Annotated in this window: 56 protein-coding genes and 1 riboswitch (1 of these 57 only partly in view); of the genes, 13 read left to right on the top strand and 43 right to left on the bottom strand. The window is 71.5% G+C overall.

Annotated elements, in window-relative coordinates; translation table 11 throughout:
• Positions 1–67: 67 nt before the first annotated feature.
• The 7 genes from glmM to V6V47_RS21230 form a co-directional block, all read right to left on the bottom strand.
• A complete protein-coding gene (glmM, locus tag V6V47_RS21200) occupies positions 68–1426 on the bottom strand; it encodes a phosphoglucosamine mutase (protein WP_334630055.1) in 1359 nt (452 codons plus the stop codon).
• A gap of 118 nt (positions 1427–1544) precedes the next feature.
• Positions 1545–2018 carry a 30S ribosomal protein S9 gene (rpsI, locus tag V6V47_RS21205; RefSeq protein WP_053653862.1) on the bottom strand — a complete coding sequence of 158 codons (474 nt, stop codon included), beginning with the start codon at positions 2016–2018 and terminating at the stop codon, positions 1545–1547.
• Between the two features lie 20 nt (positions 2019–2038).
• Positions 2039–2482, bottom strand: coding sequence for a 50S ribosomal protein L13 (rplM, locus tag V6V47_RS21210; protein ID WP_334630056.1), 444 nt, complete (start codon positions 2480–2482; stop codon positions 2039–2041).
• Between the two features lie 209 nt (positions 2483–2691).
• Positions 2692–4074 (bottom strand): nitrate/nitrite transporter, encoded by a 1383-nt coding sequence (locus V6V47_RS21215; RefSeq protein ID WP_334630057.1) that lies wholly within the window; start codon positions 4072–4074, stop codon positions 2692–2694.
• Between the two features lie 125 nt (positions 4075–4199).
• On the bottom strand, positions 4200–4493 hold the full coding sequence (locus tag V6V47_RS21220; protein ID WP_334630058.1) for a hypothetical protein: 294 nt from the start codon (positions 4491–4493) through the stop codon (positions 4200–4202).
• Positions 4483–4740: a DUF6364 family protein gene (locus V6V47_RS21225; RefSeq protein WP_334630059.1), complete on the bottom strand. Its 258-nt coding sequence runs from the start codon at positions 4738–4740 to the stop codon at positions 4483–4485. Before V6V47_RS21225 ends, V6V47_RS21220 begins: the two co-directional genes overlap by 11 nt.
• Before the next feature lie 105 nt (positions 4741–4845).
• Positions 4846–5565 carry a class I SAM-dependent methyltransferase gene (locus V6V47_RS21230; RefSeq protein ID WP_334630060.1) on the bottom strand — a complete coding sequence of 240 codons (720 nt, stop codon included), beginning with the start codon at positions 5563–5565 and terminating at the stop codon, positions 4846–4848.
• A 237-nt stretch (positions 5566–5802) separates the two neighbouring features.
• Here V6V47_RS21230 and V6V47_RS21235 point away from each other — a divergent pair, with 237 nt between their 5' ends.
• The 5 genes from V6V47_RS21235 to V6V47_RS21255 are packed head-to-tail and all read left to right on the top strand — an operon-like array spanning position 5803 to position 13361.
• Positions 5803–7959, top strand: coding sequence for a molybdopterin oxidoreductase family protein (locus V6V47_RS21235; RefSeq protein WP_334630061.1), 2157 nt, complete (start codon positions 5803–5805; stop codon positions 7957–7959).
• Complete coding sequence (locus V6V47_RS21240) at positions 7956–9395, top strand: FAD-dependent oxidoreductase (protein WP_334630062.1); 1440 nt, start codon at positions 7956–7958, stop codon at positions 9393–9395. Before V6V47_RS21235 ends, V6V47_RS21240 begins: the two co-directional genes overlap by 4 nt.
• Entirely contained in the window at positions 9392–11929 is a 2538-nt protein-coding gene (gene nirB, locus V6V47_RS21245; RefSeq protein ID WP_334630063.1) for a nitrite reductase large subunit NirB, read from the top strand. Before V6V47_RS21240 ends, nirB begins: the two co-directional genes overlap by 4 nt.
• On the top strand, positions 11926–12273 hold the full coding sequence (nirD, locus tag V6V47_RS21250) for a nitrite reductase small subunit NirD (RefSeq protein WP_334630064.1): 348 nt from the start codon (positions 11926–11928) through the stop codon (positions 12271–12273). Before nirB ends, nirD begins: the two co-directional genes overlap by 4 nt.
• Positions 12273–13361 carry a uroporphyrinogen-III synthase gene (locus V6V47_RS21255; protein ID WP_334630065.1) on the top strand — a complete coding sequence of 363 codons (1089 nt, stop codon included), beginning with the start codon at positions 12273–12275 and terminating at the stop codon, positions 13359–13361. The genes nirD and V6V47_RS21255 overlap by 1 nt, the downstream gene beginning before the upstream one ends.
• 42 nt (positions 13362–13403) lie before the next feature.
• Here the strand turns inward: V6V47_RS21255 and V6V47_RS21260 are convergent, their stop codons facing one another.
• From V6V47_RS21260 to V6V47_RS21275, 4 genes are all read right to left on the bottom strand, one after another.
• Positions 13404–14027: a GTP-binding protein gene (locus V6V47_RS21260; RefSeq protein WP_334630066.1), complete on the bottom strand. Its 624-nt coding sequence runs from the start codon at positions 14025–14027 to the stop codon at positions 13404–13406.
• Positions 14008–14373 (bottom strand): DUF742 domain-containing protein, encoded by a 366-nt coding sequence (locus V6V47_RS21265; protein WP_007465174.1) that lies wholly within the window; start codon positions 14371–14373, stop codon positions 14008–14010. The genes V6V47_RS21260 and V6V47_RS21265 overlap by 20 nt, the downstream gene beginning before the upstream one ends.
• A gap of 90 nt (positions 14374–14463) precedes the next feature.
• On the bottom strand, positions 14464–14871 hold the full coding sequence (locus V6V47_RS21270; protein WP_007465177.1) for a roadblock/LC7 domain-containing protein: 408 nt from the start codon (positions 14869–14871) through the stop codon (positions 14464–14466).
• Positions 14868–18032: a sensor histidine kinase gene (locus tag V6V47_RS21275; protein WP_334630067.1), complete on the bottom strand. Its 3165-nt coding sequence runs from the start codon at positions 18030–18032 to the stop codon at positions 14868–14870. Before V6V47_RS21275 ends, V6V47_RS21270 begins: the two co-directional genes overlap by 4 nt.
• Before the next feature lie 443 nt (positions 18033–18475).
• On the opposite strand from V6V47_RS21275, the gene V6V47_RS21280 reads away from it, so the two are divergent.
• Positions 18476–19657, top strand: a complete 1182-nt coding sequence (locus tag V6V47_RS21280; RefSeq protein WP_334630068.1) for an ABC transporter substrate-binding protein — start codon at positions 18476–18478, stop codon at positions 19655–19657.
• 42 nt (positions 19658–19699) lie between these two features.
• Here V6V47_RS21280 and V6V47_RS21285 read toward each other — a convergent pair whose 3' ends face one another.
• On the bottom strand, positions 19700–20557 hold the full coding sequence (locus V6V47_RS21285; RefSeq protein WP_334630069.1) for an ABC transporter permease: 858 nt from the start codon (positions 20555–20557) through the stop codon (positions 19700–19702).
• Between the two features lie 102 nt (positions 20558–20659).
• Entirely contained in the window at positions 20660–21688 is a 1029-nt protein-coding gene (locus tag V6V47_RS21290; RefSeq protein ID WP_334630071.1) for an ABC transporter substrate-binding protein, read from the bottom strand.
• A gap of 271 nt (positions 21689–21959) precedes the next feature.
• Here V6V47_RS21290 and V6V47_RS21295 point away from each other — a divergent pair, with 271 nt between their 5' ends.
• The 4 genes from V6V47_RS21295 (at position 21960) to V6V47_RS21310 (ending at position 27453) form a co-directional block, all read left to right on the top strand.
• Entirely contained in the window at positions 21960–22745 is a 786-nt protein-coding gene (locus V6V47_RS21295; RefSeq protein ID WP_334630072.1) for an ABC transporter ATP-binding protein, read from the top strand.
• A 2-nt stretch (positions 22746–22747) separates the two neighbouring features.
• Entirely contained in the window at positions 22748–23698 is a 951-nt protein-coding gene (locus tag V6V47_RS21300) for an LLM class F420-dependent oxidoreductase (protein ID WP_334630073.1), read from the top strand.
• Positions 23695–24003 (top strand): cupin, encoded by a 309-nt coding sequence (locus tag V6V47_RS21305; protein ID WP_334630074.1) that lies wholly within the window; start codon positions 23695–23697, stop codon positions 24001–24003. Before V6V47_RS21300 ends, V6V47_RS21305 begins: the two co-directional genes overlap by 4 nt.
• Before the next feature lie 78 nt (positions 24004–24081).
• Complete coding sequence (locus V6V47_RS21310) at positions 24082–27453, top strand: hypothetical protein (RefSeq protein WP_334630075.1); 3372 nt, start codon at positions 24082–24084, stop codon at positions 27451–27453.
• Positions 27454–27532: 79 nt separating this feature from the next.
• Here V6V47_RS21310 and thiC read toward each other — a convergent pair whose 3' ends face one another.
• The 7 genes from thiC to thiE all read right to left on the bottom strand — a co-directional run bounded on the left by thiC (position 27533) and on the right by thiE (position 33445).
• A complete protein-coding gene (gene thiC, locus V6V47_RS21315; RefSeq protein ID WP_334630076.1) occupies positions 27533–29125 on the bottom strand; it encodes a phosphomethylpyrimidine synthase ThiC in 1593 nt (530 codons plus the stop codon).
• Between the two features lie 17 nt (positions 29126–29142).
• Positions 29143–29928: a bifunctional hydroxymethylpyrimidine kinase/phosphomethylpyrimidine kinase gene (gene thiD, locus V6V47_RS21320; RefSeq protein WP_334630077.1), complete on the bottom strand. Its 786-nt coding sequence runs from the start codon at positions 29926–29928 to the stop codon at positions 29143–29145.
• Positions 29925–30698: a thiamine phosphate synthase gene (locus V6V47_RS21325; RefSeq protein WP_334630078.1), complete on the bottom strand. Its 774-nt coding sequence runs from the start codon at positions 30696–30698 to the stop codon at positions 29925–29927. Before V6V47_RS21325 ends, thiD begins: the two co-directional genes overlap by 4 nt.
• On the bottom strand, positions 30695–31474 hold the full coding sequence (locus V6V47_RS21330; protein ID WP_334630079.1) for a thiazole synthase: 780 nt from the start codon (positions 31472–31474) through the stop codon (positions 30695–30697). The genes V6V47_RS21325 and V6V47_RS21330 overlap by 4 nt, the downstream gene beginning before the upstream one ends.
• Entirely contained in the window at positions 31471–31671 is a 201-nt protein-coding gene (gene thiS, locus V6V47_RS21335) for a sulfur carrier protein ThiS (protein WP_334630080.1), read from the bottom strand. The genes V6V47_RS21330 and thiS overlap by 4 nt, the downstream gene beginning before the upstream one ends.
• Entirely contained in the window at positions 31662–32822 is a 1161-nt protein-coding gene (gene thiO, locus V6V47_RS21340; protein WP_442934281.1) for a glycine oxidase ThiO, read from the bottom strand. Before thiO ends, thiS begins: the two co-directional genes overlap by 10 nt.
• Positions 32819–33445 carry a thiamine phosphate synthase gene (thiE, locus tag V6V47_RS21345; RefSeq protein ID WP_334630082.1) on the bottom strand — a complete coding sequence of 209 codons (627 nt, stop codon included), beginning with the start codon at positions 33443–33445 and terminating at the stop codon, positions 32819–32821. The genes thiO and thiE overlap by 4 nt, the downstream gene beginning before the upstream one ends.
• A riboswitch (TPP riboswitch) is annotated at positions 33440–33549 on the bottom strand. Its footprint overlaps the gene before it by 6 nt.
• Positions 33550–33840: 291 nt before the next feature.
• Between thiE and V6V47_RS21350 the strand changes: the two genes are divergently transcribed.
• A complete protein-coding gene (locus tag V6V47_RS21350; protein WP_334630083.1) occupies positions 33841–39681 on the top strand; it encodes a ThuA domain-containing protein in 5841 nt (1946 codons plus the stop codon).
• A gap of 65 nt (positions 39682–39746) precedes the next feature.
• On the top strand, positions 39747–40274 hold the full coding sequence (locus V6V47_RS21355; protein ID WP_442934279.1) for a hypothetical protein: 528 nt from the start codon (positions 39747–39749) through the stop codon (positions 40272–40274).
• A gap of 99 nt (positions 40275–40373) precedes the next feature.
• Here V6V47_RS21355 and V6V47_RS21360 read toward each other — a convergent pair whose 3' ends face one another.
• Genes V6V47_RS21360 through V6V47_RS21370 form a run of 3 tightly spaced genes read right to left on the bottom strand, consistent with a single transcriptional unit; the run spans position 40374 to position 43699 of the window.
• On the bottom strand, positions 40374–41336 hold the full coding sequence (locus tag V6V47_RS21360; RefSeq protein ID WP_334630085.1) for an aldo/keto reductase: 963 nt from the start codon (positions 41334–41336) through the stop codon (positions 40374–40376).
• Positions 41337–41373: 37 nt separating this feature from the next.
• On the bottom strand, positions 41374–43053 hold the full coding sequence (locus V6V47_RS21365) for an ABC-F family ATP-binding cassette domain-containing protein (RefSeq protein WP_334630086.1): 1680 nt from the start codon (positions 43051–43053) through the stop codon (positions 41374–41376).
• Between the two features lie 40 nt (positions 43054–43093).
• Positions 43094–43699, bottom strand: a complete 606-nt coding sequence (locus tag V6V47_RS21370; RefSeq protein ID WP_334630087.1) for a class I SAM-dependent methyltransferase — start codon at positions 43697–43699, stop codon at positions 43094–43096.
• Positions 43700–43800: 101 nt separating this feature from the next.
• Between V6V47_RS21370 and V6V47_RS21375 the strand changes: the two genes are divergently transcribed.
• Entirely contained in the window at positions 43801–44859 is a 1059-nt protein-coding gene (locus V6V47_RS21375) for a hypothetical protein (protein WP_334630088.1), read from the top strand.
• 25 nt (positions 44860–44884) lie between these two features.
• Here V6V47_RS21375 and truA read toward each other — a convergent pair whose 3' ends face one another.
• The 20 genes from truA to rplE form a co-directional block, all read right to left on the bottom strand.
• A complete protein-coding gene (truA, locus tag V6V47_RS21380) occupies positions 44885–45715 on the bottom strand; it encodes a tRNA pseudouridine(38-40) synthase TruA (protein WP_334630089.1) in 831 nt (276 codons plus the stop codon).
• 66 nt (positions 45716–45781) lie between these two features.
• Positions 45782–46339, bottom strand: coding sequence for a 50S ribosomal protein L17 (rplQ, locus tag V6V47_RS21385; protein ID WP_334630090.1), 558 nt, complete (start codon positions 46337–46339; stop codon positions 45782–45784).
• Positions 46340–46373: 34 nt separating this feature from the next.
• A complete protein-coding gene (locus V6V47_RS21390) occupies positions 46374–47396 on the bottom strand; it encodes a DNA-directed RNA polymerase subunit alpha (RefSeq protein WP_334630091.1) in 1023 nt (340 codons plus the stop codon).
• A 99-nt stretch (positions 47397–47495) separates the two neighbouring features.
• On the bottom strand, positions 47496–48122 hold the full coding sequence (gene rpsD, locus V6V47_RS21395; RefSeq protein ID WP_334630092.1) for a 30S ribosomal protein S4: 627 nt from the start codon (positions 48120–48122) through the stop codon (positions 47496–47498).
• A gap of 14 nt (positions 48123–48136) precedes the next feature.
• Positions 48137–48544, bottom strand: a complete 408-nt coding sequence (rpsK, locus tag V6V47_RS21400; protein WP_007073011.1) for a 30S ribosomal protein S11 — start codon at positions 48542–48544, stop codon at positions 48137–48139.
• Positions 48545–48629: 85 nt separating this feature from the next.
• The gene (rpsM, locus tag V6V47_RS21405; protein ID WP_334630093.1) at positions 48630–49010 is read right to left on the bottom strand and encodes a 30S ribosomal protein S13; all 381 of its coding nucleotides are present in this window, start codon (positions 49008–49010) and stop codon (positions 48630–48632) included.
• 267 nt (positions 49011–49277) lie between these two features.
• Positions 49278–49391, bottom strand: a complete 114-nt coding sequence (gene rpmJ, locus V6V47_RS21410; RefSeq protein WP_043965539.1) for a 50S ribosomal protein L36 — start codon at positions 49389–49391, stop codon at positions 49278–49280.
• A 91-nt stretch (positions 49392–49482) separates the two neighbouring features.
• Positions 49483–49704, bottom strand: a complete 222-nt coding sequence (gene infA, locus V6V47_RS21415) for a translation initiation factor IF-1 (RefSeq protein ID WP_007073013.1) — start codon at positions 49702–49704, stop codon at positions 49483–49485.
• A gap of 336 nt (positions 49705–50040) precedes the next feature.
• The gene (locus tag V6V47_RS21420) at positions 50041–50613 is read right to left on the bottom strand and encodes a DUF1707 SHOCT-like domain-containing protein (RefSeq protein ID WP_334630094.1); all 573 of its coding nucleotides are present in this window, start codon (positions 50611–50613) and stop codon (positions 50041–50043) included.
• A 326-nt stretch (positions 50614–50939) separates the two neighbouring features.
• Entirely contained in the window at positions 50940–51791 is an 852-nt protein-coding gene (map, locus tag V6V47_RS21425; protein WP_334630095.1) for a type I methionyl aminopeptidase, read from the bottom strand.
• 87 nt (positions 51792–51878) lie between these two features.
• Positions 51879–52532 carry an adenylate kinase gene (locus V6V47_RS21430; RefSeq protein WP_334630096.1) on the bottom strand — a complete coding sequence of 218 codons (654 nt, stop codon included), beginning with the start codon at positions 52530–52532 and terminating at the stop codon, positions 51879–51881.
• On the bottom strand, positions 52533–53861 hold the full coding sequence (gene secY / locus V6V47_RS21435) for a preprotein translocase subunit SecY (protein WP_334630097.1): 1329 nt from the start codon (positions 53859–53861) through the stop codon (positions 52533–52535). It abuts the gene before it with no gap.
• Between the two features lie 233 nt (positions 53862–54094).
• The gene (gene rplO, locus V6V47_RS21440) at positions 54095–54538 is read right to left on the bottom strand and encodes a 50S ribosomal protein L15 (RefSeq protein WP_334630098.1); all 444 of its coding nucleotides are present in this window, start codon (positions 54536–54538) and stop codon (positions 54095–54097) included.
• Positions 54538–54720: a 50S ribosomal protein L30 gene (gene rpmD / locus V6V47_RS21445; protein WP_334630099.1), complete on the bottom strand. Its 183-nt coding sequence runs from the start codon at positions 54718–54720 to the stop codon at positions 54538–54540. Before rpmD ends, rplO begins: the two co-directional genes overlap by 1 nt.
• Positions 54720–55334 (bottom strand): 30S ribosomal protein S5, encoded by a 615-nt coding sequence (rpsE, locus tag V6V47_RS21450; RefSeq protein ID WP_334630100.1) that lies wholly within the window; start codon positions 55332–55334, stop codon positions 54720–54722. The genes rpmD and rpsE overlap by 1 nt, the downstream gene beginning before the upstream one ends.
• Positions 55335–55367: 33 nt before the next feature.
• On the bottom strand, positions 55368–55757 hold the full coding sequence (rplR, locus tag V6V47_RS21455) for a 50S ribosomal protein L18 (RefSeq protein ID WP_334630101.1): 390 nt from the start codon (positions 55755–55757) through the stop codon (positions 55368–55370).
• On the bottom strand, positions 55754–56296 hold the full coding sequence (gene rplF / locus V6V47_RS21460) for a 50S ribosomal protein L6 (RefSeq protein ID WP_334630102.1): 543 nt from the start codon (positions 56294–56296) through the stop codon (positions 55754–55756). Before rplF ends, rplR begins: the two co-directional genes overlap by 4 nt.
• Positions 56297–56312: 16 nt before the next feature.
• The gene (gene rpsH, locus V6V47_RS21465) at positions 56313–56720 is read right to left on the bottom strand and encodes a 30S ribosomal protein S8 (RefSeq protein WP_007465270.1); all 408 of its coding nucleotides are present in this window, start codon (positions 56718–56720) and stop codon (positions 56313–56315) included.
• 115 nt (positions 56721–56835) lie between these two features.
• Positions 56836–57021: a type Z 30S ribosomal protein S14 gene (locus tag V6V47_RS21470; protein ID WP_007465272.1), complete on the bottom strand. Its 186-nt coding sequence runs from the start codon at positions 57019–57021 to the stop codon at positions 56836–56838.
• Between the two features lies 1 nt (position 57022).
• Positions 57023–57051, bottom strand: the end of a protein-coding gene (gene rplE / locus V6V47_RS21475; RefSeq protein ID WP_334630103.1) for a 50S ribosomal protein L5. Its footprint extends 538 nt past the window's final position; only the last 29 of its 567 coding nucleotides appear in the window; its start codon lies off the right edge, out of view — the gene reads right to left on this strand; it ends in the stop codon at positions 57023–57025.

A 57051-nucleotide genomic window follows, 5' to 3' on the forward strand; every position in this document is an offset into this window, starting at 1 on the left:
GGGGGGGGGGGGGGGGGGGGGGGGGGGGGGGGGGGGGGGGGGGGGGGGGGGCGCGGGGGGGGTGGGGTCAGGCTTTGGCGGGGCTGGCGGTGCGGACCAGGTCGGCGATGCGCTCGGCGACCTCGCGGGCGGTCTGCTCGGTGGCGGCCTCGACCATCACCCGGACCAGCGGCTCGGTGCCCGACGGGCGCAGCAGCACCCGGCCCGTCTCGCCCAGCTCCGCCTCGGCCCGCTCGACCTCGGCGCGAACGGCGGGCGCGGCGGCCCCGACGGTCCGGTCGCCGACCGGCACGTTGATCAGCACCTGGGGCAGCTTGGTGACCACCGACGCCAGGTCGGCGAGGGACCGGCCGGTGGCCGCCATCCGGGCCATCAGGTGCAGGCCGGTGAGCACCCCGTCGCCGGTGGTGGCGTGCGCCGGCATCACGATGTGGCCGCTCTGCTCGCCGCCGAGCGCCAGTCCGGAGGCACGCAGCGCCTCCAGGACGTACCGGTCGCCAACCTTGGTCTCGATCAGCCGGATGCCCTGCGCGGACATGGCCAACCGCAGGCCGAGGTTGCTCATGACCGTCGCGACCAGGGTGTCCTGGGTGAGCGTGCCGGCATCCCGCATGGCCAGCGCGAGGATCGCCATCACCTGGTCGCCGTCGACCTCGTCGCCGTCGGCGGTGACCGCCACGATGCGGTCGGCGTCGCCGTCGTGGGCGATGCCCAGGTGGGCACCGTGCTCCACCACGGCGGCGCGCAGCGCCTCGATGTGGTTGGAGCCACAGTCGTCGTTGATGTTCAGGCCGTCCGGCTCGGCGTGGATCGCGATGACCTCCGCGCCGGCCTCCCGGTAGGCGATCGGGGCGACCTCGGCCGCCGCGCCGTTCGCGCAGTCGACCACGACCTTGATCCCCTCCAGCCGGTGCGGCACCGCGCCGACCAGGTGCTGGACGTAGTGGTCCGCGCCGTCGAGCAGGTCGTGCACCCGGCCGATGCCAGCACCGATCGGGCGGTCCCAGGCGGTCGTGGCGTTGGCCTCGACGGCGGCCTCGATCTGCATCTCGATCTCGTCGGGCAACTTGTGGCCACCAGCGGCGAAGAGCTTGATCCCGTTGTCCGGCATCGGGTTGTGCGACGCGGAGAGCACCACGCCGAGGTCGGCCTTGGCCTCCGCGGTGAGGAACGCCACGGCCGGGGTGGGCAGCACGCCGACCCGGACCACGTTGGCGCCGGCGCTGGTCAGCCCGGCCACCACGGCCGCCTCCAGCATCTCGCCGCTGGCCCGGGTGTCCCGGCCGACCACGGCGAGCGGCGGATGGCTGCGGTCCGTCTCGGCGAGCGTGTGCGCGGCGGCCACGGCCACTGCGAGCGCCAACTCGGGGGTGAGGTCCGCGTTTGCCCGCCCGCGTACGCCGTCCGTGCCGAACAACCGACCCATACCCGCCAACCTCCGAGAGAGCACTGCCAGTGAGGAGAAAGCGGAACGGCCGGTCCACCTCCCCGGTCGAGGGGAGGCGGACCGGCCGTCCGTCAGAAGTACAACGCGCTGGGAAAGATCAGCGCTTCGAGTACTGGGGAGCCTTACGAGCCTTCTTGAGGCCGTACTTCTTGCTCTCCTTGACCCGGGCGTCCCGGGTGAGGAAGCCGGCCTTCTTGAGGGCCGGGCGGTCGTCCGGCTCGTTGATGATCAGCGCGCGGGCGATGCCCAGCCGGAGCGCACCGGCCTGCCCGGTGGTGCCGCCGCCACGCAGGTTGGCGATGACGTCGAACTGCTCGAGCTTCTCGGCAGTGACCAGCGGGTCCTTGATCAGCTGCTGGTGCACCTTGCTCGGGAAGTACGCCTCAAGGTCCTGGCCGTTGCAGGTGATCTTGCCAGTGCCCGGGACGATGCGGACCCGGACGATGGCCTCCTTGCGGCGGCCAACGGTCTGAATCGGCCGGTCACCACGAGGCGCGCGGGCGACGGGCGCCGGCGCCTCGGTCGCCTCGGGGGCTTCCGGGGCAACCTCGGTCTCGGTGATGTCGGTCATGCTGCTTCCTTCGCCCGCGCTCACTGCGCGATCTGCTTGATCTCGAACGGCACCGGCATCTGCGCGCCGTGCGGGTGCTCGGCACCGGCGTAGACCTTCAGCTTCTTGATCAGCTGACGGCCGAGCTTGTTGTGCGGGAGCATCCCCTTCACGGCCAGCTCGATGGCCCGCTCGGGACGCTTGGTGAGCAGCTCCTCGTAGCCGACCTGCTTCAGACCACCCGGGTAACCGGAGTGGCGGTAAGCAACCTTGGTCTGACGCTTGTTGCCGGTCAGCGCAACCTTGCCCGCGTTCACGATGACGACAAAGTCGCCCGTGTCGACGTGCGGCGCGAAAGTCGGCTTGTGCTTACCACGCAGCAACGTGGCGGCGTGGGTGGCCAGGCGGCCCAGCACGACATCAGAGGCGTCGATGACGTGCCACTGACGCTCGATCTCACCCGGCTTCGGGCTGTACGTACGCACAGGTCTACCTTGTCTCGTCGTCGGTCTGGGGTCGCGCGCCGAGGTGACCAGGTCTTGCAGGCCGGACCAGCGCGCACGAACGACCAAGCGTACCTGATAGGGCACGCCTCTGGATGTCGTACAACAGCAGGCAACGATACCCGGCGCCCGGTCCGCAGGTCAAAACGGGGGTACGACTCCGCTCGGCGACCGGGCCGCCATGGCCCAGCTCACACCCCCGGGAGCCGGTTGGAGCCCGGACGGCGGTAGACGATCCAGGTCACCGCGAAGCAGAGCGCGTACCAGCCGATGAAGGCCAGGTAGGCGGCATCGGCTGTGCCGGAGCCGAGGAACGACTGGCGGAACGCGACGTTGACCAGCACCCCGCCCGAGGCGCCGACCGCACCGGCGATGCCGATCAGCGCGCCGGTCATCCGGCGGGCCCACCGCGCAGCGGCCTCCGGGTCGCGGCGGCCGGTGGACACCAGGTCCGCCGCCCGAGCCCGGAAGATCGCCGGGATCATCTTGTAGGTGGAGCCGTTCCCAACGCCGGAGAACACGAAGAGGGCGAGGAACCCGGCCAGGTAGAGCCCGAACGAGTGTCCACGGGCCGCGCACAGGACCGTCGCGGCGCCCACAGCCATCGCCACGAAGTTCCAGAAGCTCACCCTGGCTCCGCCGAGTCGGTCGGCGAGGTGCCCACCCAGCGGCCGGACCAGCGAGCCGACCAGCGGGCCGAGGAAGGTCAACCAAGCGGCGTCGACCGGGGTGGGGAACCGCTCGGCGAACTGGAGCTGGAGCACCTGGCCGAAGGCGAAGCCGAACCCGATGAACGAACCGAAGGTGCCGATGTAGAGCAGCGACATGATCCACGTGTGCGGGTCACGGGCCGCCTCGCGTAGAGCGCCCGGCTCGTTACGCGCCCCGGGCACGGTGTCCAGCCAGCGGGCCGCCGCAAGCGCGGCCAGCACGATGAGCGGCAGGTAGACCGCCGGCACCAACCGGGGGTACGCGGCGCCCGCGGTGGCGAGGACCGCCAGGCCGACCAGCTGCACGGCGGGTACGCCCAGGTTGCCGCCACCAGCGTTGAGCCCGAGCGCCCGTCCCTTGAGCCGAGACGGGTAGAACAGGTTGATGTTCGCCATCGAGGAGGCGAAGTTGCCCCCGCCGACCCCGGTGAGGCAGGCGAGCACCATCAGCGTGGAGTAGGACACCCCCGGTGCCAGCAACACCGTCATCGGCACCGTTGGCACCAGCAGCAACATCGCGCTGATGATCGTCCAGCGCCGTCCGCCGAAGCGGGCCACCGCCAGCGTGTACGGCAACCTCAGGACCGCGCCCAGCGCGGCTGGCACGGCGGTGAGGAGGAACTTCCCAGCCGGGTCGATGCCGTACTCGGGGCCGAGGAAGAGCACGGTCACCGACCAGAGACTCCACACGGAGAAGCCGACGTGCTCGGCGAAGATCGAGACCCAGAGGTTGCGTCGGGCGATCGGCGCGCCCGTCGTACGCCAGAAGTCGGGGTCCTCGGGGCTCCAGTCGTCGAGCGGGGGCCGACCACGACCGGCGGTGACCGGCGGGGCGGTGACTGCGGTGCTGGTGAGCGTGCTCACGGCGGCTCCTCCTCCTCGGTGTGACGAGGTGGAACGCTAGGAACGCCGGATTACCTGGCGGTGCCCGTAGCGGGTCGGCCCGGATACGGAGATCGCACGGCGGGCCGCAGGTGACGGTGAGGCGTTCAGAGCTGCTGGAGGATGCGCAGCGCGCGGCCGACCCGGAGCATCGTGTCGGTGTCGGCGACCTCCACGCAGTCGGTGAACCACTTCTTCATCGGGGACGAGAGCCGATCCGGCATCACCACGTAGCGGCCCATCGGCACGGCGAGCGGGGAGTCGCGCAGCAGGGACTCCTCGACGACCTCGACCACGATCACGATGGGCACTTCGGTGGAGTTGTAGACGTCCGAGCTGATCACCAGCCCGAGTCGTTCACGAGCGCCCTCGATGCGCCAGACCTCACCCCTACGCAGCACGCGGCCGACCGCGGAAGAGCAGGTCGTGCACCATGCCCACCTCGCTGGCGTCGGCGAGGGCGGCGGACTCGAGGTCCTGGCCGGCGCGCCCGACAGCCGCCGCGTGCGCGGTGAACACCTCGCGCAGCGACTTCTCCTGGGCTGCCTGGTCCATCCACGCGGAGAGGGACAGCCCTTCGCGCTTCGCGAACCGCCGGGCCTCCTCGATCGTCTCGTCCGAGAACGACAGGGTCACCTTGGCAGTCATGCCACTGAGACTACCCATCGGTATGACTGTCAGTCATCCTCGCGCTCGCCCCGCTCACCACCGGCGACGAAAGGCACAATTCTGCGGGCGGTGACGGCCACCGGGTCAGCGGCTCCCGTCGGCCGCCGGCTCGGCCAGCCGGCCGCCGAACACGGCGAAGCGCCACTCCTTGAAGTAGCAGTCGACGTCGACCAGGCCCGCGTCGGAGAGCCAGCGGCACTGGTCGGCGACGGTCGCCGGCTGGTCGTACCGCATCCGCGCCCGGGCGGCGGCGATCTCCTCCGCGTCCGAGCCCAGCTCGGTGATCCGAGTGGTCCACACCTCGTCGTAGCGCCGATTCAGGGACGGCGTCGGTCCGGCCACCTGCTCGGCGTTGACGAACACCCCGCCCGGCGCCAGCGCGGCGGCGGCTCGCCGGTAGAGCGTCCGCTTGCCGGCGTCGTCCAGGTGATGGATCGCCAGCGCGCTGACCACCGCGTCGTACCGGCCGGCGGGCAGCGGGTCGACCAGGTCGGCCCGGACCGTGCGATGAGGCACGGACCGCGCGGCCAGTTCGTCGGCGGCGCGCGCGAGCATCGCCGGCGCGGCGTCCACCAGGGTCAGTCGCACTCCCGGCACCGCGGTGGCGATGAGCAGTGCGAACAGCCCGGTTCCGGCACCAAGATCCAAGACCTCCGGGGTACGCCCAGCGGCCAGCGCGGCACGCAACGGCGCCGTCGCCACCTGGACGGCGGTGCCGTAGAAGGCGTCGAAGCAGGGCACCAGACGCCGCCGCGCCTCGTCATAGCTGCCGGCCACCGCGTCGAAGACATCGACCACGCTCATCGCACCCTCCCAATTGATGAGATTTTCTTCCCATATTTTAGGTACGACGCCGATCGTGGTCCTACTCCGGACCGCAGCGTGGGACACGGGCGACACGGGCGGGCGCCAACGGACGGCAGGTCGGCCCACGCCCCCCACCATCGCGCCCGCTGCCCCTGTGCGGTGTGAGCCCCACTTGACAGGACCGAAACAGAAGGGACCCGGCCCGGAAACCGCCCACCGGCACGCTTTCCCGGCATGACAGACGGTGCATGGTCGGCAACTCAACCGGGGCGGGCGCCCCGAGAGGTGGCGACACACTGCCCGTACTGCGCCCTGCAGTGCGGAATGCTGCTGCGCGAGGACGCCGACGGGGTGACCGTGCTCCCCCGCCAGTTCCCCACCAACCGAGGCGGGCTCTGCCAGAAGGGCTGGACCTCCGCCGAGCTGCTCGACCACCCGGAACGACTGACCACTCCGCTGCTACGCGACCCGACCACCGGCGACCTGCGCCCCGCGAGCTGGGACGCCGCGTTGGATCGGATCGTCACCGGTATCCGCAGCGTTCAGGACGAGGCCGGCCGGGACGCGGTCGCCGTCTTCGGCGGTGGCGGCCTGACCAACGAGAAGGCGTACGCGTTGGGCAAGTTCGCCCGCGTCGCATTGCGCACCAGGCACATCGACTACAACGGACGGTTCTGCATGTCCTCGGCGGCGGCCGCCGGGCTGCGCGCCTTCGGCATCGATCGAGGGCTGCCGTTCCCACTGGCCGACCTGGGTCAGGCCGACACCCTGCTGCTGGTCGGTGCGAACCCGGCGGAGACCATGCCGCCGCTGGTGCGCTGGCTCAGCGAGCAGCGCCGTGGCGGCGGCAAACTGATCGTCGTCGACCCCCGGGTCACCGCCACCGCCCGCCAAGCCGATCTGCACCTGCAACCACTGCCCGGCACCGACCTCGCGGTGGCCAACGCCCTGCTGCACATCGCGCTCGTCCAGGGATGGGTGGACCAGGCGTACGTGGCCGAGCGGACCGTCGGCTTCGAGGCGGTCCGACGCAGCGTCGCCGCCTGGTGGCCGGCCCGCGCGGAACAACTCTCCGGCGTACCAGTGGCCGAGTTGGAGGCCACCGCCCGGGCATTGGGCACCGCCGGACGAGTGATCATCCTGACCGCGCGTGGTGCCGAGCAGCATGCCAAGGGCGTGGACACGGTTACCGCGTACGTCAACCTGGCGCTCGCCCTCGGCCTGCCCGGCCGCCCCGGCTCCGGCTACGGCTGCCTCACCGGGCAGGGCAACGGCCAGGGCGGCCGGGAGCATGGGCAGAAGGCCGACCAGCTCCCCGGTTACCGACGGATCGACGACCCGGCTGCCCGGGAGTACGTCGCGGGGGTCTGGGGAGTGCCGGCCGACGAACTGCCCGGCGCCGGCGTGCCTGCCTACCAACTGCTCGACTCGCTCGGCACCCCCGACGGCCCTCGGGCCCTGCTGGTGTTCGGCTCGAATCCGGTGGTCTCCGCACCTCGGGCGGCCCGGATCGAACGCCGGTTGCGCGACCTCGACCTGCTGGTCGTCGCCGACATGCTGCTCTCCGAGACGGCCGCCCTGGCCGACGTGGTCCTGCCCACCGCGCAGTGGGCCGAGGAGGACGGCACCATGACCAACCTGGAGGGCCGGGTGCTGCGCCGACGTGCCCTGCGCCCACCCCCGTCGGAGGTCCGGACCGACCTGGCCATCCTGGGGGACCTCGCGATCCGCCTGGCCACCACCGAGTCGGCCACGGAGCGGCCCGGTGACCGAGCGGGCGACCTCGCGGCCGCCCGCTTCCCGGCCGACCCGGCTGCCGTCTTCGCCGAGCTGCGCCGCGCCTCCGCTGGCGGGACAGCCGACTACGCGGGTATCAGCTGGGCCCGGATCGACGCCGCCGACGGGGTCTTCTGGCCGTGTCCAACAGAGGACGGGGCGGACATGCCACGGCTCTTCGCCGACCGGTTCGCCACCCCGGACGGCCGGGCCCGGTTCCACCCGGTGGACCACCGACCGGCCGCCGAGGAGGTCTGCGCCGAATATCCGTTGCACTTCACCACCGGCCGGGTGCTCGCCCAGTACCAGTCCGGCACACAGACCCGCCGCGTTTCCGCACTGCTTCGGGCCGCCCCGGAGGCGTTCGTCGAGCTACACCCCGACCTGGCCGCCCGGCTGGGCATCGACCACGGCGACCCGGTACGAGTTACCTCGCGCCGAGGCGAACTGTGCGTCCCCGCCCGACTCAGCCCGGGCATCCGGCCGGACACCGTCTTCGCCCCGTTCCACTGGCCCGGCGCCGCCCGCGCCAACTCGGTCACCAACGACGCGGTGGACCCGATCTCCGGAATGCCCGAGTTCAAGATCTGCGCGGTCCGGGTGGAGAAAGCATGACCGTCAGGATGGTGATCGTCGGCAACGGGATGGCGGGTGCCCGGCTCGCCGGCGAACTGCACGCTCGGGGCGGGGATCGCAAGGTCACCGTGCTCGGGGCTGAGCCGCACCGCGCGTACAACCGGATCATGCTCTCCACACTGCTGGCCGGCCGGATCGGCGAACCGGACGTGGAGCTGACCGAGGCCGCCGGGCACGGCATCGACCTGCGCACCGGCGTGCCGGTGACCGCGGTGGACCGGGCCGCGCGGGAGGTCCACACCGCCGACGGCGAGCGGATCGGATACGACCACCTGGTGCTCGCCACCGGCAGCCGCGCGGTGGTGCCACCGCTACCCGGTGTCGACCCGGTCGATCTGCCGGCGCGGGTGGTGCCGTTCCGGACCCTGGACGACTGCCGACGGATCATCGCCGCGGCGAACGGCGCACGCAGCGCGCTGGTGCTCGGCGGCGGCCTGCTCGGCCTGGAGGCCGCCCGCGGACTGGCCACCCGGGGCCTGGCGACCACCGTGGTGCACCCGCGGGGGCACCTGATGGAGCGGCAGCTCGATCCAGCGGCCGGCGCGGTGCTCGCCGACACGCTCGCTGGTCTCGGCGTCACCGTCCAGCTCGCGGTGCCGGCGACCGGGATGGCTACGGACGCCAACGGTGTCCGGCTCGACCTGGCCGACGGCCGCTCGCTGCACGCAGATCTGCTGGTGCTCTCCTGCGGGGTACGGCCCGACACCGCACTCGCCGAGGCCGCCGGGCTGACCGTACGGCGCGGCGTGGTGGTGGACGACCGGCTGCGCACCAACGACCGGTGCGTCTCGGCGATCGGTGACTGCGCCGAGCACGACGGGGTGCTCACCGGGCTGGTCGCGCCCGCCTGGGCTCAGGCGCGGGTACTCGCCGAGGTGCTGACCGGGACGGACCCGCTGGCCCGGTACCAACCCCGGCCGGTGGTGACCCGGCTCAAGGCCGCCGGGATCGACCTGGCCGCGATGGGCGACGCCACCAGCGACGGGTCCTGCGAGGAACTCACCTTCGCCGACCCGGCCCGGGGCACCTACGCCCGACTGCGCATCCGTGACGAGCGGCTGACCGGCGCGATCCTGCTCGGCGACAACCCGGCGGTCGGCACCGTGATCCAACTCTTCGACCGTGGCCACCCGGTGCCGGCCGACCGTCGGGCACTGCTGCTGGGCCGGGCGCTCGGCGCGGCCGACGCGGCGCCGGCCGCATCACCAGCGTTGATGCCGGACGCGGCCACGGTGTGCCAGTGCAACACAGTGACCAAGGGTGCGCTCGTGCGCTGCTGGCGCTCCGGGGCCCGGACGGTCGACGCGATGGTGGCGGCGACCCGGGCCGGCACCGGATGCGGTGGCTGTCGGGACGCGGTGGGCGGCATCGTCGACTGGCTCTCCCAGGCCGAATCGATGGAGGTGACGCGATGAACGGCGGCGATCTGCTCGTCATCGGTAACGGCATGGTCGGACAGCGTTTCGTGGACGCGCTGCGCGCCCGCGACCCGCACGGCCGGTGGCGGGTGACAGTCCTCGCCGAGGAGTCCCGCCCGGCGTACGACCGGGTGCGACTCTCGGCGTTCTTCGACGGCGTGAGCGAGGAGGAGCTGAATCTGCACACCCCGCGCGACGGGGTGCGTCTGCGACTCGGCGAGCCGGCCACCGCCGTCGACCGGGCCAGGCGCGTGGTGACCACCGCCGCTGGTGAATACCGGTACGACGCCTTGGTGCTGGCGACCGGGTCGTACCCGTTCGTGCCGCCGGTGCCAGGCGCGAAACTGCCCGGGGTCTTCGTCTACCGCACTCTGGATGACCTGACCGCGATCCGGGCGTACGCGCGGGGCAGGCGGGCCGGTGCCGTGATCGGCGGCGGGCTGCTCGGGCTGGAGGCGGCGAACGCCCTGCGCCTGCTCGGGCTCAGCACCGACGTGGTCGAGTTCGCGCCCCGGTTGATGCCGGTCCAGGTGGACCCGGCTGGCGGTGCGATGCTCCGCCGCTACGTCGAGGAATTGGGCGTACGGACCCACCTCGGAGTGGCCACCACCGCGATCCGGCCCGGCCCGGACGGCGGCGTCGCCGCACTGGACCTCTCCGACGGCCGGACACTCGACACCGAACTGGTGGTGGTGGCGGCCGGCATCCGGCCCCACGACGAGCTGGCCCGTACGGCCGGCCTGCCGCTGGGCCCACGCGGTGGCGTCTTGGTCGACGCGGGCTGCCGCAGCGCCGACGAGCGGGTCTGGGCGGTCGGCGAGTGCGCGGCGGTCGAGGGCGCCTGCCACGGGCTCGTGGCACCCGGGTACGCGATGGCCGAAGTGGTCGCCGACCGGCTCGTCGGCGGGGCGGCCACCTTCCCGGGCGCGGACACCGCCACGAAGCTGAAGATGCTCGGGGTCGACGTGGCCTCGTTCGGCGACGCGCATGGCACCACCCCGGGCTGTCTGGACGTCACCTTCACCGACCCGGCCACCCGGGTCTACGCGAAGCTTGTCCTCTCCGACGATGCGCACACCCTGCTGGGCGGGGTGCTGGTCGGCGACGCCAGCGCGTACCCGACGCTTCGGGCCAGCGTGGGTGGGCCGCTGCCGGCCGCGCCGCTGGCGCTACTCGCGCCGGACGGTGGTGGCGCCGACGCTGGGGCGCTGCCCGCCGCCGCCCAGGTCTGCTCCTGCAACGCGGTGACCAGGGGCGACGTGGACGCCGCAATCGCCGACGGGTGCGCGGACGTGCCGGCGTTGAAGGCGTGCACCCGGGCCGGCACCAGCTGCGGTTCCTGCGTGCCGATGCTGAAGCAGCTCCTGGACGCGGCCGGGGTGGCCCAGTCCAGTGCGCTCTGCGAGCACTTCGACGTCAGCCGGCGGGAGCTGTTCGAGATCGTCCGGGTCCGCGGAATCCGCACCTTCTCCCAGCTCATCGCCGAGCACGGGCGGGGGCGCGGTTGCGACATCTGCAAGCCGGTCGTGGCGTCGATCCTCGCCTCGCTGGGCGCCGGGCACGTGCTCGACGGGGAACAGGCGTCGTTGCAGGACACCAACGACCACTTCCTGGCCAATCTGCAACGCGACGGCAGCTACTCGGTGGTCCCCCGGATTCCCGGTGGCGAGATCTCCCCGGAGAAGCTGATCGTCATCGGTGAGGTGGCCCGGGACTTCCGGCTCTACACGAAGATCACCGGCGGGCAGCGGATCGACCTGTTCGGGGCCCGGGTGGAGCAGTTGCCGCAGATCTGGCGCCGGCTGGTGGACGCCGGCTTCGAATCCGGCCACGCGTACGGCAAGGCGCTGCGCACGGTGAAGTCCTGCGTCGGCGAGACCTGGTGCCGGTACGGCGTGCAGGACTCGGTGGGGCTGGCCGTGGCGCTGGAGTTGCGCTACCGGGGGCTGCGCGCCCCGCACAAAATCAAGTCCGCGGTCTCCGGCTGCGCCCGGGAGTGCGCGGAGGCCCGCAGCAAGGACTTCGGCATCATCGCCACCGAGACCGGCTGGAACCTGTACGTCGGTGGCAACGGCGGCTTCCGGCCCCGGCACGCCGACCTCTTCGCCACTGACCTGTCCACGGAAGCACTGATCACGCTGATCGACAGGTTCCTCATCTACTACATCCGTACCGCCGACCGGCTGCAACGCACCGCCGGCTGGATCGAGGCGATGGACGGCGGCCTCGACCACCTGCGCTCGGTGATCGTGGACGACTCGTTGGGTCTCTGCGCCGACCTGGACGCGGCGATGGCCCGGCACGTGGCGTCGTACTCGGACGAATGGCGCGACGTGCTGGACGACCCGGACCGGCTGCGCCGCTTCACCTCCTTCGTCAACGCTCCGGACGTGCCCGACCCGTCCATCACCTTCGCGCTCGAACGCGGTCAGCCGGTACCGCCGCGCAACGGCCCGCCGACACGACCACAGCCGGCCGAGGGTGGCCTGCGGCAGCCGGTGGCGCTGGGCCTGCCGGAGGTACGGCGATGAGCCACACCGCCACGCTCGGCTGGACCGCCATCTGCCCGCTCGACCGGCTGGACCCGGACCGGGGTGTCGCCGCCCTGGTGGGTGGGGTTCAGATCGCCCTGTTCCGGACCGCTGACGGGCTGTTTGCGATCGACAACCGCGATCCGGTCGCCGGGGCGTACGTGCTGTCGCGGGGCATCGTGGGCAGCCGCGGTGGTGTGCCGACGCTCGCGTCGCCGCTGCACAAGCAGGTCTACGACCTGCACACCGGGCAATGCCTCGACCTGCCCGGGGTAGCCGTGGCCCGGCACGACGCCCGCTGCCGGGACGGGCTGGTCGAGGTGCGGCTGCGGCAGGAGGAATGATGCGGGAGGAACTGGCCGGCTTCACGATCGGGGTGACCGCCGACCGGCGGCGCGACGAGTTGGCCGCGCTGCTCGAACGCTGGGGCGCGCGGGTGGTGCTCGCCCCAGCACTGCGGATCGTGCCGCTGTCGGACGACACCGAGCTGCGCGAGGCGACCCGGGCCTGCCTGGACCGGCCACCGGACATCCTGATGGCCAACACCGGCATCGGCATGCGCGGGTGGCTCGAGGCGGCCGAGGGTTGGGGCCTGGCCGAGTCGTTGCGCTCGGTGCTGTCCCGGTCGTACGTGGTGGCGCGGGGGCCGAAGGCGCGCGGCGCGATCCGCGCCGCCGGGCTGCACGACCAGTGGTCTCCGGCCTCGGAGAGCTGCGACGAGGTGGTCGACCATCTGCGCCGACGCGGGGTGGCCGGGCAGGTGATCGCCATGCAGCTGCACGGCGATCGGCAGCCGGAGTGCACCCTCGCGTTGGAGGCGGCCGGCGCCACGGTGATCGAGGTCCCGGTCTACCGCTGGGCCCCACCGACCGACCCGGCTCCGCTGCACCGGCTGGTCGACCTGATCGTCGGACGGCTGGTCGACGCCGTGACATTCACCAGCGCACCGGCGGCCGAGGCGCTGTTGAGGGCGGCCGGCGACCGCACCGACGCGGTGCTGTCCGCGTTCCGGGGCGACGTGCTGGCCAGCTGTGTCGGGCCGGTCACCGCCGAACCGCTGCTGCGCCGAGGGGTGCCGGTCTGCGCGCCGGGCCGGGCCCGGCTGGGCGCACTGGTACGGACCATCATCGACGAGTTGCCCCGCCGGACGACGACGTTCAAGGCCGGCGGCCACCTGCTCACCCTGCGCGGGCACGCCGCCGTGATCGACGGCGACCTGCGCCCGCTCGCCCCCGCCCCCATGGCGGTGCTGCGGGCACTGGCCCAGGCCCCCGGCCGGGTGCTGTCCCGCACCGCGCTCCTCCGGACGCTGCCCCGGGGCGCGGACGAGCACGCGGTGGAGATGGCCGTTGCACGGCTCCGGGCCGGCTTACGTGCCCCACGTGTGGTGCAGACCGTGGTCAAGCGCGGCTACCGACTCCGGGTCGACTGACGCGCCGCGGCCGGCCGGAATACACCGGCCGGCCGCGCCAGCTCAGCCGACCGGCGTCGGGAAGCCTCGGCCGTGCTCGGCCTGGAGCCGGAGCATGGCGTGCTCGACCACCGTCACCAGCACCTGCTTGACCGAATCCCGGTGCCGGGCGTCGGTCATCACCAGCGGCACCTGCGGCGAGATGGCCAGCGCCTCGCGGACCTCCTCCAGCTCGTACTGGGGAGCACCGTCGAACCGGTTCAACGCCACCACGTACGGCAGGTTGCGGTTCTCGAAGTAGTCCAGCGGAGCGAAGGCGTCGGTGATCCGGCGGGTGTCCACCAGCACGGCGGCACCCACCGCACCCCGGATGATCTCGTCCCACATGAACCAGAACCGGGTCTGACCGGGCGTACCGAAGAGGTACAGGATCAGATCCTGGGCCATGGTGATACGGCCGAAGTCCATGGCGACCGTGGTGGTCTCCTTGCCCGGCACCTTGGACGGGTCGTCGATGCCGACACCGGCCGCGGTCATCACCGCCTCCGTGGTGAGCGGTGTGATCTCGGAGATCGAACCCACCAGGGTCGTCTTGCCGACGCCGAAGCCGCCCGCGACAACGATCTTCGCGGAGACGATTCCCCGGCTCTGCCGCCCCCCTGCGGGGTCATAGCCTGCGAAGTCCACTTAGCACCCTTCCAAGCAGTTCCATCCGCTCCTCGAATCCCTCGGCGGGAGCAGCAGTGTGTAACGTCAGCAGGCTCTCGGCCACCATGTCGGCGACCAGTACCCGGGCGACGCCCAGCGGCATCCGGGTGTACGCGGCGATCTCCGCCAACGACTGTGCCCGGCCCTCGCAGACCGTGGCGATGCGGTGCTTGTCGTGCCCGGCGAAGCGGGACTCGGCGACCTGGGTGGGAGAAGCCGTGAGGACCGCCTCGAGGGCGATGTCCTGCCGGGGCTCGGTACGACCACGGGTGACCGCGTATGGACGCACCAGAGCGCCGCGCGGGTCAGCGCGTCGTTGGTCCATCCCCGATCACCTCCTCGTCCCCTGCGGAGCCGGCCCACGCCGTCTCCCGTCCCTGGTCCGGCGCGCGGTCGGCGCGCCGTCGTCTCGCTGCTACGAGCGCACCGCGTCGCGCGGCAGCGGCACCAGCGCGGCACCGACCCGCTCGACCAACAACGCCATCTCGTAGCCCACCTGACCCACGTCGCAGCTCCGCGCGGCCAGCACGGCCATCGACGAACCGTCGCTGATCGACATGAGGAATAGGTAACCGCTGTCCATCTCGATGACTGTCTGCAACACCCCGCCCGCGCTGAACATCCGGGCTGCGCCCTCGGTCAGGCTCACCACGCCAGAGGTGATCGCGGCGAGTTGGTCCGCCCGGTCCCCCGGAAGATCCCGGGAGGACGCGAGCAGCAGCCCGTCAGCGGACACCGCCACCACGTGGGCGATACCCGCCACGCTGTCGGCGAAGTTGGTGAGCAGCCAACCCATGTCCTGCATGGCAGCTGGCCTGTTCATCGGCTCTCCTTGGTCGAGGTGCTGTTCTGGTCCGTTCCGGCCGTCCGGCCGCGCTGAACGCCGCGGTGGTAGGCCGACAACAGTCCGCGTACTTCATCGGGGGTACGCCGGCTGCGGTCCCGGCCACCCTTCGGTTCGATGCCACCTGGCACGAGTTGCGCCTGCGGCGTCCGCTTGGGCAGCCCCGAGCGGGTGGTCCCTGCGGGGGCCGGCTCGGCCGCCCGACTGGCGCGGGTCCAGCCGTCGTCCGCCGCCGTCCGCCACGCCTCCGGGTCCGGGGCCGGCGCGCTCGGTGCGGCCGGAGCCGTCCGGGCGGTCGGCGCCGGGCCGTACGACGGCGGCGCCGCAGGCGTCCCGCTGCCGAACCCTCCGTTGTTCCCGGTGCCCGGCGTGCCGGCACCGAACCCACCGGCGCTCCCCCTGCTCGGCGTGCCGGTGCTGTCGGCACCGGTGCTGCCCGGGGTACGGGTGGGCAGCGGCGGCCGGGCCGGCGCCGCGGCCGGTACGGACGCGGCGGCCGGGTTGCCGTTGCCCGAACGAAGGCCGGTCTCGGCCGGTCCGGCGTTGGCGGTGGGCGGCGGCCCGTCGAACTTGGGGCGGGTGAAGATGGCGGTGGCGTCGTCGCCGTGCGACCGGAACCAGACCGCCTCCATCTCCCGGAAGATCGGGGCCTCGGCGGGGAACTCGGGCCGACTGGTGACCGGGGCGACCGGGGCGGGCGGTGGTGCGACCGCGCCGAGACCGGCGACCGGCCCGACGGGCAGCACCGGAGCGTTCCGGCCGTCGGTCGCGTCCGCTCCCGGGCCACGGCGGGGCAGCGGGTCGATGGTCGGGTACGCCACGGTCGGGCTACCCACCGAGGCTGCCGCGCCGTTGCCGAAGGTGGACCGGACCGGCGGGACCGGGGCGGCCGGAGCCGCCGCGGGCGGCGCCGCCGCGGGCGGCGCCGACGGCTGCGCTCCGGCGAAGCCACCGGCCTGCACGGTCGAGGCCGTGTTTCGCGCATCCAGCGGGGACTGCCAGGCAGCGGGCGCGGGCGCGCTGGTCCGCCACTGGTCGGGCAGCGTCGCCGCCGCGGTGGTGCCGGCACCGGCGAAGGGCTCGGCGTGGCTGGCCTGGGTGAGCGGGGCCTGCTCGACCGCCATCGGCTGGCGTGGCCGGGTCAGCACCTGCTCGCGGCCCCGGTTGCTGGGCAGCACCACGGTGGCAGCGGGCAGCGTCACCTGGGCGACGGTGCCGCCCTCGACGTTGCGGCGCAACTCCACCCGGATCCCGTAGCGGGAGGCGAGTCGGCTCACCACGGCCAGACCCATCAGCCGGAACGCGGCGACGTCCACGCTCGGCGGCGCGGCGAGCCGCCGGTTGAGCGAGTCGAGCTGCTCGTCGGTGAGCCCGAGCCCACGGTCCTCGATCTGAATGAGGATGTAGTCACGGATCCGCCGACCATCGGCGACCACGGTCGTGTTCGGCGGCGAGAACCGGGTGGCGTTGTCGAGCAGCTCGGCGACGAGCCGGACCACGTCGTTGACCGCGTGCGCGGCCACCGAGATGTCGGTGTCGACCGTGCCGAACTCGATGCGGTTGTAGAGCTCCACCTCGGACTGCGCGGCGCGCAGCACGTCCACCACCAGTGCGTTCTCGTGACGCGGAGCGGCGGAGTCGGCACCGGCCAGGACCAGCAGGTTCTCGTCGTTGCGGCGCATTCGAGTGGCCAGGTGGTCCAGCTCGAAGAGCTGCGCCAGCCGCTTCGGGTCCTCTTCACCACGCTCGATCGCGTCCAGCTCACCGATCATCCGGTCGACCAGGGTCTGACTGCGGCGGGCCAGGTTGAGGAACATCGCCGAGACGCTCGTGCGCAGCGCAGCCTGCTCGGCCGCGACCCGCACCGCCTCCCGGTGCACCACGTTGAAGGCCAGGGCCACCTGGCCGACCTCGTCACGGTTGGTGAGCTGGATCGGGTCCCGGACCTGCCGGACGATCTCGTCCACCCCACCGTCGCCCACACTGCCCATGTTCTGCAGCCGCTTGACGGCGTCGGGCAGGTCGTGGTTGGCCACCGAGAGCGCGCCCTCGCGGAGCCGGCGCAGCGAGTGGTTGAGCGAGCGAGCCAGCACCACGGCCAGCGAGACGGCGATGATCAGGGTCAGCAGCACCAGCACCGACTCGACCACGGCCTGCCGGATGACGTTCGAGCGGGCCTCGTCGGCCTGGTCGAGCAGCCGGTTCTCGAGTTGGGTCTCAGCCCAGCGCATCAGGTCGTTCACCGCGCCGATGGCGGCGGTGGCGTCCTGCGGGGTGACCGCTGCACGCGGTTGACCGACCGAGCGGTTGATGTCGATGGCGACCCGGTCGGCCAGCCCGACCGCGTCACCGGAGACGGTGCTGTCGACCAGGGCCCGCTGCGTCGGGTCGGCGGCGAGCGAGAAGGCGACCAGGGCCTCCTGCTGGCTGGTCTGGGTGGCCACGAAGGAGGAGAACTGCTCCGAGTCGAGCTGACCGGCGGTCAGCGCGGTGAAGGCGACCGCCTCCTCCTCGGCGACGGATGCCTTGGCTCGGGCGAACGCGGCGACCGCCCGGCGGCTGTCCGACAGGTTCTCGTCGCCGGGTAGCTGAGCCAGCCCGTCGCCGTAGGACACCAGGTCGGTGAGGATGACGCCGTAGCGCAGCACCGCCTCGGCGACCGCCATCTGACGGCGGTCCAGGACTTCCTGGCGCGTGCCGTCGAGGGTGGCCAGGTGGCCGTCGATCGCCGCCAGCCGGTCCCGCAGCGCCGTCGGCACGTCGCCGATCCGGCCCCGCTCCGCGCGGTACGCGTCCACCCGCTGCTGCGTCTGGCGGACCCGCAGGTTGTACGCGTCGGCCGGCTGCTGCGGGTTGGCCAGGTAGGCCGCTGCGGCCATCCGCTCGCCCTGAAGGTCCTGGGTCAACGCGCTGACGTCGATGGAGAGCGCGGTGAGAGCACGCGCCTGGGTGGCGTCGAAGGCGCCCTCGCCCACCGAGATCAGTCGAACGGTGGCCAGCGCGATCACTGCCGCCACCGGGACGACCAGGATCAGCGCCAACTTGGACCGGATCCGGGCGTCGCGCAGTCTCGGCAGCCGTCGGCGCGTACGCCGAGCGCTGTCGCCGAGCGCGGGCAGGGTCGTCGGTCCGGTGCTCACGACATCGCCTCCGTCGTTTCTTCCCCGCCTAGCCCGCCGAACCGTGCCGTAAGCGGAGGGGACCATGCGCGGCACGGCCGCGATTTCATCAGAGTTGATCCTGTTTGGGAAGCCGCAGTGAGGTAGGAAACGGTCGGACGGCACGCATCCCGTGTTCCGGTCAACTGATACCTTCATTTCCGCAAGCCCCTGATCAGGGCATGTAACTCCAGAGTGGTCACGCGTGTATGCAAAGTGAGCTTTTGCAAACATTGCGTTACCCCAGCATGTGGGATGGCCGTCCCGAAAATGCAACCGGGTCCGCGCTTGACCACAGCGCCGGCCATTGGCAAGGTTTTGCAGGCTTCGCGCACACCGTACGGCAGACCGATCCCGTCGCTCCACCGAGGACGGATTAGCGGCGGTGCCCGGGCAGCGCCCGCGCCCGCACCTGGAGGACTGAGTTGAGCCCCATCCGCTCCGCGACCATCGCGGCGCTCGCATCGGCCGTAGTGGCCACCACGCTCACCGGCTGCCAGTTCGGCGGGGCGGAGCAGGACACGAGTCCGATCGTGATCGCTGCGGACCTCGAACTTTCCGGCGCCGCCGCCCCCGTCGGGCGGGCATACCAGCGCGCGCTGGAACTCAAGAGGGACCAGTTGAACTCCTCTGGAGCACTGAACGGCCGGAGGATCAAACTCGAGTTTAAGGACAACCGTTCCGACGCCGCCGAGTCACTTCGCAACATCAGCGACTTCAGCAGCGATTCCCGGGTCAGCGCCATCATCATGGGCGGCTGCAACGAATGTGCGCTCGGCGCCGTTGGGACCATCAACGAGAACAAGATTCCGACCATTGCACTTGCCGCTTCTGGCGCGATCGTCAGTCCGGTCACCGACCGTCGCTACGTGTTCAAGCTGGGCCCGAACGCCGCGGACAGCGCCGCCGCACTCACCACGGAACTGCGCCGCAAGGGCCTCCGCAAGGTGGGCCTGCTCTACAGCGGTGACGACTACGGCCGGGAGGGCGTGGCGGCGCTCGAGAAGGAGCTGGACAAGGTCAGCATCAAGGTGACCCGCAAGGAGTCGGTGAAGACCACCGACACCGACGTCAGCCAGCAGGTCAGACGGCTCGCGGGGGGCAAGCCCGGCGCGCTGGTCATCTGGACGCCGCCGGAGCAGGCGGCACTGGCCGCGACCAGCGCCCAGCAGGCCGCGTTCACCGGCTCACTGTTCTTCGACCCCGGAGCGGCCGGTGACCTCTTCCTCGGCGCCTCGGCCCGGGCCACCGAGAAGGCCACGCTGATCTTCACCCAGACCATGGTGATCGATGACGTGATTGCCACCACGCCGGCGAAGGCGGCCCGGCGGCAGTGGTTCCAGGACTACACCGCGCGTTTCGGCGGATACAACGGGTCCTCGTCGTTCGCTGCGGACGCGATCCAGTTGATCGCCGACGCCGAGCTGCGCGCCGGTGGCCCGGCCGGGCAGGTGGACCGCAACGGCATCCGGGACGTGCTGGAGACGTCCCAGATGGACGGCCTCTCCGGCCCGATCAGGATGACGCCGGACAACCACTCCGGGCTCATGCCGCAGGCGCTCACCACGCTGGTGGCCCGCAACGGCCGGTGGCGGCTCGCGGGCTAGTCGGGCGGTGTGGCCCGCCGTACCCGGCGGGCCACACACCGCTCAGCGACTGGTGGTCTCCCGCACCCAGGGCAGGGCGATCCGCTCGACGAGCACCAGCGCCGAGTAGAGCAGGATGCTCACCAGCGCCACCAGCATGATCGCCGCCCACGCGGTGGCGGTGTCGCCGACACCGGCGTACTGAAGGATGACGTAACCGAGGCCGCTCTCGCCGGCCTGGAACTCACCGATCACCGCACCGATCGCGGCCAGTGGCATGGCCACCTTGAGCCCGACGAAGATCTGCGGCAGCGCGGCCGGAAAGCGCACCTTGCGGAACGCCTGCCAGCGGGACGCGTTCCAGGAGCGGACCAACTCGGCCAGGTCGGCCGGCGTGGTGGTCAGTCCGGTCGCGGTGGAGAGCACGATCGGAAAGAAGCAGAGCAGGAACACCATGGTCAGGATCGGCTTCTGACCCCAGCCCAGCGCCACCACCAGCAGCGGGCCGAGAGTGATCTTGGGCACCGCGTTGATGGCGACCAGCAGCGGGGTGAACATCCGCTCCACCGTGCGGGAGCTGGCCAGGGAGAGTCCGATCAGGACACCCGCGGCCGCCGACAGGGCGAAGCCGATCAGGATCTCCAGCAGGGTGTCCCAGGTGTGCTCCAGCATGCGAGCAGGCTTGTCGGCGAACGCGGCGAGCACATCGCCCGGCGGCGGCAGGGCCGCCGGGTGGACCAGCTCCAGCCGGGCGATCAGCCACCACGCCGCCAGCGCGACCAGGAGCCCGGCCACAGGCAGCAGCGTCGCCCCGGCCCCGGCGCGTAGGCCGGCACCCCGGCCCGCTCGCCCCGCCCCGGGGCCCGTACCCGCGGGTGGGGGCACCGCCACCGCCGGCTCAGCTGACCGGACGTCGGCCATCTTGTCCTCCTCGATATCCCACGGCCCCCGGGGGCCGACAAGCGACAGGGGGTACGCCCCACCGAAATCGGCGGAACGTACCCCCAGGTGACGACCGGACGATCAGGCCTTCGGCGCGAGGCTGAAGTCGATGATCTGCTCGGGGGTGATGTTCTGCTTGAGCGCACCAGCACCCTGCAGGATGGCGATGCTCTTGGCCACCCGGCCGCTGTCCAGGGTGCCGATCGCGGTGCCGGAGTTGCCGGAGCGGACGTACGCGGCCATCAGCTCGAGCTCGGCGGCGGCCGACGCCGGGTTGGTGGCGTCGACGTTCTTCTTCAGGATCTCGGCGGCCTCCTTGGAGTTCGCCAGGCTGTACTCCAGGCCCTTGAGCAGCGCAGCGGTGAACCGCTTCACCATCTCCGGCTTCTCCTTGGCGATCTTCGAGGAGGTGATCAGCACGTTGCCGTAGAGGTCCTGCATCACGTTGCTGTACGGCAGCATGACGGCCTTCTTCTTGGCCACCGCCTCGATGGTCGGCTGACCCACGACGAACTGGCCGATGCCGTCCACGGACCCGGAGGCCAGCGTGCCGATCAGCGCCTGCGCCTCACCGTTGACCCAGGTGACCTTGCTCGCGTCCACGCCGGCGAGCCGGGCGTACGTCGGGAACAGGTTGCGGACCACGGAGCCGGGAGTGTCGGCGAGCTTCTTGCCCTCCAGGTCCTTCGGGGAGCTGATGTTCTTGCCCTCGACGGTGGCGATGCCCGCCATGGTGCGCTGCTGGATCGCGGCCACCGCGGTGAAGTCCTTCGCCTGGCCGTTGCCGAGCTGGAGCAGGCCGCCGGTGAGGTCGATCGGGCCGAAGTCGGCCTGGCCGCCGACGACGGTCTGGATCACGCCGCCGGTGCCCTGACCGGCCTTGATCTCGACCTCGAAGCCGGCCTCCTTGAAGAAGCCCTTGTCCTTCGCCACCCAGGCGTAGGAGTCACGACCGAAGTTGCCGAAGGAGGTGAGGTACGTCACCTTCTCCAGCGCCTTGCCGTCGCCGCCCTTGGCGTCGGACGAGTCCGACCCGCTGCTGCAGGCGGAGACGAGGGCGAGGGCGGTGGCCAGCGCGGCCGTAGCGACCGTACGGGTCAGCCTTCTCATATCAGTGCACCATGTCCTTTCCGCCGGGGCCGGGGGGGCCTCCGGAGGGGGTTGTCGCGGCGGGACCGGCGGGAGGGGCGAAGCCGGGTGCCGCCGTCGTGGGGGACTCTTCGCGGGCACAGCGTACGAGAAGCCCACCTTTGCGACGCCAGGCGTATCGGGTTGCGGAACGGAAACAACCTGACGACCACCCCGGACGGTGCGATAGTCCGAAGCGCGGGCTAGCCTTTGTCGGATTCCTGACCAACGACTCAGCGGAGGCCTGCCGGAGATGATCCGACTGTCCGGGGTATCCCGTACCTTCGACGGCCGCTCCGGCCGCGTGGAGGCGCTACGGGGCATCGACCTCGACGTCGCCGAGGGTGAGTTCGTCGCCGTGCTCGGCCGGTCCGGCTGCGGCAAGTCCACCCTGCTCCGACTGATCGCCGGGCTGCTCCCACTGACCGCCGGCGAGATCACCGTGGCCGGCACGCCGATCACCCGCCCCCGCCGCGACATCGCCATGCTGTTCCAGAAGCCGGCGCTGCTGCCCTGGCGCACCGTCCTGGACAACGTGCTGCTGCCGGTGGAGATCTTCGGCTGGAGCCGCGGCAAGCACCGCGAGCGCGCCCGGCAACTGCTCGACGTGGCCGGGCTGGCCGGCTTCGAGAAGCGACTCCCGCACGAACTCTCCGGCGGCATGCAGCAGCGGGTGTCGCTGTGCCGGTCGCTGATCGGCGAGCCGCGGGTGATGCTGATGGACGAGCCGTTCTCCGCTCTGGACGCGCTCACCCGCGAGGAGCTCTCCGGTGAGCTCCAGCGGGTGCACATGGAAAACAAGCCGAGCATCGTCTTCGTCACCCACTCGATCGACGAGGCGGTGCTGCTCGCCGACCGGGTCGTCGTGCTGAGCCCCCGCCCCGGCCGGATCCGCAAGGTTGTCGAGGTGACCATCCCTCGGCCCCGCACCCTCGGCCGCAACGCGCACCTCGCCGACGTCGCCCAGGTCAGCGCCGATCTGCACGAACTGTTGATGGAACGTGAGCAGCCGGCCGTCGCCGGTGCGGAAGGACGATGAACATGCGGGTGTCGGTCTTCACCGAGCCGCATCGAGGCGCCAGCTACGACGACCAGCTCCGGTTCGCCCGGATGGTCGAGGCGGGCGGCTTCGAGGGTTTCCTCCGCGCCGACCACTACCAGTCGATGGGCACCGACCCGGGCCTGCCCGGCCCGACGGACGCCTGGCTGACCCTCGCCGCGCTGGCCCGCGAGACCAACCGGATCCGGCTCGGCACCCTGGTGACGTCTGCCACGTTCCGGCCGCCCGGTCCGCTGGCGGTGATGGTCGCGCAGGTCGACCAGATGAGCGGCGGCCGGGTCGAGCTGGGTATCGGCGCAGGCTGGTACGAGCGCGAGCACGTCTCGTACGGCATCCCGTTCCCCGCGATCGGCGAACGCTTCGACCGGCTGGCCGAGCAGCTTGAGGTGATCACCGGGCTGTGGCGGACCCCGCCGGGCGAGACGTACAGCTTCACCGGCGACCACTACCGCCTGGTCGACGCGCCGGCCCTGCCCAAGCCGGTGCAGGTGCCCGGACCGCCGATCATCGTGGGCGGGCGCGGCCCCAAGCGCACCCCCGAGCTGGCCGCCCGGTACGCCGACGAGTTCAACATGCCGTTCAAGTCCGTGGCGGAGACCGCCAAGGCGTACGACCGGGTGCGCGAGGCGTGTGACCGCAACGGCCGGACCGATTCCGGCCGGGCGCCGTTGGTGCTCTCCGCCGGGCTCGTGGTGGCCATCGGCCGGACCGACGCCGAGGCGCAGCGGCGCGCCGCGCCACTGCACGAGAAGAGCGCGTTGCCGCCGGAGGACCCGGTGGTCGGCTCGCCCGCGCAGCTCGTGCAGCGGATCGGCGAGTTCGCCGCGATCGGCGCCGTTCGGGTGCACCTGCGGCTGACGGATTTCGCCGACCTCGACCACCTCGAGCTGATCGCTGCCGAGGTTCTTCCGCAACTGGACGGAGACCGATGACCGACGTGATCGACGGGACCGAACTCGGGCCCGTGGGCCAGGAGATCGTGTACGAGAACGACCGGGTCCGGGTCTGGCACATCCGACTCGAGCCGGGCGAGCGGCAACCGCTGCACCGGCACGACCACCCCTACCTGGTGGTGGCGATCCAGGGCGCGAAGAACGTCGTCCAGACGATCGACGGCAAGCGGATCGACGCGGACGAGCCCACCGGCGGAGTGGTCTACCGCGACCCGGGAGCAGTGCACATGCTCACCAACGTCGGAGACACGATCTACCTGGCCAGGCTGGTCGAACTCAAGTAGACGCGCCGGAGGACGTGCCGCCACGCCGCGCGGCGCGCCGGTGGCGATCCGGTGGACCGGGTGCGTAACGTGCCGGACATGGCCTTTCGGACCTGGGGCAGACTGCTGCTCACGGCGCTTGGGGTGAGCGTGCTGGCCGGAGCCGGCCAGCTAGGCGTCGCGTACGGCTTCGGCATCGTCCGGCTCACCGGCGCCTTCACCGGCACGACCGTCAACCAGTGGCCCGCCCAGCTCGTCTGGGTGGGCTGGTTCGCCGCGAACGCCGCCGTGGCCGGCGCCGTCCTGACCGGACGCCTGGCCCGGCGGGACGCCCTGCCGGCCAGCACCGGCCGGCAACTGGCTGTCGGTGGCGCGGCCGCGCTCGGTGCCACTGCGGTCGCCCCGCTCTGCATGCAGCCGGCCCGGGCTGCCGAGCTGATCTCCGTCGACCCGGTCTGGGCGGTCGGCATCTGCGCCGTCCTGGGCGCGGTGATCGGGGCCGGCGCGGCGATCGCCGTCCTCCTCCGGCCCGAGTTGGGCTGGAACATGGCGGCCGTGGCCGGTGCCATCTGGCTGCTGGCGTTGATCTCCGTCCTGCCGTCGCTCGGCACGACCGGCCCGCTACCCACGGTGCGGCTCGGCGTGCTGGAGCCGAGCTGGCTGGACGCGGACGTGGCACAACGACTCGCGCTGCTCCTCCTGCCCATGGCCGCGCTGCTCGCCGGTGCCGCGACCGCCGGCCTGGCCCGCTGGCGCGGTCAGATCCCTCTGGTCAGCGCGGCCACCGGTGTGGCCGGCCCGGTGCTGGTGGCGTTCGCCTACCTGACCGCCGGCCCCGGCGACGCGGTGGACCGCTACCAGACCACGCCCTACTACGGCGCACTGATCGGCGTCCTCGCCGGCGCGCTCGGTGCGACCGCTGCCGCCCTGCTGCGCTGGCCTGCCGGCCGCACCACCGAGCCGGGGGCGATCGAGCCCACCACCATCCTGCCTCCGCTGCCCGCCGGTCCGGCCCTGCCGGGCACCGGCTCGGCAACGACGCCGGACCAGCGGGACGCCGCCGAAGCCACCGGCGCGGACCTGGTCGACGCCGGGCAGGGACCACGCCCCGCTGACGGGACCGACGCCTTCCGCATCGCCCCGGCGCACTGGGACTGGCCTGCGGGCACGGCGATCGGCCAGCGCAGCTCGGCCAGCGCCGACCCGGCCCGGCCGAAGGTCGACTGGTCCCACCACCACGCGGACGAAGCGGCACGGGACACCGACGGCACGACCACCGGCGGAACGGCCGCCGCCAGCACGACTAGCGGGCCGAACGCGGCTGACCGCCCCGGCCCGGCTACTGAGGCCGGCGCGGGTCCTGCTGTCGCCCCGGCGGGCACCGCGCCGGCGCCGGCCACCACCCAGCAGCCGATCAAGCCCGCTGAAGCCCCCTGGCCTCTCCGCGCGCTCCGAAAGGCCGGCACCGAGGTGCCCCGCCCAGCCAAGTCGGCCCGGGCAACCACCAGCGACATCACCACCCCGAGCGATTCCACCTCGCAGGCCGTCGACATCGTGGCCGGCCCGACCGCCGCCACAGCCGGTCCGACCGGCACAGACAGCCCGACCGCCGTCACGACCGGCACAGACGGCCCGACCGCCGTCACGGCCGGCTCGACCGCCGGTCCGACCAGCGAGCCGGGCAGGGACGGCCCGGGCCGCTCCGCGTCGCGGGTCACGGGCAACACGACCCACCCGACCGACCCCGACGCCACGAACACCAGCGCGACGGCGGCCAGCAGCCCGGCGAACACCAGCCGCGCGGCGAGCACAGACGGCGCTGTGAGCGACCACGGCGCGGCCAGCACCAACGGCACCGCCAACGACAGCGGCGCGCTGAGCGGCAACGGCACGCCGAGCACCAGCCGCGCCGCGAGCACCAACGGCGCGGTGCGCGACAACGGCGCGGTGAGCGACAACGGCGCGGTGAGCGACAACGGCGCGGTGAGCGACAACGGCGCGGTGAGCGACAACGGCGCGGCCAGCGGCACGGCCGCTGGGCCGGCGCCCAAGCCGCGTCGGGCCCGCAAGCCGAAGGTCACCCCGACCGCCGCCACGTCGGACCAGGCCGGCGACACGCCGCCGTCCCACACGGAAGCCGCCTCCACCGGCACCGCACCGAGTGGCACGCCCGACTCGATCACCGGTGTGCCACGCTCCTCCGCGCCGGGCGGTGCCCGGCGCGCCCCCACCGACTCGACCTCGAGCGTCGTCGACCCGGCAGCCACCGGGACCGACGCCATCGCTGCGGGCACGACCGCCGGCCGCGCCAGGAAGGCCGCCAAACCGGCCAAGCCCACCGACGGCACGGCGACCGAGCCCGGCATCGAAGCCCCGAGCACCAGGCTCGCTCGGAGTACCCGGACCACGCCGACGACCCCGGCCGCCGGCACCGGATCCACTCCGGGCCTCGGCGGCCCGACATCCGACCCGGGGGCGGCGCTCACCGCCGACGACGCCGCGTCGGCAGTCGCGGACGGGACCGACCGCACCAGCGACATCGGGTGGCGGCGGCCCAACCGTGGTCCTGGCCCGCTGTTCGGGGCGGCTCCGCGCGACGAACCAGAGGCGGACCGTTGGGCCCCGGCACCACCGGCCTGGCCGGTCACCCCCTCGTCGACGGCGTCGCAACAGGCCGACGGCCCCGAGTCGGCGGCATCGGACACCCCGGCCGGGCCGGAGGAGCCGACCGACTGGACGCCCCGTCCTCGGCACCGGGCACCACTGCCGGACCTGAGCCGGGCCGCCACCTGGGACGCCTTCGGCAACGCCCACCGCGCCGGCCCCGGTACGCAGGACAGCTCGAGCATCGCCCCCCGGACCGCTCCGAGCGACCCGGCCTCCACCGACGCCTCGGCAGCTCCCGCCGGATCGTCGAGCGCGATGGAACCCGCCTCACCAGCTCGGCCTCGCAGCGCTCCGGACCGGATGGCCGCTCGATGGCGACGACTGACCGGAGCGTCGGGCCAGAGCGCCGAGGCGGCGCAGCCCGACCTGAGTGAGCCGGTCGAGCCGGTGACCTCGACCGCGATTCCCGAGCAGGCCGGCACGTCTCGCGACGCTGCCAGCGGTGGCGCTGCCAGCATCGACACGGGCAGCGTCGACAACGCTGCCAGCGTCGACACGGGCCGCGTCGACAACGCTGCCAGCGGTGAGCGGGGCAGCCCCGCCACCGAACCAACCGCGCCGGCAGCGAAGGACGAGAAGGAGCCGCCCTCCCGGCGGGGTCCGCTCGGCTTGTTCCGCCGCAACCGGTCCCGGGCGGGCGAGGAGACCCCGGCCGCGCCGGACGAGCCGGAGACGCTTCCGGCGAAGGACGAGGAGTACGTCGACTGGGTCGCCGGGCTGAGCAAGCCGGTGTTGGACAACGAGCCGGAGCAGGAGAGCGGCCGCCGTTCGCTGCGCTCCACCGGTCGCCACCACCGCGAGTGAGCCTGCCCGGCGACTCGTCGGGTCGCCCTCGGTCGGCCTACCGGCTCGATCGACGCACGGCTAGCGCCGGAGCGACTGGTCAGGCCAGCGGCAGGTAGACCCGGCCGCCGCCGGTCACGAACTCCTCCGACTTGTCCTTCATGCCGCGGGCCGCGTACTCCTTGAGCTCCTGGGTGATCTTCATGGAGCAGAACTTGGGGCCGCACATCGAGCAGAAGTGCGCCGTCTTCGCCGGCTCGGCGGGCAGCGTGGCGTCGTGGTACGAGCGGGCCGTCTCCGGGTCCAGCGAAAGGTTGAACTGGTCCTCCCAGCGGAACTCGAACCGCGCCTTCGACAGCGCGTCGTCCCACGCCTGCGCGCCGGGGTGGCCCTTGGCCAGGTCCGCTGCGTGCGCCGCAATCTTGTACGCGATCACACCCGCCTTCACGTCGTCCCGGTCCGGCAGGCCGAGGTGCTCCTTCGGGGTGACGTAGCAGAGCATCGCGGTGCCGAACATGCCGATCATCGCGGCGCCGATCGCCGAGGTGATGTGGTCGTACGCGGGCGCGATGTCGGTGGTCAGCGGGCCGAGCGTGTAGAACGGCGCCTCGTGGCACCACTCCTGCTGAAGGTCCACGTTCTCCTTGATCTTGTGCATCGGGACATGCCCAGGCCCTTCGATCATCACCTGGACGTCGTACTCCCAGGCGACCTTGGTCAGCTCACCGAGGGTGCGCAGCTCGGCGAACTGCGCCTCGTCGTTGGCGTCGGCGATCGAGCCGGGCCGCAGACCGTCGCCGAGAGAGAAGGTCACGTCGTAGCGGGCCATCAGTGCGCACAGCTCGGCGAAGTTCGTGTAGAGGAAGTTCTCCTCGTGGTGCGCCAGGCACCAGGCCGCCATGATCGAGCCACCGCGGGAGACGATCCCGGTCACCCGGTCCACCGCCAGCGGCACGTACGGCAGCAGCACCCCGGCGTGCACCGTCATGTAGTCCACGCCCTGCTCGGCCTGCTCGATCACGGTGTCCCGGAAAACCTCCCAGCTCAGCTTCACCGGGTCGCCGCCGACCTTCTCCAGCGCCTGGTAGATCGGCACCGTCCCGATCGGCACCGGCGAGTTCCGCACGATGGCCTCGCGGGTCTCGTGGATCCTCTTGCCGGTGGAGAGGTCCATCACGGTGTCCGCACCCCAACGGGTGGCCCAGGTCAGCTTCTCCACCTCCTCCGCGACGGACGAGCTGACCGCCGAGGTGCCGATGTTGGCGTTCACCTTGACCAGGAACGCCTTGCCGATGATCGCCGGCTCGCACTCCGGGTGGTTGATGTTGAGTGGCAGCACCGCCCGGCCGGCCGCGATCTCGGTCCGGACCAGCTCCGGATCGACGTTCTCCCGAACGGCCACGAACTCCATCTCCGGCGTCACGACGCCGGCCCGCGCGTAGGCGAGCTGGGTCGGCCGCCGCCCGCCCACCCCGACCAGCGGCGTGCCCGCACCCCGCGCCGGCGCGACGTCACCCCGCTCGGCGATCCACGGCCCGCGCAACGGCGGCAGCCCCACCTCCGGGTCCGAGCCGGGGCCGGACGTGTCGTACAGCCGCACCGGTGGATGGTCGCCGGTCAGCGCCACCTCGGCGAACGGCACCCGGACATCCGGCCGTGACCCCTCGACGTACACCTTGCCTCGTGCGTGCATGACAGCCTCCCTGATGATCAAGCGGACCAGCCGAAGTGGTCCAGCGGCCCTCGGCCCGCTCCCAGCTCCCAACCCCGCGCGCCGGTCAGCGCGCGGAGCACGTACTCCTTGGCCGCCCCGACCGCCGCCGGCACCGGATCACCCAGCGCGAGCCGCACGGCGATCGCCGCCGAGAACGAGCACCCGGTGCCGTGTGTGTGGCGGGTCGCGATCCGGGGGGCGCGCAACAGGGTGGTGACGCCGCCGCCGTGCAGCACGTCCACCGACTCGTCGCCGTCCAGGTCGCCGCCGGTCACCACCACGTGGTCCGGGCCGCCGGCCGCGAGCGCCTCGGCAGCCACGACCATCCCGGCGAGGTCGTCCACCGGGCGTCCGGTGATGGCTGCAGCCTCCGCGCAGTTCGGCGTCGCCACCTTGGCGTACGGGAGCAGCCGCTCGACCGCCCCGACCACGCCGAGTCGGTGACCGCTGGTGGCGACCAGTACCGGGTCGACGACGAGTTGCGGCAGCCGGCCGTCCCGGGCGACCTCGGCCACCGCGTCGGCGACGGCCGGGGTGCCGAGCATTCCCGTCTTCACAGCGCCGATGGTGAAGTCGACGAGCACACTGTCCAACTGCTCGACGACCGTGCGCGGGGGCAGCGGCAGGACGGCGTCCACGCCCCGGGTGTTCTGTGCGGTGACCGCGGTGAGGACGCTGGTGCCGTACGCGCCGAGCGCCGCGAAGACCTTGAGGTCGGCCTGGATGCCGGCACCGCCGCCGGAGTCTGAGCCGGCGATGGTGAGGATGGTGCGCGGTGTCACTGCCCCTCGTTTCTGGTTGCGGTTTCGGGCTGCGGCGGGCCGTTTCTGGTTGCGGTTTCGGGCTGCGGTCGGCCGTGCCCACTCCCGGCGGTCAGGCTTGATCCCTGCGTGGGCACGGTCGGCCGCAGCCCTGACCTGGGGACCTCCGTCGGTCGGTGCCGGCTTGACATCGACGGGGTTGACGCCTCCTGACAGGCCCTCGTCAGGGTGGTCGCTAATCCCGTGGGGTCTTGGGCTCGCATGAGCGCACCGAGCACCGCCACTCCGCTAGCTCCCGCCTTGATGCAGGTGGTGACCTGTTCGGGGGTTTCGATGCCGCCCAGCACCAGGACGGGTACCGGGCTTCTGCGAATCAGCTTGCCTACGCCGTCGGCGCCCAACTGCGGGCCGTAGCCGGGCTTCGACTTCGTCGGGTAGACCGGGGAGACGGTGGCGTAGTGCTCGGTGGTCAGGCGGTTCAGTTCGGCCTGGTTGTGGCAGGAGCGGCCCACCAGTGCGTGGGTCGGTGGTGGGTAGGGGCCGGCCGCCGGTAAATGGACGGCGTCGCCGTCGAGCGGGTCGGGGCCGGCCACGATCAGGGTTCCGCCGGCTGCGGTGAGGATCACGCGCAGGTCGGCGGCGATGGCGACGCGTTCGGCGCGGGGCAGGTCCTTCTCCCGCAGCACCACCCAGCGCACTCCCCCGGCCACGGCCCCCGCCACGACCCGGTCGAGCCCGCCCCGCGCGACGAGTCGATCGGTCAACACGACGACACCCGACGGCGGGGTCACAGGTCGGGTCTTCCCTCGTCCGGAGTGGAGGGGAGGGCGTGGAAGCGGCGGGCGATCCGGCCGGCGCCGGCGGCCAGACGGCCGGCCTCGACCGCGTACCGCATCGCCGTGGCCATCGCCACCGGGTCGGCGGCCCGGGTGACCGCGCTGGCCAGCAGCACCGCATCGCAGCCCAACTCCATGGCCAGGGCGGCGTCGGACGCGGTGCCGATGCCCGCGTCCAGGATCACCGGTACGTCCACGCCCTGCCGGATCAGCCGGATGTGGTGCGGGTTGCCGATGCCGAGCCCCGAGCCGATCGGCGCGCCGGCCGGCATCACCGCGGCGCAGCCCACGTCGGCCAGCCGGCGGGCGAGCACCGGATCGTCACTGGTGTACGGCAGGACGGTGAAGCCGTCGGCGACCAGCTCTTCGGCGGCGCGGAGCAGCTCCACCCCGTCGGGCAGCAGCGTCCGCTCGTCGCCGATCACCTCCAGTTTGATCCAGTCGGTGTCGAACGCGTCCCTGGCCAGCCGGGCCACCTTCACGGCGTCGGACGCGGTGTGACAGCCGGCGGTGTTCGGCAGCAGCCGTACCCCGCACCGGTCGAGCAGGTCCAGCAGCCCACCGGCGGAGCCCGGAGCGGTGTCCACCCGGCGCAGCGCCAGGGTGACCAGCTCGGTGCCGGAGGCCCGGATCGCCTGCTCCAGCACGTGCAGGTTCGCGGCCCCACCGGTGCCCAGGATCAGCCGCGAGGTGAACGTCGCCCCGCCCAGCTCGAACGACACGCCGCTCACCCGCCCTGCGCCGCGGTGAGCACCTCGACCCGGTCCCCGTCGCACAGCACCGTGACCGGCCAACCGGTCCGGGGCACCACCTCGCCGTTGACCGCGACCGCCACCCCACGCTGCTGCGGGGTGATGTCGCGGACCAGGTCGGCCACCGACGCGCCACCCGGGACACTGCGCCCGGCTCCGTTCACGATCAACTCCACCGCTCCCCCTCCATCGTGTGATCAGGTCCGCCACCATCCACCAGGTCCGCCAGGAAACGGTCGGGCCGGAAGGGCGCGAGCAGCGGATCGGGCACGCCGGTGGTCACCAGGTCGGCGATCAGATCGGCGGTGACCGGGGTGAGCACGATGCCGTGCCGGTGGTGCCCGGTGGCCGCCAGCACGTCCGGCCGACCGGGCAGCGGCCCGAGGATGGGCGCGTTGTCCGGGGTGCCCGGACGCAGTCCGGCGACCGCCTCGACCAGGTCGTACTCGGCCAGCTCGGGGAGCAGATCGACACCGGCCCGGAGCAGGCGCAGCACCGCGCCGGCGGTCACCGAGGTGTCCGTCCGCTCCTCGACCGTGGCGCCCAGCACCACCTCACCGTCGACGCGCGGCACCAGGTAGATCGGCTCGCCGTCGGCGTACCCCCGGATCACGTGCCGGAAGCCCGGCGCGACGCCGCCGGGCGCGCGCAGCCGGAGGATCTGGCCCTTGACCGGCCGCACCGGCAGGCCGGTGAGGGCGGCGGCGCCACAGCCGGCGGCGACCACGATGACCTGGGCATCCACGTCGGCGAGGTGGTGCACCGCCTGCGCTACGAGCACCGCGCCGGCCCGCTGCGCGGCCGTGCGCAGCGCCGGCACCAGCAGCCGTGGATCGACCTGGTGATCGGTGGGCGCGAGCGCGCCGCCGCGCACCCGTGGTGCGAGCGCCGGCTCGCGGTCGCGCAGCTCGGTGGGGCGCAGCGGGGTCACCGGCAGACCCAACCCCTGCTGGTACGCCCAGAGCCGGCGCGCCTCGGCCAGGTCGTCCCCGGTCAGCCCGACCATCAGCGTGCCCTCGGTGCGGTAGCCGACCTCGACGCCGGTCGCCTCGGTCAGCTCGGCGGCGAACGCCGGCCAGCGGGCGGCGGACGCCAGCAGCAGCGACGTCAGCTCGTGCTCACCGAAGTACGCCTCCGCGACCGGGGAGAGCATGCCGGCGGCGACCGCCGACGCCCCCGAGCCGGGTGCCGGGTCGTGGACGACCACCCGCAGCCCTCGGGCGGCACAGCGCCAGGCAATGGCCAGCCCGATCGGGCCCGCCCCCACCACCGCGACGTCGGGCCGGGCCCGGTCGCTGGATCGCGTCGACGGGGACCGGCCGCTCAGCACGTCAGTGCCTCGAGCAGCTCGGCGGTGGCCCGGGCGGGGTCGGCGGCAGCGGAGACGGCACCGACCACCGCCACCCCGTACGCCCCGGCGGCCCGCAGCGCCGGCACCCGAGCGGCGGTCACCCCGCCGATCGCGATCACCGGGACGTCGACCGCTTCGGCCACCGCGCGTACCCCCGCCGGGCCGATCGGGTCCGGCAGCCCGGATTTGGTGCTGGTGGCGTGGCAGGGCCCGACGCCCAGGTAGTCGGCGCCGGCGGCGACCGCCTCGACCGCTGTGCCCGGCGCCCGGGCGGTGGCGCCCAGCACGCCCGTGGGGCCGAGCACCCGGCGGGCGGCGGCGACCGGCAGGTCGTCGGCCCCGATGTGCCCGCCGGCGGCGCCCACCGCCAGTGCCACGTGCAGCCGGTCGTTGACCAGGCAACTCGCCCCGTACGCCGTGCAGAGAGCCAGCACCTGGCGGGCCAGCTCGTACGCCTCACGGTCGGTCGCGGAGTCCTCGACGCGGACCTGCACCACCAGGTCGGCGCGGGCCGCCGCGAGGGCGGCCCGGACCACGGTGAGCGGATCGCGCCCGGGTCGGGTGTCGGTGATCAGATGCAATCGCCCAAGGGACGGCACGGCAACGCTCCTCCCTGCGCCGGCATTACCCGGATCAGGTTCGACGGTCGGGGGCTGTCAGCCCCCCTCTCAGCCCGGTACACCGGGCTCCCGTGGGTTACTTGCGTGTCACCGTACGACAGAAGAGCCGGACTGCCAAGGCGGGGGGCGGTGGCGGAGGTGGCTCGCCGCGCGCAGGGCGCTTCATGCGGTCCTGTTCCGAATGTCGCCCGCCGTTGCAGAACCGTTATCCGCCAGCATCTTGCCGGACATTGATCCAGTCGAATTAATTTGTTCAGCGATTCGACAAAATGCTGGCGTGGACGCCCTGGCACGGTGGCCCCACCGGCTCCATCTGGGACGGTCTTCGGCGAGCCGGCCCCCGCGATCCTGTCCACCGCGACATAGGAGGCGGCGTGTCCCCATCCCGTCGTGCCCGCGTACCCATCACCGCGACCCTGATCTCCCTGGCCCTGGCCTCGACGACCCTCGTCGGGCCGCCCGCGCAGGCGGCAACCGCAGAGCCCGCACCGGCCGCACAGGCCGCCCCGGCGGCGCAGATCGCCCCGGCGCCGCCCCGGGCTGCTCAGGCCGCCGACGACCCCTTCTCCGTCCTGGTCTTCTCGAAGACCGCCGGTTTCCGGCACGACTCCATCCCCGCCGGCCTCGCCGCCATCCAACAGCTCGGCACCGCCAACGGATTCACCGTGGACAGTTCCGAGGACGGGGCGGTATTCACCGACGCCAACCTCGCGAACTACCGGGCCGTGATCTGGCTCTCCACCACCGGGGACGTCCTGGACCCCGATCAGCAGGCCGCGTTCGAGCGCTACGTCCGTGCCGGCGGCGGTTACGTCGGCATCCACGCCGCCTCGGACACCGAGTACAGCTGGGCGTGGTACGGCGACCTGGTCGGCGCGTACTTCGCCAGCCACCCGGCGAACCAGCAGGCCACGGTCAAGGTGGAGGACCACGCCCACCCGTCCACCGCCGAGTTGCCGGACCGGTGGTCCCGGTTCGACGAGTGGTACAACTTCCAGACCAACCCCCGGCCGGACGTGCACGTGCTGGCCAGCCTGGACGAGACCAGCTACGCACCGGGCGCCGGCGCGATGGGCGCCGACCACCCGACCTCCTGGTGCCAGGACTTCGACGGCGGCCGTTCCTGGTACACCGGCGGCGGGCACACCCCGGAGTCGTACGCCGACCCCGCGTTCCTCGGCCACCTGCTCGGCGGCATCCGCACCGCCGCCGGTGTGGCGGACGCCGACTGCGGCGCCTCGAAGACCGCCAGCTTCGAGAAGGTCACGCTGGACAGCAACACCAGCAACCCGATGGAGCTGGACATCGCCCCGGACGGCCGGGTCTTCTACGTCGAGCGCGACGGCCGGGTGCAGATCGTCAAGCCGGACACCGGCAGCACCGTCACGGCCGCCGACCTGGACGTCTTCACCGGCAACGAGGACGGCCTGATCGGCATCCGACTCGACCCGGGCTTCGCCACCAACAAGTGGGTGTATCTCTACTACGCGCCGAACGACGGGGTCACCCGCAATCTGCTGTCCCGGTTCACGGTGACCGGCGACACCATCGACCTGGCCAGCGAGAAGCAGGTGCTGCGGGTCGACACCCAGCGCAACACCTGCTGCCACGCTGGCGGCAGCATGACCTTCGACGGGAACGGCAACCTCTACCTGGCCACCGGGGACAACACCAACCCGTTCGAGTCGGACGCGTTCACCCCGATCGACGAGCGCCCCGGCCGGCAGGACTTCGACGCGCAGCGCACCTCCGGCAACACCAACGACCTACGCGGCAAGGTGATCCGGATCCACCCGGAGGACGACGGGACGTACACGGTCCCGGAGGGCAACCTCTTCCCGCCGGGGACCGAGAAGACCCGGCCGGAGATCTACGCGATGGGTTTCCGGAACCCGTTCCGGATCGGCATCGACCCCGGCACCAACACCCTGTACGTGGGCGACTACGGGCCGGACGCCGCTGCCAACAACCCCAACCGTGGCCCCGAGGGCACGGTCGAGTGGAACATCGTCGGCACCCCCGGCAACTACGGCTGGCCGTACTGCACCGGGGCGAACTACGCCTACAACGACTACCCGTTCCCGTCCGGCCCGAGCGGGCCGAAATTCGACTGCGCGGCGGTGGTGAACAACTCGCCCAACAACACCGGGCTCACCAACCTGCCGCCGGTCATCCCCGCCACCGTCGACTACGACTACAGCGGCAACCCGCTCTTCCCCGAGATCGGCGGGGGCGGCGCCCCGATGGCCGGCCCGGTCTACCGGTACGACGCCGACCTCGCGTCCGACCGGAAGTGGCCGGCGTACTTCGACGGCAAGGCGCTCTTCGGCGAGTGGAACCAGTCGAAGATGTACACCATGCAGGTCACCGGTGACGGCAGGTCGCTGGTCGACATCAACCAACTGCTCACCGGCATGAGTCTGATCCGGCCCATGGACTTCGAGTTCGGCCCGGACGGCGCGCTCTACCTGATCGAGTGGGGCACCGGTTTCGGCGGCAACAACGACGACTCCGGGGTCTACCGGATCGACTACATCGCCGGTGACCGAGCACCGATCGCCGTGGCCGCCGCCAACCCGACCTCCGGGCCGGCACCACTGACAGTGGCCTTCTCCAGTGCCGGCTCCCGGGACCCGGACGGTGGCGCGCTCACGTACGCGTGGGCCTTCGGCGACGGGCAGACCTCCACCGACGCGAACCCGACGCACACCTACGCCACGGCGGGCAGCTACACCGCCCAGCTCACCGTGACGAACCCGAAGGGCCGGACCGCGGTGGCCAACGTGCCGATCACCGTGGGCAACACCGCGCCGACGGTGACCATCGAGTTCCCGCCGAACGGCGGCTTCTTCGACTGGGGTGACCAGGTCCGCTACACGATCTCGGTGACCGACCCGGAGGACGGGCAGATCGACTGCGGCCGGGTCCAGCTCCAGGTGCTGCTCGGCCACGACGAGCACGCCCACCCGCTGGAGCAGCACACCGGCTGCACCGGCACCGTCCAGACGTCGCTCGCCTCCGGGCACGGCGCCGAGGCGAACGTCTTCGCCGTCTTCGAGGCCACCTACACCGACCAGGGCGGCACCGGCGGGGCCGGACCGCTCACCGGGCGGGCCATCGAGCAGTTGCAGCCCAAGCGGAAGCAGGCCGAGTACTTCACGGCCACCGGACGGGCGGCGGTGAACACCGGCGGCGGTGATCCTGGCGTACAGCGGGAGACCTCCACCGACACCGCGGGCGGCGGCCAGAACATCGGATTCATCGAGGACGGCGACTGGTGGTCGCTCGCCCCGGCGGACCTGACCAACATCACCTCCGTCCGCTTCCGGGCCGCCTCGGCCGGCACCGGTGGTCGGGTCGAGGTGCACGTCGGCGCGGTCGACGGACCGCTGGTCGCCTCGGCGACCGTCCCCGGCACCGGCGGCTGGCAGACGTACACGGACGTGACCGCGCCGGTGACCGGCGCCGGGAGCGGCACGCTGTACTTCGTGGCCCGCGACCCGAACGGCGGCGCGGGTTCGCTGTTCAACGTCAACTGGATGGACTTCATCGGCCGCGGCGTCACCGAGAACGCGCCGCCGGCGGTGACCGCCACCGCCACCCCGGCCACCGGCACCGCGCCGGTCACCGTCGCCTTCGACGGCACGGCCACCGACGCCGAGGGCGACACCCCGTTGACGTACGCCTGGGACTTCGGTGACGGGGGCACGGCGACCACGGTGGACGCCAGCCACACCTACACCAGTCCGGGCACGTTCACGGCCACCCTCACGGTGACCGACAGCAAGGGTGCCAAGTCGTACGCCACGGTGCCGGTGCGCATCGAGGCGCCGAACACGTCCTGCTTCGGGGCGCGCTCGGACGACTTCACCGGCACGAGCCTGGACCGGGCCCGGTGGACCACCGTGGTCCGGGAGAACCAGCTCCACTCGGTCTCCGGCGGCGCGCTGCGGCTGCCCACCTCGGTGGGTGACCTCTACGGTGCCCGCAACGACGCCACCAACCTGGTGCTCCAGCCGGCCCCCGCCGGCGCCTGGCAGGTGACCACCCGGCTCACCCTGCCGGTGACGGCCAACTACCAGCAGGCCGGTCTGCTGGTGTACGGCGACGACGACAACTACGCCAAGCTGGATCTGCTCTACGCGGACAGCCGTCGGGTGGAGTTCATCCGGGAGACGGCCGGCAGCCCTCGCAACGAGGCCGCCGACAGCGTCGCCGCACCCGCCGGCGACACCCTGCAACTCCGGATCAGCAGCGACGGGACGAACCTGACCGCCGCTGTCTCGGCCGACGGGCAGACCTTCACCCCGGTCGGTCGGTCCGCCGATCTCGCCGGCATCACCAACCCGCGGATCGGGCTCTTCGCGCTCAACGGCGGCACCGAGGCGCCCGTGGTCGACACGACCTTCGACTGGTTCCAGATCTCGCCGGACGCTCCGGCGGGGCCGGTCGATCCGTCGGACGAGTTCACCGGCGACACGTTGGACAAGTGCCGGTGGAACGCGATCCTGCGGGAGGACCCGAACGGTTACCGGGTCACCGGTGGCGCGCTGCGGGTCGACGTGCCGAACGGCGACATCTACGGCACCGACAACACCGGGCCGAAGAACTTCATCCTCCAGACCGCGCCGGCCGGCGACTGGACCCTGGAGACGAAGGTCGACGGCAGCCTGCTGAACGAGCAGTACCAGCAGGCCGGCCTGATCGTGCAGGCGGACGACGACAACTACCTGAAGTTCGACTACATCGCGGACAACCAGGTCGGCCAGCCGGTGACGCGGCGGATCGAGTTCCGCAGCGAGATCGGCGGGGCCGTCCAGAACCCGCAGCCGGAGGCGGGCAACCTGACCGCCTCGGTGTGGCACCTGCGGCTGGCCCGCAGCGGCGACACCTTCACGGCGTCGTACTCGGCCGACGGGACGACCTGGACGGCGTTGACCACGCTCACCAACAGCGCGGTCGGGGCCACCCCGAAGGTCGGGCTGTTCACCCTCGGCGCCAACCAGACCGCCTCGAAGACGGCCGGGTTCGACTATTTCCGGCTGACCGCACAGGCGGCCGACCAGACCGCGCCGGTGACCACCTCGGTGGTCTCCGACACCCCGACCGACGGCTGGTACACCGGCCCGGTGACGGTCACCCTGACCGGGGCCGACGAGGCCGGCGGCAGCGGGCTGGCCGGTACGGCGTACCAGCTGGACGGGGCCACCACCTGGACGGATTACACCGCTCCGGTGGCGATCAGTGGGGACGGCGAGCACGAGCTGCGGTTCCGCTCGACGGACCAGGCGGGCAACGTGGAGTCGACGAAGACCATCCCGGTCAAGATCGATGCCACCGCGCCGGTCACCTCGGCGACGTTTGCGCCCGCGAACGACGCCGGCTGGCACGACGGGACGATCCCGGTCGTGCTGACCTCGACCGACGCCGGGGCCGGGGTCAGGACTGTGGAGTGGTCGCTCGACGGTGGCGCGTGGACGCCGTACACGGCACCGGTCGAGGTGACCGGTGACGGGCAGCACGAGCTGCTGTTCCGGGCCACCGACAAGGCGGGCAACGCCGAGACGCTCAAGTCGGCGGTGCTGCGGATCGACGGCACCAAGCCGACGCTGCTGGTGTCCGGGATCGCGGACGGCCAGCTCTACGGGGACAGCCAGGACGTCCGGGTGTCCTGGCAGGCGGTCGACCCGACCTCCGGCATCGCCAGCGTGGTCGGCGATCTGGACGGCCGTCCGTACGCCAGCGGCACCCTGCAGGCCATGTACGAGCTGCCACTCGGCCTGCACGAGCTGACCGTCACCGCCACCGACAAGGCGGGCAACACCACCACCTCGGCGGTCCGGTTCTTCGTCACCACCTCGTTCCGGGACCTGCAGAACCTGCTGGACCGGTTCAAGGCGACGGGGCGGCTCTCGGCCAAGGCGCACAAGCAGTTGACGGTGAAGCTCGACGCGGCCCGTCAGGCCGAGGCGGCCGGCAACGACAACAAGGCGATCAAGCAGTTGACCGCTTTCCGCACGCTCGCCGCCGACACCACCCTGGTGGCTGAGGCGGAGATCCGGGACGTCCTCGTCCGGGACGCCGACGCCATGGTCGTCCGGCTCGGCGGTACGGCCAGCAAGGCCGGCGTACGGGCGAACGACGGCGAATCGGTCAAGGGCACCGGACGGCTCGGTGGCGACGCCACCCGGCTCGCACCCGGTCGCCAGCTCTGATCCGACGAGGCCCCTCCCCGACGCTGCGGCGTCGGGGGGGGGCCTCCCTCATCCGTAGTGAGGAGATGTCCGTGGCGCGAGTCCGCAAGGTGTTGGCCGCCGTCCTCGCCGGGCTGGCCCTGACCCTGGTGTCCGCGGCGCCGGCCGGCGCGCAGGCCGACAGACTCAAACTGGCGGTGGCCGGCGACGGGGCTGAGGGGGTCACCATCCAGGCCACCTACGCCGACGGACGCCGGCTGGACAGGGAGGTGCGGTTGGTCCTCACCGCCACCGGCCCGGACGGGCAGAAGGTAGGACCGGTGCAACTCGCACCGGCACCGGAGGGACAGGGCTTCTACACCAGCGGTTCGCTGCTCTCCGCCGGCAGCTGGCGGGTGAAGGTCAACGCCCCCGCTCCGCACCAGGGCGAGGCCACCGCCACGGTGCAGGCGAAGGCGCAGGCGCAGGCCCCCCGGCGATCGCCCTCGCCCTCGCCCTCGCCGACGGCCGACCGCGACGGTTGGTGGTGGCCGGTCGCGGCGGCGGGCCTCGCGCTCCTTGCCGCGGCGATGGGCGCGGGCATGCTGCTGGGCCGCCGCCGCAGCAGCGACTGATCAACTCGTTATCCCTGAAGTCGGGGTGTCCTGTCGTCCAGACACCCCGACTTCAGGGAACGCGAGTGGATCACCTGCCGGCGGGCGCCCGCCCGACGATCAGAGAACGTCGCGCAGCGCGGCCAGGTCCTCGTCGGTGGGCTCCCAGGTGCCGGCGGCGGCGTTCGCGTGCACCTGCTCGGGCGTGGTGGCGCCGGCGATCACCGAGGTCACCGCGGGCTGGGCGGCCAGCCCGCCGATCGCGACCTGGAGCATGGTGAGCCCCCGCTGCGCCGCGTACGCCTCGATCGCCTCGATGGTGTCCCAGTCGGCTGCGGCGAGCCGCTCCGCGTACCGGCCACCGCCGGAGAGCCGGCTGCCGGCCGGCGGCTGCCCCTCGCGCTTGTACTTGCCGGTGAGCAGGCCGTTGGCGAGCGGGAAGAACGGCAGCATGCCGAGGCCGAACCGCTCACACGCCGGGATCACCTCGGCCTCCACCGAGCGCTCCACCAGGCTGTAGTGGTTCTGCGCGCTGATGAAGCGGGCCCGACCGTTGGACGAGGCGACCCAGTCCGCGTCGGCGATCTGCCAGCCGGCGAAGTTGGAGTTGCCCAGGTAGCGGACCTTGCCGTCGCGGACCAGGTCGTCGAGGGCGGCCAGGGTCTCGTCGATCGGGGTGCCCGGGTCGGGCTCGTGCATCTGGTACAGGTCGATGTGGTCGGTGCCCAGCCGCCGCAGCGACGCCTCCACCGCCCGCGCGATGTACCGCCGGGCGCCTCGGGCGCCGTGGTCCGGCCCGTTGAGGCCGTTCATGTCCATGCCGAACTTGGTGGCCACCACCACGTCGTCCCGGCGGCCCTTCAGCGCCTGCCCGAGCAGTTCCTCGGAGGCGCCCTGCGGCTCTCCGTAGATGTCGGCGGTGTCGAACAGGTTGATCCCGGCGTCCAGGGCGGCGTCGACCACCGCGCGGGTGCCGTCGAGGTCGAGCTTGCGGCCAAAGTTGTTGCAGCCGATGCCGACCACGGACACCACGAGCCCGGAGTCGCCCAGCCGGCGATAGGTCATTTCAGTCACGAGATCCACTCTATGCCGGCTCGGCGGCCGGTCGCCGAGGGACGGATCACCCGACGTCCCAGACCGGCTCCGGCGTCTCCACCACCTCGCTGTCGCCCCGGAACAGCACGAACCGGTCGAACGAGCGGGTGAACCAGCGGTCGTGGGTGACGGCGATGACCGTCCCCTCGAACGCGGTCAGGCCCGCCTCCAGCGCCTCGGCGCTGGCCAGGTCGAGGTTGTCGGTGGGCTCGTCGAGCAGCAGCAGTGTCGCCCCGGAGAGCTCCAGCAGCAGCACCAGGAATCGGGCCTGCTGCCCACCGGAGAGGGTGCCGAAGCGCTGGTCACCCTGCCCGGCCAGCTCGTAGCGGCTGAGCACCCCCATCGCCGCATTCCGGTCCATCCCGGTCCGGTGCTCGTCACCCCGCCAGAGGATCTCGACCAGGGTCTTGGGCGTCAGCTCCGGTCGGTCGTGGGTCTGCGAGAAGTGCCCGGGGCGGACCCGGGCACCGAGCCGGACCGTGCCGTCGTGCGCCACCGGTGCGAGCGCGGCAGCGCCGTCGACCGGCCCGTTGGCCGGGTCGGGGTCGGTGCCGCCACGGGCCAGCAGCCGCAGGAAGTGCGACTTGCCGGTGCCGTTGGCGCCGAGCACCGCCACCCGGTCGCCGTACCAGATCTCCAGGTCGAAGGGGTAGGTCAGGCCGTCGAGCTCCAGCTTGTCGCAGATCACCGCGCGCTTGCCGGTCCGTCCGCCGGTCAGCCGCATCCGGATGTCCTGATCCTTCGGCGGTACGGGCGGTGGCCCGGCCTCCTCGAACTTGCGCAGCCGGGTCTGCGCGGCCTGGTAGCGCGAGGCCAGCCCATCGTTGTACGCCGCCTTCTGCTTGTACATCAGCACCAGCTCGCGCAGCTTCTGGTGCTCCTCGTCCCACCGGCGGCGCAGCTCGTCGAGGCGGGCATGTCGGGCCACCCGCGCCTCGTACCAGCTGGCGAAGCCGCCCGGGTGCACCCAGGCGCTGCCGCCCTCCACGGCGACCACCCGGTCGGCGGACTGGGCCAGCAGCTCCCGGTCGTGCGAGACGTAGAGCACCGACTTGGTCGACTCCCGCAGCCGCGCCTCCAGCCAGCGCTTGCCGGGCACGTCGAGGAAGTTGTCCGGTTCGTCGAGCAGCAGCACCTCGTCCGGGCCGCGGAGCAGCAGCTCCAGCGCGAAGCGCTTCTGCTGCCCGCCGGAGAGGGTGCGGACCGGCCGTTCACGAGCGCTGTCCCAGGGCAGGCCGAGCACGATGGTGGTGACGGTGTCGAAGAGCACCTCGACGTCGTACCCGCCGGCCTCGCCCCAGGCGGCGAGCGCGTCGGCGTACGCCAACTGCGCCTTGCCGGCGGCGGTGCTGTACTTACCGCGGACCTCGGCCACCCGCATGGCCGCCTCGGTCTCGGCGAGCCGGCGGCCGGCCTCGCGCACGGCCGGCGGGGCCAGCGACAGCGCCAGGTCGGCGAGCGTCGACTCGTCGCCGATCATGCCGATGAACTGGCGCATCACGCCCAGCCCGCCGGCCCGCGCGACCGCGCCGGTACGCACCGGCAGGTCACCGGCGACCATCCGCAGCAGGGTCGTCTTTCCCGCGCCGTTCGGCCCGACCAGGGCGACCTTGGCCCCCTCACCGACCCGGAACGACACGTCGGCGAAGAGTTCCCGACCGTCGGGCAGAATGTGCCCGACCGCTGCCACGTCCACGTATCCCACGCCGGGATCCTGCCCCAGTCAGCGCCGGGGGGACATCCAATTACCGGGTGACCCGCAGCACCCGGAAGCCTTTCTGGCTGGCGTGCCGCTCGACCTGCCAGCCCTGGTCGGTCAACCAACGGTGCAGCGAGTCGCCACCGAGGTGCCGGGCGATCACCAGCCAGGCGACGCCGTCCGGGGCGAGCCGGGGCAGCCAGCGCAGCAGCAGGTCGTGCAGCCCGTCCTTGCCGATGCGGATCGGCGGGTTGGACCAGAGCTGGGCGAAGCGGAGGTCCTCCGGAACGTCGTCCGGAGCGCTGACCCGGATGCGATCGCCAGCGCCGACCCGGGCGGCGTTGGCGGCGGTCAGTTCGCGGGCCCGGGCGTTGACGTCGACGGCCCAGACGGTGCTCGCCGGTGCCACGTCCGCGAGCACGCACGCGATCGGCCCGAACCCGCAGCCGAGGTCGAGCAGCTCACCAGTGGTGTCGGCGGTCGGCAGCTCGGCCTTGCGCAGCAGGACCGCCGTGCCCGGGTCGAGGCGGGTGGCGGAGAAGACCCCGCCGGCCGAGGCGAGCCGGTAGTCGCGGCCGGCGACGGAGAACTCGACCTCGCGCGCCGAGGCGTCGCTGGCGGGCTGAGCGGTGAAGTAGTGGTCGCCGGTCACGCCGCAATTCTCGCACCGGCCCGGGTACGCCACGACACCACCCACGCGCACATTTCCCATTATTACCCCCTAAAGGGACAATGGCTCCTACTCTAGGCGACATGGTGTATCGGTACGAGTCCGATGAGGACGCTTTCGTGGAGTACCCGGATCCCGGGCCCGACCCGTTGGTGCTCGGCGCCGGCCCGCCGCCGCCGGCCGGGCCCTCTCCGTCACGCTTCCCCGCGCCGACGTTGCGTCGGACGAACCAGATCGCCCTGCCGTCATCCGAGCCGCCGGCCCGTGCCGATACTCCGGTCGCCGCGCCGCGTAGCCAGATCTACACCTCGTCGCAGCCGATCGAGCCGCCCACCCAGCGCGGAGGCGGCCGGCTCTGGCAGGTGCTGATCGGCGGCGCGGCCGTCCTCGTCCTGCTCGCGCTCTGCGGGCTGGGCGCCGCGGCGGTCCTGATGGACCGGGACCCGCAGCCGCAGACCAACCCGACACACCAGCCGAACGCCGCCCCGTCCGCCGCCGAGCCGGAGCATCGGCAGGACCTCGACTCCCGGGACACCGATCAGGCTCCGCTCACCGCCAAGGAGCTCTTCCCCGGCAAGGAGCTGGTGGTCGCCGCCGGGCAGCAGAGCTACCAGGTGCTCAAGACGCACTCCAGCGGCAGTTGCGCCATCGCCGCCACCGGCGAGGTGGCCGACCTGCTGGTCCGCCTGGGCTGCAACCAGGTCGTCCGGGCCACGCTGCGGACTCCCGATGGCGACCACCTGGTCACCGCCGGGCTGTTCAACCTCACCGACAAGGTCAGCGCGGAACGGGCCCGGGACCGGATCCGGCCCCTGCTCGACGAGCGGCAGGGGCGTTTCCGGGGCTACGCCGCGGGTGACGGCACCAACGTGGTGACCACGGCGCCAGCCCGGGTCGGTTGGCAGGTGCGGGGTCACTACCTGGCGTACGCGCTGGTGGTCAGTGCGGACGGCGCCGCGGTCAAGTCGGGCGATGCCAAGATCCGGGAGATCCTGTTCGACATGATCGAGCTGCACCTCAGCCGGGGCGTGCTGCAACGGCGGGCCGAAGGGGGCACGGCCGGGCAACCCACGGCGGGCCCGACGGAACGCAGCGGCACCCAGAGCGGCAGCCCCGACAACGGAGAGTTGCCGAACGACTGACCCACCGCATCGCCGGACCGGCGGCTCAGCCCTCGACCGGGACCCGCAGGCGGCGGGTGAGGTCGGCACGGCGGGCGTACTCCGCCGGATCGGCCGGGTAGCCGACCGCGACCAGGGTCAGCCCGTGCGCGGGCGCCACGGTCACCTCGCTGGACCGGTCCCGACGGTCGAGCAGGCTGCCCGGCCACTCCACCGGGCGGCGGCCGTCCCCGGCCACCAGCATGGCCCCCACCAGGCTGCGCACCATCGCCTGGCAGAACGCGTCCGCCTGCACGGTGGCGACCAGGAGGCCGTCCGGGTCGCGGCGCCAGTCCAGCCGGGTCACCTCGCGCAGCGTCGTCGCGTGTTCCTTGCGCCGGCAGTACGCGGCGAAGTCGTGCTCGCCGACCAGGCCGGCCGCCGCCGCGTTCAGCGCGGCCAGCTCCAGCGGCCTCGTCCAGGCCAGCACCTCGTGCCGGCGCAGCGGCTCGGCACCGAAGCGGGCGTCGGTGACCCGGTACTCGTAGCGTCGGAAGGTCGCCGAGAACCGGGCGTCGAAGTCGACCGGGACCTCGGTCATCGCCCGTACCCGCACGTCGGTCGGGAGCAGCCGGGCCAGCCGGCGCAGCAGCCGCTCCTCATGCTGCCGCCACACCTCGGCGGGCAGGTCCAGATGACAGACCTGCCCGGTGGCGTGCACCCCAGCGTCGGTCCGCCCGGCCACGGTCAACCCGGTGGCCGTACCAGCGCCGAGGACCAGGTCCAGGGTCTCGGCGAGCACCCCGGCGACCGTACGACGGGTCGGCTGGGCGGCCCAGCCGGAGAAGCCGGTGCCGTCGTACGAGACGTCCAGCCGTAGCCGGATCCGCTCGTCCACTCGTACCTCCAGTTACGGGTCGGGCCCGACACCCCGATGGGGTGCCGGGCCCGACGTTGCCCTAGATCAGGCCTTGTTCTCGGTGGCCTCGTCGCTGTCCTCGCGGGCGGCGTCGGTGTCACCGGACGCCGACACCGGCGCCTCGGAGTCCTGGTCGGCCTGGGCCGACTGCGGGGTCTCCTCGGCCGGGGCGAGCGCCTCGACCTTGTCCTGCTGCGCGGCCTTGCGGGCGGCGGTCTTCTTGTTCACCTTGGGCTCGGCGACCTGAAGCTCCTCCACCAGCTCGATGATCGCCATCGGCGCGTTGTCACCCTTGCGCGGACCGGTCTTCACGATCCGGGTGTAGCCGCCGGGACGGTTCGAGTACCGCGGTGCGATCTGGTCGAACAGGGCGTAGACCACGTCCTTGTCCTTGACGACGCCCAGCACCCGCCGGCGAGCGGCAAGGTCACCGCGCTTGGCCTTGGTGATGAGCTGCTCGGCCAGCGGACGCAGCCGCCGGGCCTTCGTCTCGGTGGTCTGGATCTTGCCGTGCTGGAACAGCGCGGTGGCCAGGTTCGCCAGCATCAGCCGCTCGTGCGAGGGGCTGCCGCCGAGGCGGGGGCCCTTGGTGGGCGTGGGCATTTTTGGTGCTCCTCAGTTGTGGCGGCAGCGCGGACTAGAGCTGCTCGGTCTCGCGGTAGTCGTCGGTGTCGTAGTCGCCCTCGCCGAAGGTGTCCACGACGTGCGCCGGGTCGAAGTTCGGGGCCGAGTCCTTCAGCCCAAGACCCATCCCGGCGAGCTTCATCTTGACCTCGTCGATCGACTTCTGACCGAAGTTGCGGATGTCGAGGAGGTCGGCCTCGGTACGCCCGATGAGCTCACCAACGGTGTTGATGCCCTCGCGCTTGAGGCAGTTGTAGGAGCGGACGGTGAGGTCCAGCTCCTCGATCGGCAGAGCGAGGTCCGCCGCCAGCTGGGCGTCCTGCGGGGACGGCCCGATGTCGATACCCTCGGCGGTCTCGTCCAGCTCCCGGGCCAGCCCGAACAGCTCCACCAGAGTCGAGCCGGCGGAGGCCAGCGCGGTACGCGGGCCCATCGACGGCTTGGTCTCGACGTCGATGATCAGCCGGTCGAAGTCGGTGCGCTGCTCAACGCGGGTCGCCTCGACGCGGTAGGTCACCTTGAGCACCGGCGAGTAGATCGAGTCGACCGGGATCCGGCCGATCTCCGCGCCGGACTGCTTGTTCTGTGCGGCCGTCACGTAGCCCCGGCCCCGCTCGACGGTCAGCTCCATGTCGAGCCGGCCCTTGCCGTTGAGGGTGGCGAGCTTCAGATCCGGGTTGTGCACGGAGACGCCGGCCGGGGGCTGGATGTCGCCCGCGGTCACGTCGCCCGGGCCCTGCTTGCGCAGGTACATGCTGACCGGCTCGTCGTGCTCGGAGCTGACGCACAGCTCCTTGATGTTCATGACGAGCTCGACCACGTCCTCCTTGACACCGGGGATCGTGGTGAACTCGTGCAGCACGCCGTCGATCTTGATCGAGGTGACCGCCGCACCCGGGATCGACGACAGCAGCGTGCGCCGCAGCGAGTTGCCCAGGGTGTAGCCGAAGCCCGGCTCGAGCGGCTCGATGGCGAACCGCGACCGGGTCTCGTTGATCGACTCCTCGGAGAGGGAGGGTCGCTGGCTGATGAGCATGTTTTCTCTTCTCTTCCGGGACGCCCGCTATTTGACGCCCACGACACAAACTGTTCCGGTGGCCCGCCCCGAAGGGCGGACCACCGCAACGAGCTCTGACTACTTCGAGTAGAGCTCGACGATCAGCTGCTCCTGGACCTGCGTGTCAATGACCTGCCGGGCCGGGAGGGAGTGCACGAGCACCTTCATCTGGCTGGGGATTGCCTCCAGCCACGCCGGCACCGTCTTCGCGCCGGCCTGAGCCTGCGCCACGACGAACGGGGTGAGCTCCTTGCTCTTGCCCCGGACCTCGATGATGTCGTGCTCCTTGACGCGGTACGACGGGATGTCGACCTTCTTGCCGTTCACCGTGAAGTGACCGTGCTTGACCAGCTGGCGGGCCATGTCCCGCGAGTGGGCGTAGCCGGCCCGGTAGACGACGTTGTCGAGCCGCGACTCGAGGATCTGCAGGAGGACCTCACCGGTCTTGGCCTGCTTGGCCACGGCCTCCTCGTAGTAACCGCGGAACTGCTTCTCCAGCACGCCGTACACACGACGGGCCTTCTGCTTCTCACGGAGCTGGAGCAGGTACTCCGTCTCCTTCGTGCGGCCGCGGCCGTGCTGCCCGGGCGGGAACGGCCGGGACTCGAACGGGCACTTCGGTCCATCGCACTTGCTGCCCTTGAGGAACAGCTTCATCTTCTCCCGCCGGCAACGGCGGCAGTCAGCACCGGTGTAACGAGCCATCTCTCTCTAACCTCTCAGACCCGGCGACGCTTCGGCGGACGGCACCCGTTGTGCGGCTGCGGGGTGACGTCGGAGATCTGCCCGACCTCGAGGCCCACGGCCTGCAGCGAACGGATGGCGGTCTCCCGGCCGGAGCCGGGTCCCTTGACGAACACGTCGACCTTGCGCATGCCGTGCTCCATCGCGCGACGCGCGGCGGCCTCGGCGGCGAGCTGCGCGGCGAACGGCGTCGACTTGCGGGAGCCCTTGAAGCCAACCTGGCCGGCGGAGGCCCAGGAGATGACCGCACCAGTCGGGTCCGTGATGGACACGATGGTGTTGTTGAAGGTGCTCTTGATGTGCGCCTGCCCGTGGGCGACGTTCTTGCGTTCCTTGCGCCGGACCTTCTTTACAGCGGCTCCGGCACGAGCCTTCGGTGGCATAAGTCTGTGCGCTCCTAGTTGACGTTCCGGAACCGGCGGCCTGACCCACCTCGACGGCGGCCGGCCAAAAGTCCCGGTTCAAGAACTACTTCTTGCCGGCCTTCTTCTTGCCGGCGACGGTCCGCTTCGGGCCCTTGCGGGTCCGCGCGTTGGTGCGAGTCCGCTGCCCACGCACGGGCAGGCCCCGGCGGTGCCGGATACCGGCGTAGCAGCCGATCTCGACCTTGCGGCGGATGTCAGCGGCGACCTCGCGGCGCAGGTCGCCTTCAACCTTGTAGTTGCCCTCGATGTGGTCGCGGAGCTGCACGAGCTCCTCGTCCGTGAGGTCCCGAGCACGCTTGTCCGGCGAGATGCCGGTGGCGGCGAGTGTCTCCAGGGCGCGGGTACGACCGACCCCGAAGATGTAGGTGAGCGCGATCTCCATCCGCTTCTCGCGGGGGAGATCCACGCCGACTAGACGTGCCATGTGCGGGCGTACTCCTCGTGATGTGTGGCGGAGGTGTGGACCCGCCCCATCCCGCTACCGGCCGGTCCCGTCTTTCCGACGCTGTCAGCGCCGGCGACCGGGATCGGTCGCTGCCCAAGCGGGCCCCGGCCTCCGACCGGGGGTCAGCCACGCAGGGGTACGTCTCGCGTACCGCTCGCGGCTGGGACGAGCATGTGTGTTGTGTGTCGCTGGGGATCTGCCCCCGGGCCAACACCACCCGGCCGTGTCACGGCCGGACGGGCTGAGTCAGCCCTGGCGCTGCTTGTGGCGCGGGTCGCTGCAGATGACCATGACCCGGCCGTGCCGGCGGATAACCCGGCACTTGTTGCAGATCCTCTTGACGCTCGGCTTGACCTTCACGGTTGCCTTACTTCCCATCTGGCCCGGAGACGCGCGAGGCGCGACACCGGACGTCGAAGACGGACACGGGACTTCCCGGCCGCCGTCAGGACTACTTGTAGCGGTAGACGATGCGCCCGCGGGTCAGGTCGTACGGCGAGAGCTCGACGACGACCCGGTCCTCCGGCAGGATGCGGATGTAGTGCTGCCGCATCTTGCCACTGATGTGAGCCAGCACCTTGTGGCCGTTCGCGAGCTCCACCCGGAACATGGCGTTCGGCAGGGGCTCGATGACCCGACCCTCGATCTCAATGGCTCCGTCTTTTTTCGGCATGTCCTCCGCTGTCCTGACGTCGATTGCTCCGGGCGGCCCACAACGCCTTACACGGGATCTGATCAAGATCAGGGACCCGCGCCAGCCGCGGCTCCAGCACCCACCGAAGCGCAGGGTGGGCATGCCGGAGTGGACGCTGTGCGCCGATCAGAAAGTGTACGCCCGCGTGCGGGCGCTCGCCAAACCGGCCACCCATGGTGCCGCCGTGTCGGGCGACAACCGTACGTCAGGACCGCTTCCCCGCGATCATCTCGATCCCGGAACTAGTGGCATCCGGCTCGCATCGAGGCCACTAATTCCAGGATCACGCCGGTGGGGCACCCGGTCGACCCCGAGCTAGTCGTGCCGTTCGTCCGGTCCCTCGGTGCCCAATTCGCGACGGCGGGCCCGCCTGGCCTGCTTGCGCTGCCGCCAGCGCTCCCGATCGACCGCTTGGCGGCGGGGCTCTCCCCCGGCCAGCCCGGTGATCGTGCGGACCACCAACACCGCTCCCCACGGCCCGGCCACCCAGATCGGCCAGAAGTAGAGCAGGTGCCAGCTGAGCAGTGAGGTCACCCCCCAGATGGTCACCACGATGGCGATCACCCGCAGGTACGGCAGCCACACCTCCGCCAGCCAGGAGGCGGCACCGGCAGCCGTCGGCCCGGACTGGGCGTCTGCGGCGCCGGCCAGGGTCCCGGAACCGGGTGGTGTGACCGGTGCCACCGTCGAGCGCTGCGCGGGCGCCACCGGCGGCAGGTCACCGAGCAGAGCGTCCAGCTCGGCGTACGTGCGCGCGGCGTAGGCCCGCTGCAACCGCTCGTCGTACTCGTGCAGGTCCAGACGGCCCTCACCGAGGGCCGTCCGCAACCGGTCGGCCACCGCCTCGCGGTCTGCGTCCGCGGCTCGCATCCCGTCGCGCCCGTCCATGCCGGCAAGCATGCCACCGCGACGCCATCCGCGTCCGACCCGGTCCTGCCGCCTCGAACACCGCGGTGTCCGTCAGTCCGAACAGCGCCGCCCGTGCGGGAGTCCACCGTAGGCACGGGCCAGGGCGCGACCGACATCGCCAACCGCTCTGCCGGCCGGGCCAGCGGCACGGTCGAGGCGACGGATCGTCCACGGACCGGCTCGGGGTGCGGCCGAGACCATCGCCCCGCAGCGCGGCTCAGGCCGGGGCGCCGGCGAGGCGGCCGGCTGCCGCGCGGCTCAGACCAGGGGTCCGCTCAACGCGGCGGGCTGCCGCGCGGCTCGAGTCAGGGTGCCGACGAGGCGGCGGGCTGCCGCGCGGTTACCAGGTCGCCGAGCCGTGCCCGGCCGCCGTCGAACGCGGTGAGCACCCACACGCCGTCCGCCAGCAGCGCCATCGAGTGCTCGACGTGCGCCGCGACCGAACCGTCCCGGGTGACCACCGTCCAGCCGTCTGCCAGCTCCACCGTGCGCGGGGACGCCATGGTGATCATGGGTTCGATGGCCAGCGCCAGGCCGGGAACCAGCCGAGGGCCCTTGCCCGGCCGCCCGTGGTTGAGCACGTGCGGGTCCTGGTGCATCTCGGTGCCGATGCCGTGGCCACCGTAGCCGTCGACGATGCCGTACCGGCCGCCCTTACGGACCGCGCTCTCCACCGCGTACGAGATGTCGGTGAGCCGCCCCTTGCCGCTGGCCGCCCCACGCGCGGCGGCGGCGATGCCGGCCCACATCGCGTCCTCGGCCACCTCGGCCATCTTGAGCAGAGCCGGGTCGACGTCGCCGACGCCGACGGTGATGGCCGAGTCGCCGTGCCACCCGTCCAGCACCGCGCCGCAGTCGATCGAGATCAGGTCGCCGTCACGCAGCACCTGCCCCGGCGAGGGGATGGCGTGCACGATCTGCTCGTTGACCGATGAGCAGATCGACGCCGGGAAGCCGTGGTAGCCCTTGAACGACGGGACGCCGCCCGCATCGCGGATGGTCGACTCGGCGATGGCGTCCAGATCGGCGGTGCTGACGCCGGGGGCCACCGCCTCACGCATCCGGCGCAGCGCCTCGGCCACCACCAGTCCGGCGGCCCGCATCTTCTCGATCTGGTCAGGGGTCTTCAGCTGGATGTCCAGCTGGGGACGACGCATGGAGCAATTACCTTTCGTGGCCGTTCAGCGGGGCACGTCTCGCGTACCCCGCTGTTCGCACTCTATCCGCCGTGAGCCGACGGGACCTCAGCCGCCGTACGACCGCAGCGCGTCGATGGCCCGGACGGTGACGTCCTCCACCGGGCCGGTGGCGTCGATGCCCACCAGCTTGTTCTGGGCCCCGTAGTAGTCGACCAGCGGGGCGGTCTTCTCGCTGTATTCCCGCAAACGGGTGGCGATCGTCTCCGGCTTGTCGTCGTCGCGCTGGAACAGCTCGGCGCCGCACCGGTCACAGATGCCGTCCCGATTGGTGGCATCGAACTCGACGTGCCAGATCTTGCCGCAGCCCCGGCAGGTCCGCCGGCCCGAGAGCCGGCGGATCACCTCGTCGTCGTCGACCACGAGCTCCAGGACCAGGTCCAGAGCGGTGCCCAGGTCGGCGAGGAGCTTGTCCAGAGCGGCGGCCTGCGGAGTGGTCCGCGGGAAGCCGTCAAGCAGGAAGCCCTCGCTGGCGTCGGGCTCGGCCAGCCGGTCCCGGACCATGTTGATGGTCACCTCGTCCGGAACCAGCTCGCCAGCGTCCATGTACCGCTTTGCCTCGACGCCCAGCGGGGTGCCCTGGGAGACGTTCGACCGGAAGATGTCCCCGGTCGAGATCTTGGGTACCGACAGGTGCGCGGCGATGAACTCGGCCTGAGTGCCCTTGCCCGCGCCAGGTGGGCCAACCAGAACGAGTCTCATCTACCGCAGGAACCCTTCGTAGTTCCGCTGCATGAGTTGGCTCTCGATCTGCTTCACGGTCTCCAGACCGACGCCGACCATGATGAGCACAGCGGTGCCGCCGAACGGGAAGTTCTGGTACTGCTGGCTGTCCAGCCAGATGAAGAAGAAGTTCGGCAGGATCGAGATGATGCCGAGGTAGAGCGCGCCCGGCAGGGTGATCCGACTGAGGATGAAGTCCAGGTAGTCGGCGGTCGGCTTGCCCGGGCGGATGCCCGGCACGAACCCGCCGTACTTCTTCATGTTGTCCGCGACCTCGGTCGGGTTGAACGTGATCGAGACGTAGAAGTACGTGAAGAAGATGATCAGCAGGAAGTAGACCGAGATGTAGATCGGGCTGGCCGGAGCGACCAGGTTGTCCCGGATCCACGTCACGGTCTTGCCGGCGTCGTTCTGGTCGAAGAACTGCAGGGCCAACTGCGGCAGGTAGAGCAGGGACGAGCCGAAGATGACCGGGATCACACCCGCCTGGTTGACCTTGAGGGGGATGTAGGTCGAGGTGCCGCCGTACATCCGCCGGCCGATCATCCGCTTGGCGTACTGCACAGGGATCCGGCGCTGCGCCTGCTCGATGAAGGTGACCGCGGTGATGACCACCAGGACCAGCGCGATGACCAGGGCGAACATGTCCCAGCCCTTGCTGGTCTTGATCTGCCAGCCCTCGCCGGGCAGCCGGGCCGCGATCGAGGTGAAGATCAGCACGGACATGCCGTTGCCGACGCCCCGGTCGGTGATCAGCTCACCGAGCCACATGACGATGCCGGTGCCGGCGGTCATCGTCATCACCAGGACGGTCAGGGTCAGCCAGTCCGGGATGCCGGTGTTCTCGGGGATGATCGGGAACTGGTCGCAGCGGTTCTGGAAGAGCTGACCCGAGCGGGCCAGCGCCACGAACGCCGAGGCCTGCAGCACACCGAGACCCAGGGTCAGGTAGCGGGTGTACTGGGTGATCTTCGCCTGGCCGGCCTGGCCCTCCTTGCGGAGCTGCTCGAGCCGGGGGATCACGACGGTCAGCAGCTGCAAGATGATCGACGCGGTGATGTAGGGCATGATGCCCAGCGCGAAGACCGAGAGCTGCAGCAGCGCTCCGCCGGAGAAGAGGTTGAGCAGGTTCACCACCCCGGTGGTGTCACCCTGGATGGTGTCGAGGCACTTCTGCACGTTGCCGTATGAGACGCCCGGGCTGGGGAGCGTTGCACCCAGCCGGTAGACCGCGATGATGCCTACTGTGAACAGCAGCTTCTTGCGCAGGTCAGGCGTACGGAACGCACTGAGAAAGGCGGACAGCAACTTCTTCCTCCTGCGCGAGGCGGGCCGCCGGTGATCCCTGGCGGGTCGGGGTGGATCTCGGGCGAGCGCCCGGAATCCATGGCTGGGAAGGGACTCTAACAGCCCTCTCCCGGTCCGGGCAGGTGCGCCCGGCTACATAAACCGAATCCGATATTACTGGGCGCATACGTCCCAGGTAGACCATGGCGCCCGCCAGTTGCTCACAACTGGACGGGCGCCATGGGTCGTACGCCTTACAGCTCGGTGACAGAGCCACCGGCGGCGGCGATCTTCTCCTTGGCCGACGCGCTGAACGCGTGCGCCGACACCTGGAGCGCCACCCCGCCGAGATCCCCGGTGCCGAGGACCTTGACCGGGTGGCCCTTGCGGACCGCGCCGGACTCGATCAGCTCCAGCGGGCCAACCTGGCCGCCGTTCGGGAACAGCTCGGCGAGCCGGTCCAGGTTGACAACCTGGAAGACCACCTTGAACTTGTTCTTGAAGCCCTTCATCTTCGGAAGGCGCATGTGGATGGGCATCTGCCCACCCTCGAACGCCGCCGAGATGTTCTTGCGGGCCTTGGAACCCTTGGTACCGCGACCGGCGGTCTTGCCCTTGGAACCCTCACCGCGACCCACACGGGTCTTCGCGGTCTTGGAACCCGGTGCCGGGCGCAGGTGGTGCACCTTGATCGTCATTACTCGACCTCCTCGACCTTCACGAGGTGGTTCACAACGAAGATCATGCCGCGGATCTCGGGCCGGTCCTCCTTGACCACCACGTCATTGATCCGCTTGAGACCGAGCGAACGCAGCGACTCGCGCTGGTTCTGCTTGGTCCCGATCCCGGACCGGAGCTGGGTGACCTTCAGACGTGCCATCAGGACGCCACCCCCGCACGCGACGCCAGCATGGCGGCCGGCGCGACGTCCTCCACCGGCAGGCCACGACGCGCCGCGACCTGCTCGGGGGACTCAAGCCCCTTCAGGGCCGCCACGGTGGCGTGCACGATGTTGATCGGGTTCGACGAGCCGAGGCTCTTGGAGAGCACGTCGTGGATGCCGGCGCACTCGAGCACGGCACGCACCGGACCACCGGCGATGACACCCGTACCGGCCGAGGCCGGCTTGAGCAGCACGACGCCGGCGGCGGCCTCACCCGTGATCGGGTGCGGGATCGAGGCGCCGATACGCGGCACCTTGAAGAAGTGCTTCTTGGCCTCCTCGACACCCTTGGCGATGGCCGCGGGCACCTCCTTGGCCTTTCCGTAGCCCACGCCGACCGTGCCGTCGCCGTCGCCCACGATCACCAGGGCGGTGAAGCTGAAGCGACGACCACCCTTCACGACCTTGGCGACGCGGTTGATTGCGACGACCCGCTCAAGGTGCGGGGTCTTCTCGACGGGCGCGTTTCCACGGCCGCCCTCACGGCGGTTGTCGCGGCGACCACCCTCGTTGCCACCGGACCCGCCGCCACGGCGCTGTTGACCTGGCATCAGCAGCCTTCCTTCTCTCTCGTGACGGGGTTGTTAGAACTCGAGCCCGGCTTCGCGGGCAGCGTCGGCAAGCGCGGCGACTCGCCCCGCGTACCGGTTGCCACCACGGTCGAAGACGACCTTGGAGATACCGGCGGCCTTGGCCCGCTCGGCGAGCAGTGCGCCGACCTTGCCGGCCAGGGCGCTCTTGTCGCCCTCGGCACCGCGCAGCGAGGCGTCCAGGGTCGACGCCGACGCCAGGGTGTGGCCCTTGGTGTCGTCGACGATCTGGGCGACCATGTGCCGCAGGGAACGGGTGACGACCAAACGCGGGCGCTCGGACGTGCCGCTGATGTTCTTGCGGACCCGGAAGTGCCGACGCGCACGCCCAATGGCGCGCTTGGCGGCAACGCCGCGGCGGCGCTTGAGCAGCGTGGCGCTCACTTCTTACCTGCCTTTCCAGCCTTGCGGCGGATGACCTCGCCCTGGTACTTGACGCCCTTGCCCTTGTAGGGCTCCGGCGGGCGGATCTTCCGGATGTTGGCGGCAACCTCGCCGACCTGCTGCTTGTCGATCCCCGCCACGTGGAACAGCGTCGGCCGCTCCACCGTGAAGGTGATGCCTTCCGGCGCGGCGACAACCACGGGGTGCGAGAACCCGAGTGCGAACTCGAGGTCCTTGCCCTTGGCGGTGACCCGGTAACCGGTGCCGGCGATCTCCAGGCTCTTGCGGTAGCCCTCGGTGACCCCGACGATCATGTTGGCAACCAGCGTACGGCTCAGGCCGTGCAGTTCCTTGGCCTTGCGCTCGTCGTTCGGCCGGTTGACGCTCAGCTCGCCACCATCAGCCTGCTCGATCGTGATCGGCTCGGCGAGGATGTGCTGGAGCTGGCCCTTCGGGCCCTTGACCTTGACGGTCTGCCCGTCAATCGTGATGTCGACGCCGGCTGGCACCGGGATCGACTTACGTCCAATTCGCGACATTTCTACCTGTCTCCCGTTACCAGACGAAGGCGAGGACTTCCCCGCCAACACTCCGCTTGCGGGCCTGCCGGTCGGTGAGCAGCCCCTGGGACGTCGAAATGATCGCCACGCCCAGCCCGCCGAGCACCCGCGGGAGCCCGTCCGACTTGGCGTAAACCCGGAGACCGGGCTTGGACACGCGCTTGATGCCGGCCAGGCTCCGCTCGCGGTTCTGGCCGTACTTCAGCTCGACGACCAGTCGCTTGCCGACGGCACCCTCCTCGGGCTCCTCGACCGACCAGGTGGCGATGTAGCCCTCGGCCTTCAGGACCTCGGCGATGTTCGCCTTGATCTTGGAGTAGGGCATCTTCACCTGGTCGTGGTACGCCTGGTTGGCGTTACGCAGACGCGTGAGCATGTCTGCGATCGGGTCGGTCATCGTCATGGATTTCGTCAGCCTTTCTCGCCGGGGTTCCCGGGGCATCAGCCCCGGGCCTACGGCGAAGAGCAATACCTAATCGGTGCAGGAGTTCCCGGCCGACGGCCGGGACGCGGTCGCCCTACCAGGAAGCCTTGGACACGCCCGGCAGCTCACCGCGGTGGGCCATCTCCCGGATGCAGACCCGGCAGAGACCGAACTTGCGGTAGACCGCCTTCGGACGCCCGCACCGCTGGCAGCGGGTGTACGCGCGAACCGAGAACTTCGGCTTCGCGGCCGCTTTGATGATCAGCGCCTTCTTGGCCATCTCAGTTCTCCTTGAACGGGAAGCCCAGGA

The organism is Micromonospora sp. CPCC 205539 (genome assembly GCF_036906815.1).
Taxonomy (GTDB): Bacteria; Actinomycetota; Actinomycetes; order Mycobacteriales; family Micromonosporaceae; genus Micromonospora.

Coding starts and splice junctions, on each gene's coding strand:
- rpsM (WP_334630093.1), bottom strand. CDS start 49,010: ATGGCACGTCTAGTCGGCGTGGATCTCCCCCGCGAGAAGCGGATGGAG.
- rpsI (WP_053653862.1), bottom strand. CDS start 2,018: ATGACCGACATCACCGAGACCGAGGTTGCCCCGGAAGCCCCCGAGGCG.
- V6V47_RS21375 (WP_334630088.1), top strand. CDS start 43,801: ATGGTGTATCGGTACGAGTCCGATGAGGACGCTTTCGTGGAGTACCCG.
- rplQ (WP_334630090.1), bottom strand. CDS start 46,339: ATGCCCACGCCCACCAAGGGCCCCCGCCTCGGCGGCAGCCCCTCGCAC.
- V6V47_RS21420 (WP_334630094.1), bottom strand. CDS start 50,613: ATGGACGGGCGCGACGGGATGCGAGCCGCGGACGCAGACCGCGAGGCG.
- V6V47_RS21235 (WP_334630061.1), top strand. CDS start 5,803: ATGACAGACGGTGCATGGTCGGCAACTCAACCGGGGCGGGCGCCCCGA.
- rplF (WP_334630102.1), bottom strand. CDS start 56,296: ATGTCGCGAATTGGACGTAAGTCGATCCCGGTGCCAGCCGGCGTCGAC.
- map (WP_334630095.1), bottom strand. CDS start 51,791: ATGCGTCGTCCCCAGCTGGACATCCAGCTGAAGACCCCTGACCAGATC.
- V6V47_RS21285 (WP_334630069.1), bottom strand. CDS start 20,557: ATGGCCGACGTCCGGTCAGCTGAGCCGGCGGTGGCGGTGCCCCCACCC.
- V6V47_RS21300 (WP_334630073.1), top strand. CDS start 22,748: ATGCGGGTGTCGGTCTTCACCGAGCCGCATCGAGGCGCCAGCTACGAC.
- V6V47_RS21310 (WP_334630075.1), top strand. CDS start 24,082: ATGGCCTTTCGGACCTGGGGCAGACTGCTGCTCACGGCGCTTGGGGTG.
- V6V47_RS21265 (WP_007465174.1), bottom strand. CDS start 14,373: ATGGACCAACGACGCGCTGACCCGCGCGGCGCTCTGGTGCGTCCATAC.
- thiC (WP_334630076.1), bottom strand. CDS start 29,125: ATGCACGCACGAGGCAAGGTGTACGTCGAGGGGTCACGGCCGGATGTC.
- nirD (WP_334630064.1), top strand. CDS start 11,926: ATGAGCCACACCGCCACGCTCGGCTGGACCGCCATCTGCCCGCTCGAC.
- V6V47_RS21355 (WP_442934279.1), top strand. CDS start 39,747: ATGTCCGTGGCGCGAGTCCGCAAGGTGTTGGCCGCCGTCCTCGCCGGG.
- V6V47_RS21430 (WP_334630096.1), bottom strand. CDS start 52,532: ATGAGACTCGTTCTGGTTGGCCCACCTGGCGCGGGCAAGGGCACTCAG.
- rpmD (WP_334630099.1), bottom strand. CDS start 54,720: ATGGCACGTCTGAAGGTCACCCAGCTCCGGTCCGGGATCGGGACCAAG.
- V6V47_RS21240 (WP_334630062.1), top strand. CDS start 7,956: ATGACCGTCAGGATGGTGATCGTCGGCAACGGGATGGCGGGTGCCCGG.
- V6V47_RS21230 (WP_334630060.1), bottom strand. CDS start 5,565: ATGAGCGTGGTCGATGTCTTCGACGCGGTGGCCGGCAGCTATGACGAG.
- V6V47_RS21295 (WP_334630072.1), top strand. CDS start 21,960: ATGATCCGACTGTCCGGGGTATCCCGTACCTTCGACGGCCGCTCCGGC.
- rpsH (WP_007465270.1), bottom strand. CDS start 56,720: ATGACGATGACCGACCCGATCGCAGACATGCTCACGCGTCTGCGTAAC.
- V6V47_RS21255 (WP_334630065.1), top strand. CDS start 12,273: ATGCGGGAGGAACTGGCCGGCTTCACGATCGGGGTGACCGCCGACCGG.
- infA (WP_007073013.1), bottom strand. CDS start 49,704: ATGCCGAAAAAAGACGGAGCCATTGAGATCGAGGGTCGGGTCATCGAG.
- V6V47_RS21290 (WP_334630071.1), bottom strand. CDS start 21,688: ATGAGAAGGCTGACCCGTACGGTCGCTACGGCCGCGCTGGCCACCGCC.
- V6V47_RS21225 (WP_334630059.1), bottom strand. CDS start 4,740: ATGACTGCCAAGGTGACCCTGTCGTTCTCGGACGAGACGATCGAGGAG.
- V6V47_RS21270 (WP_007465177.1), bottom strand. CDS start 14,871: ATGAACAGGCCAGCTGCCATGCAGGACATGGGTTGGCTGCTCACCAAC.
- rpsK (WP_007073011.1), bottom strand. CDS start 48,544: ATGCCACCGAAGGCTCGTGCCGGAGCCGCTGTAAAGAAGGTCCGGCGC.
- rpsE (WP_334630100.1), bottom strand. CDS start 55,334: ATGCCAGGTCAACAGCGCCGTGGCGGCGGGTCCGGTGGCAACGAGGGT.
- nirB (WP_334630063.1), top strand. CDS start 9,392: ATGAACGGCGGCGATCTGCTCGTCATCGGTAACGGCATGGTCGGACAG.
- V6V47_RS21390 (WP_334630091.1), bottom strand. CDS start 47,396: ATGCTCATCAGCCAGCGACCCTCCCTCTCCGAGGAGTCGATCAACGAG.
- V6V47_RS21305 (WP_334630074.1), top strand. CDS start 23,695: ATGACCGACGTGATCGACGGGACCGAACTCGGGCCCGTGGGCCAGGAG.
- rpsD (WP_334630092.1), bottom strand. CDS start 48,122: ATGGCTCGTTACACCGGTGCTGACTGCCGCCGTTGCCGGCGGGAGAAG.
- V6V47_RS21470 (WP_007465272.1), bottom strand. CDS start 57,021: ATGGCCAAGAAGGCGCTGATCATCAAAGCGGCCGCGAAGCCGAAGTTC.
- rplO (WP_334630098.1), bottom strand. CDS start 54,538: ATGACGATCAAGGTGCACCACCTGCGCCCGGCACCGGGTTCCAAGACC.
- glmM (WP_334630055.1), bottom strand. CDS start 1,426: ATGGGTCGGTTGTTCGGCACGGACGGCGTACGCGGGCGGGCAAACGCG.